48 protein-coding genes and 3 pseudogenes (1 of these 51 running past the window's edge) are annotated in these 57,671 nt (G+C 65.2%); 36 read left to right on the top strand and 15 right to left on the bottom strand.

Translation table 11 applies throughout. The features are described 5' to 3' along the window. Positions 1 to 1,504, bottom strand: the 5' portion of a protein-coding gene (locus BG57_RS06275; RefSeq protein ID WP_229753819.1) for a sensor histidine kinase. The gene continues 98 nt to the left of window position 1, outside the view; only the first 1,504 of its 1,602 coding nucleotides appear in the window; it begins with the start codon at positions 1,502 to 1,504; its stop codon lies off the left edge, out of view. Positions 1,505 to 1,511: 7 nt separating this feature from the next. Further along, a complete protein-coding gene (locus BG57_RS06270) occupies positions 1,512 to 2,237 on the bottom strand; it encodes a response regulator transcription factor (RefSeq protein ID WP_035961360.1) in 726 nt (241 codons plus the stop codon). 252 nt (positions 2,238 to 2,489) lie between these two features. Between BG57_RS06270 and recA the strand changes: the two genes are divergently transcribed. The 8 genes from recA (at position 2,490) to BG57_RS06230 (ending at position 11,502) form a co-directional block, all read left to right on the top strand. Beyond that, positions 2,490 to 3,560 (top strand): recombinase RecA, encoded by a 1,071-nt coding sequence (gene recA, locus BG57_RS06265; RefSeq protein ID WP_035961353.1) that lies wholly within the window; start codon positions 2,490 to 2,492, stop codon positions 3,558 to 3,560. A gap of 810 nt (positions 3,561 to 4,370) precedes the next feature. Beyond that, entirely contained in the window at positions 4,371 to 4,910 is a 540-nt protein-coding gene (recX, locus tag BG57_RS34215; RefSeq protein WP_308743616.1) for a recombination regulator RecX, read from the top strand. Positions 4,911 to 5,055: 145 nt separating this feature from the next. Then, positions 5,056 to 5,688, top strand: coding sequence for a DUF2889 domain-containing protein (locus BG57_RS06255; protein WP_035961349.1), 633 nt, complete (start codon positions 5,056 to 5,058; stop codon positions 5,686 to 5,688). A gap of 100 nt (positions 5,689 to 5,788) precedes the next feature. After that, the gene (gene sucC, locus BG57_RS06250) at positions 5,789 to 6,970 is read left to right on the top strand and encodes an ADP-forming succinate--CoA ligase subunit beta (protein WP_308743620.1); all 1,182 of its coding nucleotides are present in this window, start codon (positions 5,789 to 5,791) and stop codon (positions 6,968 to 6,970) included. Positions 6,971 to 7,067: 97 nt separating this feature from the next. Beyond that, a complete protein-coding gene (gene sucD, locus BG57_RS06245; RefSeq protein WP_035961345.1) occupies positions 7,068 to 7,949 on the top strand; it encodes a succinate--CoA ligase subunit alpha in 882 nt (293 codons plus the stop codon). Between the two features lie 124 nt (positions 7,950 to 8,073). Next, positions 8,074 to 8,790, top strand: coding sequence for a TerC family protein (locus BG57_RS06240; RefSeq protein WP_035961344.1), 717 nt, complete (start codon positions 8,074 to 8,076; stop codon positions 8,788 to 8,790). Positions 8,791 to 8,901: 111 nt separating this feature from the next. Next, a complete protein-coding gene (locus BG57_RS06235; RefSeq protein WP_035961896.1) occupies positions 8,902 to 9,495 on the top strand; it encodes a pilin in 594 nt (197 codons plus the stop codon). Between the two features lie 183 nt (positions 9,496 to 9,678). After that, a complete protein-coding gene (locus BG57_RS06230) occupies positions 9,679 to 11,502 on the top strand; it encodes a PglL family O-oligosaccharyltransferase (RefSeq protein ID WP_035961341.1) in 1,824 nt (607 codons plus the stop codon). A gap of 7 nt (positions 11,503 to 11,509) precedes the next feature. Here BG57_RS06230 and moaC read toward each other — a convergent pair whose 3' ends face one another. Continuing rightward, positions 11,510 to 11,989 carry a cyclic pyranopterin monophosphate synthase MoaC gene (gene moaC / locus BG57_RS06225; RefSeq protein WP_035961895.1) on the bottom strand — a complete coding sequence of 160 codons (480 nt, stop codon included), beginning with the start codon at positions 11,987 to 11,989 and terminating at the stop codon, positions 11,510 to 11,512. Between the two features lie 125 nt (positions 11,990 to 12,114). Here moaC and BG57_RS06220 point away from each other — a divergent pair, with 125 nt between their 5' ends. Further along, positions 12,115 to 14,217, top strand: coding sequence for a M48 family metalloprotease (locus BG57_RS06220; protein WP_035961338.1), 2,103 nt, complete (start codon positions 12,115 to 12,117; stop codon positions 14,215 to 14,217). 4 nt (positions 14,218 to 14,221) lie between these two features. On the opposite strand, the gene BG57_RS06215 is transcribed toward BG57_RS06220, so the two are convergent. From BG57_RS06215 to BG57_RS06190, 6 genes are all read right to left on the bottom strand, one after another. Next, on the bottom strand, positions 14,222 to 14,803 hold the full coding sequence (locus BG57_RS06215; RefSeq protein ID WP_035961335.1) for a DUF2946 family protein: 582 nt from the start codon (positions 14,801 to 14,803) through the stop codon (positions 14,222 to 14,224). A gap of 3 nt (positions 14,804 to 14,806) precedes the next feature. Beyond that, positions 14,807 to 15,868 (bottom strand): hydrolase, encoded by a 1,062-nt coding sequence (locus BG57_RS06210; RefSeq protein ID WP_035961328.1) that lies wholly within the window; start codon positions 15,866 to 15,868, stop codon positions 14,807 to 14,809. Between the two features lie 40 nt (positions 15,869 to 15,908). Further along, a complete protein-coding gene (locus BG57_RS06205) occupies positions 15,909 to 16,352 on the bottom strand; it encodes a nuclear transport factor 2 family protein (RefSeq protein ID WP_035961324.1) in 444 nt (147 codons plus the stop codon). A 130-nt stretch (positions 16,353 to 16,482) separates the two neighbouring features. Continuing rightward, positions 16,483 to 17,556, bottom strand: coding sequence for a lipopolysaccharide heptosyltransferase II (waaF, locus tag BG57_RS06200; RefSeq protein WP_035961322.1), 1,074 nt, complete (start codon positions 17,554 to 17,556; stop codon positions 16,483 to 16,485). Positions 17,557 to 17,729: 173 nt separating this feature from the next. After that, positions 17,730 to 17,924 carry a zinc-finger domain-containing protein gene (locus BG57_RS06195; RefSeq protein WP_035961321.1) on the bottom strand — a complete coding sequence of 65 codons (195 nt, stop codon included), beginning with the start codon at positions 17,922 to 17,924 and terminating at the stop codon, positions 17,730 to 17,732. 63 nt (positions 17,925 to 17,987) lie between these two features. After that, complete coding sequence (locus BG57_RS06190; RefSeq protein ID WP_035961319.1) at positions 17,988 to 18,908, bottom strand: branched-chain amino acid transaminase; 921 nt, start codon at positions 18,906 to 18,908, stop codon at positions 17,988 to 17,990. A 425-nt stretch (positions 18,909 to 19,333) separates the two neighbouring features. On the opposite strand from BG57_RS06190, the gene BG57_RS06180 reads away from it, so the two are divergent. The 9 genes from BG57_RS06180 to BG57_RS06140 all read left to right on the top strand — a co-directional run bounded on the left by BG57_RS06180 (position 19,334) and on the right by BG57_RS06140 (position 29,015). Continuing rightward, on the top strand, positions 19,334 to 20,122 hold the full coding sequence (locus BG57_RS06180) for an AzlC family ABC transporter permease (RefSeq protein ID WP_052005652.1): 789 nt from the start codon (positions 19,334 to 19,336) through the stop codon (positions 20,120 to 20,122). Beyond that, the gene (locus BG57_RS06175) at positions 20,119 to 20,442 is read left to right on the top strand and encodes an AzlD domain-containing protein (RefSeq protein ID WP_035961316.1); all 324 of its coding nucleotides are present in this window, start codon (positions 20,119 to 20,121) and stop codon (positions 20,440 to 20,442) included. The genes BG57_RS06180 and BG57_RS06175 overlap by 4 nt, the downstream gene beginning before the upstream one ends. A 409-nt stretch (positions 20,443 to 20,851) precedes the next feature. Further along, entirely contained in the window at positions 20,852 to 22,048 is a 1,197-nt protein-coding gene (locus BG57_RS06170; RefSeq protein WP_035961314.1) for a phosphoglycerate kinase, read from the top strand. A 421-nt stretch (positions 22,049 to 22,469) separates the two neighbouring features. Beyond that, positions 22,470 to 23,906: a pyruvate kinase gene (gene pyk / locus BG57_RS06165; RefSeq protein ID WP_035961893.1), complete on the top strand. Its 1,437-nt coding sequence runs from the start codon at positions 22,470 to 22,472 to the stop codon at positions 23,904 to 23,906. 189 nt (positions 23,907 to 24,095) lie between these two features. After that, entirely contained in the window at positions 24,096 to 25,160 is a 1,065-nt protein-coding gene (gene fba, locus BG57_RS06160; RefSeq protein ID WP_035961312.1) for a class II fructose-bisphosphate aldolase, read from the top strand. A 147-nt stretch (positions 25,161 to 25,307) separates the two neighbouring features. Further along, entirely contained in the window at positions 25,308 to 26,198 is an 891-nt protein-coding gene (locus BG57_RS06155) for a phosphoribosylaminoimidazolesuccinocarboxamide synthase (RefSeq protein ID WP_035961891.1), read from the top strand. 36 nt (positions 26,199 to 26,234) lie between these two features. Then, positions 26,235 to 26,756: a 5-(carboxyamino)imidazole ribonucleotide mutase gene (gene purE / locus BG57_RS06150; protein WP_035961309.1), complete on the top strand. Its 522-nt coding sequence runs from the start codon at positions 26,235 to 26,237 to the stop codon at positions 26,754 to 26,756. A 14-nt stretch (positions 26,757 to 26,770) separates the two neighbouring features. Next, positions 26,771 to 27,967, top strand: a complete 1,197-nt coding sequence (locus BG57_RS06145; protein WP_035961304.1) for a 5-(carboxyamino)imidazole ribonucleotide synthase — start codon at positions 26,771 to 26,773, stop codon at positions 27,965 to 27,967. 19 nt (positions 27,968 to 27,986) lie between these two features. Next, positions 27,987 to 29,015, top strand: a complete 1,029-nt coding sequence (locus BG57_RS06140; protein WP_035961302.1) for an L-threonylcarbamoyladenylate synthase — start codon at positions 27,987 to 27,989, stop codon at positions 29,013 to 29,015. Between the two features lie 173 nt (positions 29,016 to 29,188). On the opposite strand, the gene BG57_RS06135 is transcribed toward BG57_RS06140, so the two are convergent. Continuing rightward, positions 29,189 to 30,295 carry an SGNH/GDSL hydrolase family protein gene (locus tag BG57_RS06135; RefSeq protein ID WP_035961295.1) on the bottom strand — a complete coding sequence of 369 codons (1,107 nt, stop codon included), beginning with the start codon at positions 30,293 to 30,295 and terminating at the stop codon, positions 29,189 to 29,191. 270 nt (positions 30,296 to 30,565) lie between these two features. Beyond that, a complete protein-coding gene (gene dacB / locus BG57_RS06130; protein ID WP_035961290.1) occupies positions 30,566 to 32,164 on the bottom strand; it encodes a D-alanyl-D-alanine carboxypeptidase/D-alanyl-D-alanine endopeptidase in 1,599 nt (532 codons plus the stop codon). 206 nt (positions 32,165 to 32,370) lie between these two features. Here dacB and BG57_RS06125 point away from each other — a divergent pair, with 206 nt between their 5' ends. The 8 genes from BG57_RS06125 to BG57_RS06090 all read left to right on the top strand — a co-directional run bounded on the left by BG57_RS06125 (position 32,371) and on the right by BG57_RS06090 (position 41,042). Next, the gene (locus BG57_RS06125) at positions 32,371 to 33,033 is read left to right on the top strand and encodes a response regulator (RefSeq protein WP_035961288.1); all 663 of its coding nucleotides are present in this window, start codon (positions 32,371 to 32,373) and stop codon (positions 33,031 to 33,033) included. Continuing rightward, on the top strand, positions 33,033 to 34,334 hold the full coding sequence (locus BG57_RS06120; protein ID WP_035961284.1) for an ATP-binding protein: 1,302 nt from the start codon (positions 33,033 to 33,035) through the stop codon (positions 34,332 to 34,334). Before BG57_RS06125 ends, BG57_RS06120 begins: the two co-directional genes overlap by 1 nt. 302 nt (positions 34,335 to 34,636) lie before the next feature. Then, entirely contained in the window at positions 34,637 to 35,890 is a 1,254-nt protein-coding gene (locus BG57_RS06115; RefSeq protein WP_160174710.1) for a YadA family autotransporter adhesin, read from the top strand. A gap of 181 nt (positions 35,891 to 36,071) precedes the next feature. Further along, positions 36,072 to 37,592 (top strand): DegQ family serine endoprotease, encoded by a 1,521-nt coding sequence (locus BG57_RS06110; RefSeq protein WP_035961280.1) that lies wholly within the window; start codon positions 36,072 to 36,074, stop codon positions 37,590 to 37,592. Positions 37,593 to 37,728: 136 nt separating this feature from the next. Then, entirely contained in the window at positions 37,729 to 38,226 is a 498-nt protein-coding gene (locus tag BG57_RS06105) for a hypothetical protein (RefSeq protein WP_035961889.1), read from the top strand. A 163-nt stretch (positions 38,227 to 38,389) separates the two neighbouring features. Beyond that, positions 38,390 to 38,764, top strand: coding sequence for a DUF427 domain-containing protein (locus BG57_RS06100; protein WP_035961278.1), 375 nt, complete (start codon positions 38,390 to 38,392; stop codon positions 38,762 to 38,764). A gap of 105 nt (positions 38,765 to 38,869) precedes the next feature. Continuing rightward, the gene (locus BG57_RS06095; protein WP_035961276.1) at positions 38,870 to 39,679 is read left to right on the top strand and encodes an SRPBCC family protein; all 810 of its coding nucleotides are present in this window, start codon (positions 38,870 to 38,872) and stop codon (positions 39,677 to 39,679) included. A gap of 742 nt (positions 39,680 to 40,421) precedes the next feature. Further along, positions 40,422 to 41,042 carry a cysteine hydrolase family protein gene (locus BG57_RS06090; protein WP_035961275.1) on the top strand — a complete coding sequence of 207 codons (621 nt, stop codon included), beginning with the start codon at positions 40,422 to 40,424 and terminating at the stop codon, positions 41,040 to 41,042. Positions 41,043 to 41,058: 16 nt separating this feature from the next. On the opposite strand, the gene BG57_RS06085 is transcribed toward BG57_RS06090, so the two are convergent. Continuing rightward, positions 41,059 to 41,703 (bottom strand): TetR family transcriptional regulator, encoded by a 645-nt coding sequence (locus tag BG57_RS06085; RefSeq protein WP_035961888.1) that lies wholly within the window; start codon positions 41,701 to 41,703, stop codon positions 41,059 to 41,061. A gap of 375 nt (positions 41,704 to 42,078) precedes the next feature. Here BG57_RS06085 and BG57_RS06080 point away from each other — a divergent pair, with 375 nt between their 5' ends. The 6 genes and pseudogenes from BG57_RS06080 to BG57_RS32450 all read left to right on the top strand — a co-directional run. After that, entirely contained in the window at positions 42,079 to 43,308 is a 1,230-nt protein-coding gene (locus BG57_RS06080; protein ID WP_035961273.1) for an efflux RND transporter periplasmic adaptor subunit, read from the top strand. Positions 43,309 to 43,326: 18 nt separating this feature from the next. Then, the gene (locus tag BG57_RS06075) at positions 43,327 to 46,518 is read left to right on the top strand and encodes an efflux RND transporter permease subunit (protein ID WP_035961270.1); all 3,192 of its coding nucleotides are present in this window, start codon (positions 43,327 to 43,329) and stop codon (positions 46,516 to 46,518) included. A gap of 1 nt (position 46,519) precedes the next feature. Beyond that, a complete protein-coding gene (locus tag BG57_RS06070; RefSeq protein WP_035961269.1) occupies positions 46,520 to 48,040 on the top strand; it encodes an efflux transporter outer membrane subunit in 1,521 nt (506 codons plus the stop codon). Positions 48,041 to 48,149: 109 nt separating this feature from the next. Next, positions 48,150 to 48,545: pseudogene (locus BG57_RS06065) on the top strand (TolC family protein); the annotation flags it as partial. Between the two features lie 109 nt (positions 48,546 to 48,654). Next, positions 48,655 to 49,050 (top strand): annotated as a pseudogene (locus BG57_RS06060) (TolC family protein); the annotation flags it as partial. Between the two features lie 109 nt (positions 49,051 to 49,159). Continuing rightward, positions 49,160 to 49,501 (top strand): annotated as a pseudogene (locus BG57_RS32450) (TolC family protein); the annotation flags it as partial. 63 nt (positions 49,502 to 49,564) lie between these two features. On the opposite strand, the gene BG57_RS06050 reads toward BG57_RS32450, so the two are convergent. Beyond that, positions 49,565 to 50,968 carry a nucleobase:cation symporter-2 family protein gene (locus BG57_RS06050; RefSeq protein WP_035961261.1) on the bottom strand — a complete coding sequence of 468 codons (1,404 nt, stop codon included), beginning with the start codon at positions 50,966 to 50,968 and terminating at the stop codon, positions 49,565 to 49,567. 343 nt (positions 50,969 to 51,311) lie between these two features. On the opposite strand from BG57_RS06050, the gene BG57_RS06045 reads away from it, so the two are divergent. The 4 genes from BG57_RS06045 to fghA all read left to right on the top strand — a co-directional run bounded on the left by BG57_RS06045 (position 51,312) and on the right by fghA (position 56,052). Then, a complete protein-coding gene (locus BG57_RS06045; protein WP_035961258.1) occupies positions 51,312 to 52,724 on the top strand; it encodes a xylulokinase in 1,413 nt (470 codons plus the stop codon). 107 nt (positions 52,725 to 52,831) lie between these two features. Further along, complete coding sequence (locus tag BG57_RS06040) at positions 52,832 to 54,046, top strand: AGE family epimerase/isomerase (RefSeq protein ID WP_035961257.1); 1,215 nt, start codon at positions 52,832 to 52,834, stop codon at positions 54,044 to 54,046. Between the two features lie 35 nt (positions 54,047 to 54,081). Further along, positions 54,082 to 55,188, top strand: a complete 1,107-nt coding sequence (locus tag BG57_RS06035) for an S-(hydroxymethyl)glutathione dehydrogenase/class III alcohol dehydrogenase (protein WP_035961252.1) — start codon at positions 54,082 to 54,084, stop codon at positions 55,186 to 55,188. Positions 55,189 to 55,203: 15 nt separating this feature from the next. Continuing rightward, the gene (fghA, locus tag BG57_RS06030; protein ID WP_035961249.1) at positions 55,204 to 56,052 is read left to right on the top strand and encodes an S-formylglutathione hydrolase; all 849 of its coding nucleotides are present in this window, start codon (positions 55,204 to 55,206) and stop codon (positions 56,050 to 56,052) included. A gap of 51 nt (positions 56,053 to 56,103) precedes the next feature. Here fghA and BG57_RS06025 read toward each other — a convergent pair whose 3' ends face one another. Then, a complete protein-coding gene (locus BG57_RS06025; protein ID WP_035961246.1) occupies positions 56,104 to 56,892 on the bottom strand; it encodes a metal ABC transporter permease in 789 nt (262 codons plus the stop codon). Next, on the bottom strand, positions 56,885 to 57,671 hold a 787-nt coding region (locus BG57_RS06020), incomplete at its 5' end, for an ATP-binding cassette domain-containing protein (protein ID WP_035961242.1). The genes BG57_RS06025 and BG57_RS06020, both read right to left, overlap by 8 nt.

Genomic DNA, 57,671 nt, shown 5'->3' with positions numbered 1-57,671 from the left:
CAAGCGTGCCGCCGTGCATTGTCGCGATTTCCTTGACGATCGCAAGACCCAGTCCGCTGCCGTCGCCCTCGCGTCCGAGAATGCGGTAGAAGCGCTCGAAGACGCGCTCGCGTTCAGCGGGCGGAATGCCGAGCCCGGTGTCTTCCACTTCGAGATGCACGAGATCGAGTTCGTGATCGTCGGTCCGAACGCGCACGGTGATGCGTCCGCCCGGCGGCGTGTAGCGGATCGCGTTGTCGATGAGATTCGACAGCATTTCCCGCAGCATCACGACGTTGCCTTGCACATCGACCGGAAACGGCGGTTCCTCGAATCCGATATCCATGCGCCTCGCGAGCGCCGCCTGCACCCAGTCGCGCACCGCGGCGCGCGCGAGCGCGGTCAGTTCGACGCGCGAGAAGATTTGCCCCGTCGCGCGATTCTCCGCGCGCGCGAGCGCCAGCAATTGCGTGACGAGCCGCGCCGCGTGCTCCGAACTCGTCGCGATCTGTTCGAGCGAACGCTGCACTTCCGTCGATACATCCTGCCGCAGCGCAAATTCCGCCTGCATCCGCAAGCCGGCGAGCGGCGTTTTCATCTGGTGGGCGGCATCGGCGATAAAGCGTTTCTGGAACTCCATGTTCTGTTCGAGCCGCGTCAGCAGGTCGTTGAACGACGCGACGAGCGGCGCAATCTCCGGAGGCGCGCGGCCCGCTTCGAGCGGCGAGAGATCGTCGGGGCGGCGCGTTCGCATGTTGGATTGCAGCGCGTGCAGCGGCGCGAGCCCGCGCGAGAGCCCGAACCACACGAGCACGATCGCGAGCGGAAGGATCACGAACTGCGGAAGAATCACGCCCTTGATGATGTCGTTGGCAAGCCGGCTGCGCTTGTCGAGTGTTTCGGCGACCTGCACGAGCACCGGCTGCCGGCTTTCGGGATCGCGTCCCGACGCGAGGCCGGGCAGATCGACGGTCGTGTACGCGACGCGGATGTCGTTGCCGCGCAGCACGTCGTCGCGAAATTCGACGATGCCCGGCTGCGGCCGGTCGTCCTCGTGCGGTAGCGGCATGTCGCGGTCGCCGCCGACGAGTTCGCCGCGCGTGCCGAGCACCTGAAAGAACACGCTGTCGACGTTGTCGGCGCGCAGGAAATCGCGCGTGGCGTCGGGCAGCCGCAATTCCGCGACGCCGTTGACCGGCTGGATTTGGCGGGCGAGCACATAAGCGTCGGCTTCGAGCGCGCGGTCGAACGGACCGTTGGCGATCGACTTCGCGACGAGATACGTCACCGCGATGCTCATCGGCCAGAGAAGCAGAAGCGGCGCGAGCATCCAGTCGAGAATCTCGCCGAAGAGCGAGCGCGGATGCGCCTCGTTGCCGGGCTCGAGCTCGTCGGGGGGGGCGAACGGATTGGCGTACCGGGCGTCGCGCAGGGCGTCGGAATCGGCGGCGCTCGCGTCGATAGCCGCCGGCGAAGGCTGGCGCGGCGCTTCGCCTGCGCGTTCGGTGGAGGCGGGCGACGCCATGCGCGGCTTACTTATAGTGTTGGCTGGCGGCGGCCGGATCAGCCGCCGCCTTCGCATCGGGCGCGCTCGCGGCTTTCTCGAGCGTGTAGCCGAGTCCGCGTACCGTGATGATCCGCGCGCCGCTCGGCTCGATCTTCTTGCGCAGACGATGCACGTAGACCTCGATCGCGTTGTTGCTGACTTCTTCGCCCCACTCGCAAAGATGATTGACGAGCTGCTCCTTCGACACGAGCCGGCCGATGCGCTGGAGCAGCACTTCGAGCACGCCGAGCTCGCGCGCCGACAGGTCGATCACCTGATCCGCGATATGCGCGATGCGTCCGACCTGATCGAACGACAGCGATCCGTGCCTGACGACCGTCGGTCCGCCGCCCGCGCCGCGCCGCGTGAGCGCCCGCACGCGCGCTTCCAGCTCGTTGAGCGCGAAGGGCTTCGCCATATAGTCGTCCGCGCCGAGATCGAGGCCCTTCACGCGCTCGTCGACGCTGTCGGCGGCGGTCAGGATCAGGACCGGCATCTGCGAATTGCGCGCGCGCAGGCGGCGCAGCACTTCGAGACCGGGCATCAGCGGCAGGCCCAGATCGAGGATGAGCAGGTCGAAAGATTGCAGGGAAAGCGCGGTGTCCGCCTCGACGCCATGCTTCACATGGTCAACGGCGTATCCCGATTGGCGGAGTGATCGGACGAGGCCGTCCGCGAGTATGCTGTCGTCTTCGGCAATGAGGATTCGCATCGTCGGGGCCTGATGCGCGGGGCGCATCGCATTGCCGGCACCGCATTTCGCCCGGCGCGGCGGTCTCCAGGGTGTTATGCGGTTTTTGCACGGTTCGCTCGATGTGGAAAAACACCACGCCGTACGATCGGGCTTGCAAAAACTACTGTTTTTTTATACAGTGTCTGCGTTAGTGCAAAAGCGGGGCGAAGTATCGCTACGAGCCTGCGCGCACGCGTCTCAGACGCCGTTCATCATAGCAAAGGACGATTCATGGAAGAAAGCAAGAAAGGCCCGGCTGGAATGACTGCGGAAAAGAGCAAGGCGCTGGCCGCCGCGCTGTCGCAGATCGAAAAGCAATTCGGCAAAGGGTCGATCATGCGGCTCGGCGCAGGTGAGGCAGTCGAAGACATTCAGGTGGTCTCCACCGGCTCGCTCGGACTGGACATCGCGCTCGGCGTCGGCGGCTTGCCACGCGGTCGCGTGGTGGAAATCTACGGTCCGGAATCGTCGGGCAAGACCACGCTCACGCTGCAAGTGATCGCCGAGATGCAGAAGGTCGGCGGCACGGCCGCGTTTATCGACGCGGAACACGCGCTCGACGTGCAATACGCGCAAAAGCTCGGCGTGAACATTCAGGAACTGCTGATCTCGCAACCGGATACGGGCGAGCAAGCGCTGGAAATCGCGGATGCGCTCGTGCGCTCGGGTTCCATCGACATGATCGTCATCGACTCGGTCGCGGCGCTCGTGCCGAAGGCGGAAATCGAAGGCGAAATGGGCGATTCGCTGCCCGGTCTGCAAGCGCGTCTGATGTCGCAGGCGCTGCGTAAGCTCACGGGCACCATCAAGCGCACGAACTGCCTCGTGATCTTCATCAACCAGATCCGCATGAAGATCGGCGTGATGTTCGGCAATCCCGAAACCACCACGGGCGGTAACGCGCTGAAGTTCTATTCGTCGGTGCGCCTCGACATTCGCCGTATCGGTTCCATCAAGAAGAACGATGAAGTGATCGGCAACGAAACCCGCGTGAAGGTTGTGAAAAACAAGGTTTCGCCGCCGTTCCGTGAAGCCATCTTCGACATTCTGTACGGCGAAGGCATTTCGCGTCAGGGCGAAATCATCGACCTGGGCGTGCAGGCCAAGCTGGTCGACAAGGCGGGTGCGTGGTACAGCTACAAGGGCGATCGCATCGGGCAGGGCAAGGACAACGCGCGCGAATTCCTGCGCGAGAATCCTGACATCGCGCGCGAGATCGAAAACAAGATCCGCGAATCGCTGGGCGTGGCTGCGCTGGCTGATGCCGTCGCCACGAGCGCAGCCGTGTCGGGCGACGAATAAGCGTCCGACCTGCCGCCGATGCTCAAGCGCCGGTTCGGATCGAAGGCTGGCAACGCTCAGATCGGGCGGGGTGGTGCTGGAAGTTCGAATCGCGCTGGCGAGAACGATGAAGCAAGCGGTGACCTGAAGAGCGATCGCTCTTCATACGCCGCAGGCGGTATCGATCAGCCGGAGGACAGCGCCGAAGCCGTCGATCGCTACGAACGAAGCAGCGAGCGCACCGGGGCATCGTCAAAGCGCAGCGGATTCATGTCAGGCAAGAAAGCACGCGCCGGCGCGAAGTCATTCGCGTCGGCGCGTCGCGTTTCTGAGGCTGCGGACGAGCACGTTGCGGGTTCAAGCGCAGGCCCGATTGAACAGCGCAAGCAGTCCGATTCGATCAACCGTGACGATCTTCACGGGCAGAGCGCGGCATCGCCGACCCGCGAACAAGACGATCGAGGCAGTCACGACGATCACGCCTCGGCGCAACCCGCGCAGCCCGATCGCGCTGCCCGCCTTCAGCAAGCGCGCTCACTATTGCAGCAAGCCACCGCACAGGCGGTCGGCCCTCCGCCTCGCGTTCAGCCGACGGCGGTCAGCACCGGCCAATTCGACGATCCCTTCGAAGAGGCCGACCCCTTCGAATCATTCGAGCAGTGCGCGCCGTCTCGTGCGCCCGCAGTTGAGACGGGTACCGTTAGTGAGCGTCCGATTCGGCGTCCACGTAAGGCTCGCAGCGCAACTAATCGACCATCACCGCAACGCCTTCCCGCCGACGACGCATTCGAAGACTCCGAGCCGTTCGAACAATGCGCACCGCAAGCAGAAGTGGAACTTGAGTCCGCCTACAGCCGCTCCAGCGAACGCCAGCGCAAGGTGCCCAACGCCAATAATCCCCGTCAGCCGCAACGCTCGCTCAAAGGGCGGGCGCTAGGTTATCTCTCACGCCGCGAGTACAGCCGCGCGGAACTGTCGCGCAAACTACGGCCGTATGTCGAAGAAGCCGATTCCCTCGAAACGCTGCTCGACAGCCTCGAACGCGACGGCTGGCTGTCCAACGAGCGCTTCGTCGAAAGCGTCGTGCATCGCCGGGCGGCGCGCATGGGCGGCAGCCGCATCATCATTGAACTCAAGCGTCACGCGGTCGGCGACGCGCTCATCGGCGAAACAGCGGGAAAGCTCGCGGTAACCGAAACCGCCCGCGCCCAGGCGGTCTGGGAAAGAAAGTACGGCGTGTTGCCCGAGACGCCCGCTGAGCGCGCCAAGCAGGCGCGCTTCCTCGCGGCGCGCGGCTTTTCCGGCAGCACCATCGGCAAAATCCTGAAAGGCGGGGACGAGGACTGCGCCGACGAGTTCATCGACGACTGACAGCGTGGCGATACAACGCCGCGACACGCGCGATGATCCACGCAAAAGGCCGCCTGACCGCCCGCAGCGATTCCTCAGGCCATCCGCGGCCCCCCATACTCGCTATGCTAAAATTCAACGGTTTCCCCGTTCCGGCTTTCGCCCCATGCCTCTTTCTCCGCCCGTTTCCCGACAGTTGCGCCATCGTCGCGCGATTCGGCTGGAAGCGTTCGAGCGGGATGACAAGCTATGGGACATCGAAGCCTGCCTAACCGATGAGAAGCCCCGCGACGTCCAGGTCGCGGCGGGCGTCCGGCCGAAAGGCCTGCCGATCCATGAACTCTGGCTGCGCATCACCATCGACCGCAAGCTCACTATCGTCGACGCCCAGGCGTCGTCCGACTGGGCGCCCTATGCCGGTCTCTGCGCCGAATCCAACTCGGCTTATCGCTCGCTCATCGGGCTCAATCTGTTGCGTAATTTCCGTCGCGAAGTCCGCGTTCGCCTGGGCGGCACGGCGGGCTGCACGCATCTCACCGAGCTGTGCGCCGTCCTGCCGACCGCAGCCATGCAGGCGTTCTTCGGCGATGTCTGGTCCGACGACATGTCCGATCCCTTCGCCCCGGAAGACGCCCGCGCGGGCGCGCAACGGAAACAGCCGCCGTTCGAACTCGGCGGCTGCCACGCGCTGCGCTTCGACGGCCCCGCCGTGCGCGAATACTATCCGCAATGGTTCGGCTACGAGCCGTCCCGCCAAGGCAACGCACTCGACACGGAACAGGAAAGTCCGCAAACGTAGCGCGCTCGTCATTGCGAATCCGAGCGGCCGATAATCAAACAACCATCCAGACAATTGCGATTCAGGCAATTCGAAATCGAAGTTCACTCCAACTCTCAGACTGAAGGAATCACGCATGAAGATTCACGAGTACCAGGGTAAGGAAATCCTGCGGAAGTTCGGCGTCGCGGTCCCGCGCGGCAAACCCGTGTTCTCGGTGGACGATGCGGTCAAGGCCGCGGAAGAGCTGGGCGGCCCGGTTTGGGTCGTCAAGGCGCAGATCCACGCCGGCGGCCGCGGTAAGGGCGGCGGCGTGAAGGTCGCGAAGTCGATCGAGCAGGTCCGCGAGTACGCGAACCAGATCCTCGGCATGCAGCTCGTCACGCACCAGACCGGCCCCGAAGGCCAGAAGGTGAACCGCCTGCTGATCGAAGAAGGCGCGGACATCAAGAAGGAACTGTATGTCGGCCTCGTGCTCGATCGCGTTTCGCAGAAGATCGTCGTGATGGCGTCGAGCGAAGGCGGCATGGACATCGAAGAAGTCGCGGAAAAGACGCCGGAACTGCTGCACAAGTTCGCCGTCGAGCCGTCGACCGGCCTGCAGGACGCAGACGCCGATGACCTCGCACGCAAGATCGGCATCCCCGACGCATCGATCCCGCAAGCGCGCGCGATCCTGCAAGGTCTCTACAAGGCGTTCTACGAAACCGACGCATCGCTCGCGGAAATCAACCCGCTGATCGTGACCGGCGACGGCAAGGTAATCGCGCTCGACGCCAAGTTCAACTTCGATTCGAACGCGCTCTTCCGTCATCCGGAAATCGTCGCGTATCGCGATCTGGACGAAGAAGATCCGGCTGAAGTGGAAGCATCGAAGTTCGATCTCGCCTACATCTCGCTGGACGGCAATATCGGCTGTCTCGTGAACGGCGCGGGCCTCGCAATGGCGACGATGGACACCATCAAGCTCTTCGGCGGCGAGCCGGCGAACTTCCTGGACGTCGGCGGCGGCGCGACGACCGAGAAGGTCACGGAAGCCTTCAAGCTGATGCTGAAGAACCCGAACCTGAAGGCGATCCTCGTCAACATCTTCGGCGGCATCATGCGTTGCGACGTGATCGCGGAAGGCGTGATCGCGGCGTCGAAGGCGGTGGACCTGAAGGTGCCGCTCGTCGTGCGCATGAAGGGCACGAACGAAGACCTCGGCAAGAAGATGCTGGCGGACTCCGGCCTGCCGATCATCTCCGCCGACAGCATGGAAGAAGCTGCGCAGAAGGTCGTCGCTGCAGCCGAAGGCAAGTAAGCGCATCTGCGTGCCTGCCTAACAGAGCGTTCCACCAGATACGAATGGCGGCGCCGGCCTCGAGCCTGAGCGACGCCAGACGAACAGAGGTCACTACATGTCGATTCTGATCAACAAAGACACGAAGGTCATCACGCAGGGCATCACCGGCAAGACCGGCCAGTTCCATACGCGCGCTTGCCGCGAATACGCGAACGGGCGCGAAGCGTTCGTCGCGGGCGTGAACCCCAAGCGCGCCGGCGAAGACTTCGAAGGCATCCCCATCTACGCGTCCGTCAAGGAAGCGAAGTCCGAAACCGGCGCAACGGTTTCGGTGATCTACGTGCCGCCCGCGGGCGCTGCTGCGGCGATCTGGGAAGCGGTCGAAGCCGATCTGGATCTCGCCATCTGCATCACGGAAGGCATTCCGGTCCGCGACATGCTTGAAATCAAGGACCGCATGCGCCGCGAGAACCGCAAGACGCTGCTGCTCGGACCGAACTGCCCCGGCACGATCACGCCGGACGAGCTGAAGATCGGCATCATGCCGGGTCACATCCACAGGAAGGGCCGCATTGGCGTCGTGTCGCGTTCGGGCACGCTGACGTATGAAGCGGTCGGCCAACTGACGGCGCTCGGCCTCGGCCAGTCGTCGGCGGTGGGTATCGGCGGCGATCCGATCAACGGGCTGAAGCACATCGACGTGATGAAGATGTTCAACGACGATCCGGAAACGGACGCCGTCATCATGATCGGCGAGATCGGCGGTCCGGACGAAGCGAACGCTGCTCACTGGATCAAGGACAACATGAAGAAGCCGGTCGTCGGCTTCATCGCGGGCGTGACGGCGCCTCCGGGCAAGCGCATGGGCCACGCAGGCGCGCTGATCTCGGGCGGTGCGGACACGGCGGACGCCAAGCTCGAAATCATGGACGCGTGCGGCATCAAGGTCACGAAGAACCCGTCGGAAATGGGCCGTCTGTTGAAGTCGGTGATCTAAGGGAAGATCGGCAAAAGCCGTCAGGGTTTGGTACTCTTACTGAATCCTTTCGTCATCGCCGGATAGAAAGCGGGGGAGCGTCGGCTTCCCCGCTTTTTTATTTCGATCACCGTTTTCCCTTGCCATGCTCGAATTTTTCTCCACGCTTCATTGGGGCGCTGTCGTCCAGATCATCGTCATTGATATTCTTCTCGGTGGCGATAACGCCGTCGTCATCGCGCTCGCGTGCCGCGATCTGCCCGTCACCCAGCGCAAGCGGGGCATCGTGCTCGGCACGCTCGGCGCGATCCTGCTGCGCGTCGCGCTGATTGCGTTCGCGGTCGTCCTGCTCGACGTGCCGTTTCTCAAGTTCGTCGGCGGACTGTTGCTGCTGTGGATCGGCGTCAAGCTGATGCAGCCGGGCCACGACGAGCATCACATCAGCTCGTCCGACAAGCTCTGGGCGGCGGTGAAGACGATCATCGTCGCCGATGCCGTGATGAGCCTCGACAACGTGATCGCGATTGCGGGCGCGGCGGAGGCGGCCGATCCGCAGCATCGCCTGACGCTCGTGATTTTCGGGCTGGTCGTGAGCATTCCGCTCATCGTGTGGGGCAGCACGCTGGTGCTCAAGCTGCTGGACCGCTTTCCCGTCGTCGTGTTGCTGGGCGCGGGGCTGCTCGGGTGGATCGCGGGCGGGCTCATCATCGACGATCCGTTCATCGACCGCTGGCCGGCACTGAATACGGACGCCGTCGGCTACGCGGCGCGGCTTGGCGGCGCGCTCGCCGTCATCGCGGCGGGCTGGCTGATGAAGCGCCGCACGTTGGCGCACGGAAAAGGCGTCGCGGCCGATACATGACCACGCAGCGTTGGCCGAATGGCCGACTGTCGCCGCACGGACTGCCTCAATAGGATGAAAGCGTCCGGTCTGCTCACGCAGCCGGCGCTTTTTGTCTTTTTGGGAGCAGCAATGACGAGCATGGTTTTGGACGTGAAGAGCCCGCGCGAACGGCGCGGATGGAACGAGTGGATCAGGCGGGCGGCATCGTCGGCGCATGGTTTCACACTGATCGAATTGATGATCGTGCTGGCGATCGTCGGCGTGGTCGCGGCTTACGCGATTCCCGCGTACCAGGACTATCTGGCGCGCAGCCGCGTGGGCGAGGGCTTGTCGCTCGCGGCATCGGCGCGTCTCGCGGTCGCGGAGAATGCGGCGAGCGGGGCGGATCTGGCGAGCGGCCATGCATCGCCGCCCGCGACGCGCAACGTGGAGTCCATTCACGTCGACAGCAACACCGGGCAGATCACGATCGCCTATACGACGCGCGTTGCGCCGGCGGGATCGAATACGCTGGTGCTCGTGCCTTCCGCGCCCGATAACGCCGATACACCGACGGCGCGCGTCGCCCTCGCGCGAGGCACGGTGCAGGCGGGCACGATCACGTGGGAGTGTTTCGCGGGCGGCAAGGCGGCGTCGTCGCTGCCGGCGCCGGGCGCGGGGCCGTCGCCGGTGGAAGCGCCGACGCTGCAAGGCAAGCTCGCGCCGCCTGAATGCCGCGCCTGAGCACGCGAGTGAGCGAGTGAGCGAGCCGAAAACGGCGAGCGCGGCGGCGTAGAAGATTTCACCGCCGCGCTCCACAGCGAGTTCGCGCGAAAACGGGTGATTTCGTGGCATTTCCGGGCAGGCGGCGCACAGGGGCGGCAAAGTTTTGTATAGTGCGCCGGTTCCCGACGTTCCCAGCCCCTCATGCCTTCCCAAACCACCTCGTACGCGCGCTATCTCTGCTTCGCCGTTCTGTGTGCCGCGCTGACGTTTCCGTTCGCCGTCGTCAGCCATACGTATCCGATTCCAACCTTCTACGCCGAGTACAGCGCGCTCGCACTTTATCTGGCGCTCGGCGCGGCGGTCGCCGTGCTCGTGACCGTGTCCGAGCCGCGCGTGCCGTTTGCGTCGCCGGTCGTGGCGCTGATGCCGCTGCTGTTCGGCCTGGTGCTCGTCGCGCAGACGGTGCTGCTGCCTGTCGCGCAGCCTTCGATGAACTGGCTCGGCGGCGCCTATTTGCTGGCGTCGTTCGTCGCGGTGCATACGGGCTTCGGGCTGGCGCGGGCGGGGCTGTCGGAGAAGGCGTTGCGGGTCGGCGCGGCGGCGCTGATCGTCGGCGGCCTGTTCGCTGTGTTCTGCCAGACCGTGCAGATGTTCCATGCCGAAGTGAAGTTCTCGCCTCTGATCGTCGCGTACAACGTGATGACCGAGCGGCGCATGTTCGGCAACATGGCGCAGGCGAATCACCTCGCGACCGTCATCGCGTTCGCGCTTGCCGGCGCGCTTTACTTCGTGCAGACGCGGCGCATGCCGGTCGCGGTGTGGCTTCCGCTGTCAGCGGTGTTTTCGTTCGGGCTTGCGCTGACGGTGTCGCGCGGGCCGTGGCTGCAGACGGCGGTGATCGTCGTAGCGGGATTGTGGATGGCGTTCGCGCAGGGTCGCTCGGCCGCAGCCGAAGACCTCGACGCGCCCGCACGCCGCAATCGACGCGACATGCGCGCATGGATTATCCCGATCGCCCTTGGCGTGCTGTTCCTCGTGGTGAACGCGGGCGTGCGCTGGGCCAACGTGAGGTTCCAACTGGATCTGGCGCAATCGGCGGCGGAGCGCATGCAGGACGCGAACCAGATCGCGCCGCGCCTCGCGCTGTGGAAGTACGGCTGGACGATGTTCACGACGCATCCGCTCCTGGGCGTCGGCTGGGGCGAGTTTCCCCGTTATCAGTTCGATCTCGTGCGCGAACTGGGCGGCGTCGAGATCGCGAACAATGCGCACGACATCTTCATCGACTTGCTGGCGAAGACGGGGCTGCTGGGCATGGGCGTGCTGGTCGCCGGCATCGTGCTGTGGCTGATCCGCGTGCTGCGCGCGCCGCATACGCCCGCGCGTATTTTCGGGCTCTCGCTGTTGGGCGTGCTGATGATGCATGCGCTCGTCGAGTACCCGCAGCAGTACATGTTCTTTTTGATGCCGGCGATGCTCGTCATCGGCCTGCTCGAAACGCGGCCGTTGCGGCTGGTCGCGCGTCCGCTGTCGTATGGCGTATATGTGACGCTCGTCGCGGGCGGCCTGGCCGCGCTGTACCCGACGATGCAGGATTATCACCGCGCCGAAGTGCTCTATTACGGCTCGCGGCCGGCGGAGCAGTATCGCGACGATCCGTCGTTCCTGTTCGGCGCGTGGGGGCAATACGGCGCCGCGACGCTGCTGCCGATGAACGCGCAGAACATCGAAGCGAAGCTGGCCGCGCATCGGCAGGCGCTCGCGCTGCTGCCGGGGGAGACGGTGCTGCGGCGTTACGCGGTGCTGCAGGCGCTGGCCGGTCAGCGCGAGGAAGCGCTCGATACGATGGCGCGCCTCAAGATCTTCGCGACGCAACTCAAGGACTGGCCGACGCAACTGGAGGCGGTGTACCGGTCGATTGACGAGATCGGCGCGCCGCTCGCTCCGTTCAAGGCGGAGTTGGTGAAGCTATATGGCAAGCCGGCGGGGACGGTTCAGGACCCGGAGGAAGACGAGGACGACTGAGCGCGGGCTAGGCGCTCGCCACCCAATCCCCCGACTTGCCGCCATGCTTCTCCATGACCTTCACATTGGTGATGGTCATGCCTCGATCCACCGCCTTGCACATGTCGTAGATGGTGAGCAGCCCGACTTGCACGGCGGTGAGCGCTTCCATCTCCACGCCCGTGCGTCCGACGGTCTCGACCCGCACTTCGCAGTGAACGCCGGGCAAGTTCTCATCGATGGAAAAGTCCACTGCGACGCGCGTCAGCGCAAGCGGATGACACAGCGGAATCAGATCGGCGGTGCGCTTCGCGCCCTGGATCGCCGCGATGCGCGCCACGCCGAGCACGTCGCCTTTTTTCGCGCGGCCTTCGCGGATCAGCGCGAGCGTGTTGTCAAGCATCGCGATCGAGCCGCGCGCCACTGCAATGCGCCGCGTCTCGCCCTTGTCGCCGACATCGACCATGTGCGCCTCGCCGGCGGCATCGAAATGTGTGAGTCCGGACATCGCGTCCTCCTTTGAGCGGGCGCCTATCATACCAGCGTGATCCGGTGCGTTTTTCGCCGAAGTCGGCGGTTCGCCGGTCATGGCGCACTTGATACGATAAGCGTGTTCCCGTCATTCAGCCGGTCATGCATCTGAACCGTCCGAGCCGTGCGCTCATCCTCGCGTTGTGCCTGAGTCAGGCCGTTCCGTCCGTCGCCCTCGCGCAGAAGGCGGCGGCGCCTGCCGGCGCGAGCGCCGTGCAGCTGCGAGAGGAAACGAGCGCACCCGGCGAGCCGCAGGTCGCGGACGGCGTCTTCGGCGTCTATGGCGGCGCGGAAAGCCGCTTCGCCAACCGGCCCGGCGCGATGGCCGGCCTGCGCGCGCCGCTTTCGTCCGTGCAACTTCCGGACCTCGGCGACGGCTCCGGCGGCACGCTTTCGCCGCAAGCCGAGCGCCGCGTCGGCGAGCGGATGATGCGCGAAGTGCGCTCCGATCCGGACTACCTCGACGACTGGCTGATGCGCGATTACCTCGATTCGATCGCGTCCAAACTGTCCGCCGCCGCAGCCACGCAGTACCTCGGCGGCTATCGGCCCGACTTCGAACTGTTCGCCGTGCGCGATCCGCAGATCAACGCGTTCTCGATGCCCGGCGGTTTCATCGGCGTGAACACGGGGCTCGTGTCCGCGACGCAGACCGAGTCCGAGCTGGCGTCGGTCGTCGGGCACGAAATGGGACACGTGCTTCAGCGCCACATTGCGCGCATGCTCGGCACGCAGGAGAAAAGCAGCTATGCGGCGCTTGCCGCGATGCTCGCCGGCCTGCTCGCCGGAGTGATGACGCGCAGCGGCGACCTCGGCATGGGCATCGCGATGGGCGGGCAGGCGTTCGCCGTCGACAATCAACTGCGCTTCTCACGCGCCGCCGAGCACGAAGCGGATCGCGTCGGCTTCCAGATGCTCGCCGCAGCCGGCTACGATCCCTACGCGATGACCGCGTTCTTCGGCCGGCTCGACCGAGCGGCGATGGCCGATAACGGCGTGCCGGCCTACGCGCGCACGCATCCGCTGACGATCGAGCGCATCGCCGATATGGAGGACCGTGCGCGCCGCGTGCCGTATCGCCAGCCGCGTCAGTCGCCGGAATACGCGTTCGTGCGCGCCCGCGCCCGGGTGCTGCAGGTCAGCTACGCAAGCGACTATCGCGAAGTCGCAAGCCGCCTGAAGTACGAAATCGACGATCAGACGGCGTTCAATCCAGCGGCCAACTGGTATGGCATCGCGCTCGCGCGTTCGCTGACGAGCGATTACGACGCCGCCAACGATGCGCTCGCGAAAGCGCGGCGGCTGTTCGAGGGCGAGCAGGCGAGCGAGGCGGCCGTGGCGAATGAAACGCGCCGGGAACCGGCGCCGCCGGCGAGTGCGGGCGCCGCTGCCAGCGATGCGATCCCGCCGCAGCGCGAGCGCTTGACGGCGAAAAGCGTAGCCGGAGCAACGTCGCGGACTGGGAGCATCGACGGTTCGCGAGCATCAACGGCGGCGAACTTTGCGCGGGGCGACGTTGTGCCACGTGCTTTCAGCCTTGACGCGGGAAAAGCCGACCGCCCGGCGTCGGCCATTGGCGGAACCGCGCAACCCGGGACGTTCCCCAGCGCGCTGTTCAGCAGCAGCGCGCACGGTGCACTGAGTGCATCGCCCGCATCGCCTGCATTGTCCGCCGACGCGCCCGCATCGCCGGACAGGAACGCCACGCTCCCGGCCGTGCACGTCACGGCGCAAACGTCGCGGCAAACCGCCCGCAGCACGCCAAGCCTCGACGTGCTCGCCGCCGATATCGCGCGTCGCGCGGGCCGGTATGACGACGCGATCCGACTCGCGGAGATCGCGCAAACGCGCTGGCCGACCTCGCACGCGGCCATCGACATTCATCTGCAGGCGTTGATCAGCGCACATCGCTATGCGCAAGCGCAGTCGCTCGCGCGCCGGCAGACGCAGGCCGAGCCCGCCCGCGCCGATTGGTGGCTGTATCTCGCGCAGGCCAGCGCGGGTCTCAACGATCCGTTGCGCCAGCACGAAGCGATGGCCGAGAAGTTCGCGCTCGACGGCGCCTGGCCTTCCGCGATCCGCCAGTTGAAGGAAGCACGCGATGTGAAAAACGCGAGCTTCTACGATCTATCCACGATCTCCGCCCGCCTGCGCGACTTCGAGACGCGCTACAAGGAAGAGCGCGATCAGGATCAGAAAAGCTGACGCATCAGGGTTTCGACGCCGCACGCGCGGCCGGGCTCGCGATAAAGCCGAAGCGCCGCTCGACGTCCGCGCGTGCGATCGGCTGCAAGGGCAAGTCGACGGCATCGCGCCAGTGGAACACGCCGCCGTGCGAGGCATCATCGACGGATGCGTGGCTCGCGAACAAGTCGAGATCGTGATCGTGCAGCGCGGCGATGCGCGCCGGCGATGCACCGTCGGAAAAGAGCAGGCCGCCTGCATCGTCGAGCCATGCGTGCGCCGGCTCGAACGGCGCGCCGGTCTGATCGGTCAGGCGAAGCGCGTCATCCGCAAGCGAAAGCCGCACGATCCACGGCGTATAACCCAACTCCACATACACGCGCTGCGGGCCGTTCTGAAAGAACCACTGGCCCTCGGCGTCGCGCTCGTAATTGCGATTGATGAAGCCGATCAGCGCCTCATGCCGGATCACGTCGCCGAGCGCGCCGGCGGCCTGCGCCGCATCGTCGCGCATGCGCCACTGGCCGCGTCTGTCGAGCATGAGCCAGCCCGTGCAGTGCGGAACGTTGGGCCACTTGGCGAGCGCCTGCTTGACGATTTCATCCATGATTCATCCGCGAGAAAGGAAGTGCTCGAGATATCCGAACACGCGCTGCGAGAGCCAGTCGATACGCCCGGGAAACGGCCCTGTCATGAAGCCGACATGCCCGCCGTGGTTCGGCTGATCGAGCGTCACGCATGCCGAGACTTCCGCCTGCGACGGCAGCGCCGACTCGGGCAGGAACGGATCGTTGCGCGCATTCAGCACGAGCGCCGGCACTTCGATGTGCTTCAGATGCGCGCGCGTCGTCGCACTCGACCAGTAGTGATCGGTGTCCCGAAAGCCGTGTAGCGGCGCGGTGACGACATTGTCGAATTCATGAAGCGTGCGCGCGGCGAGCACGGCGTTGGGATCGTAAAGGCCGGGATGCTGCGCCAGTTTCGCGAGCGCCTTCTTCTTCAGCGACTTCAGGAAACTGCGCGTGTAGACCATGCCGAAGCCTTGCGAGATCGCGTGGCCGCCCGCGTGGACATCGAGCGGAGCGGAGATCGCGGCGGCCGCGCTGATGATCGAGGCATCCGTGCCGCGCTCGCATAGCCAGCGCAACAGCACGTTGCCGCCGAGCGAGACGCCCGCCGCGACGATCGGTCCGGCGTGCCGCTCGCGCAAGCGGCGCAGGATCCAGTCGGCTTCGGCGCTGTCCGCCAGGTGATAGAAGCGCGGCAGCAGGTTGAGCGGCCCGCTGCAACTGCGGAAGTGCGGCACGACGCCATGCCAGCCGCGTGCTTCGGCGGCGGCCATCATCGAGCGGGCATAGTGGGAATCGGAACTGCCTTCGAGCCCGTGAAAGAGCACGAAGAGCGGGGCAGTGGACGCGACGTCGCGCGATGTGTGCGCGAGCCAGTCGAGATCGATGAAATCGCCGTCGGGCGTGTCCCATCGCTCGCGCCGATAGCTGACCGCGGGCTTGCGGCCGAAGAGCGCCGGTACGATGGTCTGCGCATGCGCCGTCGGCAGCCAGCGGGGCGCGCTGTACAGCCATTCCTCAATAGGATCGAGGACGTTCGCAACCACGGCGGGAGCACTATCCACGAACGACGAATCGTGTTGCAACAACGGATCGCGCTTCATGGTCCTCCCCCGTCGAACGCCTTCTTCGATACTTCGTGCTTCAGTGCAGCGATCCCTTCCCGTGACGCAGCTTCACGGCGAACTGGCCGGCGGTTTCCATCGGCATCGTGCTCGCATGGATGTGCGCGATGCGCCATTCGCCGCGCTCGTGGACCATCACGTAGGTCGTGAAGATCATGTGCGGCGAGGCGGTGCCCGCGGGCTGATGCGCTTCCGCAATCGCATACACGACGGTGCCGAGGCTGTCGTACACGCGGATATCGAGCGGCTCGATCGTGACCGGCTGCGCTTCGAGCTGCTTGCCGAGGCCCGCGCGTATGTTTTCGAGGCCGTGCAGATGCGTGCCGTCCGCGCAGATGCAGGTGGCGAATTCCTCGTCGATCCACAGCGACATCACGGCATCGATGCTGTTGTCCGCGACGGCCTGATAGTAGGCGTTGAGCGTGTCGGCGGCGGCTTCGAACAGGCGGGCGAAACGTGGCATGGCGCGTGAGTCTCTGGGTATCGGTGCGGGACGCCATCGAACGGTGGCGCGCCGCATCGGTCATGGTTCAAGGCATGTCCCCGTTCGGGGACATCGCGTGTCCGTGCCCGCGAAAGGGCGGCGCGACGCGTCAACGATGCGCGAGCAGCATGCCGCGCAAATCGGCGAAAACCTGTTCCGCGGACAGTTCGCGAAGGCAGTTCAGATGGCCGAGCGGACACTCGCGGGCAAAGCATGGACTGCAATCAAGATGCAGCCATTGTACCTTTGCGAGGTCGGACAAGGGCGGCGTATGGCGCGGATCGGTCGAGCCGTAAACCGCGACGAGCGGCCGCTTGAGCGCCGCCGCGACGTGCATGAGCCCCGAGTCGTTGGTGACGACCGCGCTCGCCCGCGCGATCAGCGCGCATGCTTCCCCGAGCGATGTCTGCCCGCACAGGTTGCGCACGTTCTGCGCGCGTTCCGCGATGGCCTGCGCGGCGGCCGAATCCTTGTTCGACCCCAGCGCGACGATCCGCGCATACGGGAACGACTGCGCGACGAACTGCGCCAGCGACGCGAAATGCTCCGGCGGCCAGCGTTTCGCGGGACCATATTCCGCGCCGGGACAGAAGACGACGAGCGGCGCGCGGGTGTCGAGATTGAAGCGCGCCGAGACGCGCACGGCTTCGTTCGGGTCCGCTTCCAGGCGCGGCACGGGCAAGATCTGCGCGTCGCCCGTCTGCGCTTCGCGGGGCTGCGCGTACTTGTCGACGAACGGCAGCTTCGCGCCCGGCGCATAGGCGAGGGCGGCGTAGTGCACGGTCATCGGCGGCCGATCGGTCTTCGGCGGATTCGGGTGGCGCACGTTCAGCAGCCCGTAGCGGCTCTCGCCCTTGTAGCCGATGCGCAGCCGGATGCCCGCCATCCACGGCAGCAGCGCGGATTTCATCGAGTTCGGCAGGACGTAGGCGGCGTCGTAACCGACATCGCGCAAATCGCTCGCGAGCTGCCAGCGGCGCAGCAGCTGCAGCTTGCCGTGGGCGAGGTCGGTGGCGTAGACGGCGTGAATTTCCGGCATGCGCTCGAGCACGGGCGCGACCCACGAGGGCGCGACGGCATCGATCACGATGCGCGGATGCAGCTTCTTCAGAAGCGTAAAGAGCGGCTGCGCCATCAATGCGTCACCGATCCAGTTCGGTGCTATAACCAGCGCACGGCGCATCGTTCGTTATCCGATCTCAAAATAGTGGCGGCTCTCCGCGATGATGCGGGAGGCGCGCAAGTCTTGTTGGTATGTGGGGCGGCCGGCATCGCACGGCCCGGCGGCGCATCCGGACACGAGCGCGCGGCCCGCCGGGACGGACCGCGCTCGTGACGACGCACGTCAGCGGCTGGTCAATGGCCCTTGATGACTTCGCCGTCCTTCAGCTTGTAGCGCGTGCCGCAATACGGGCAGCGCGCCTCGCCGTGCGACACGTCCAGAAACACGCGCGGATGCGTGCTCCAGCGTTGCATCTTCGGATTCGGGCAGAACGCGGGGATGTCCTTCGCCGACAACTCCACCAGCGGCATTTCCTTCAGGTCGCTCATTGCACTCTCTTTTCAATGTCGTTCGTTGCTCGCGGCAAGCGGGCCGCGCGGCCCGCCGCTGCATCAGACTTTCGCCAGCCAGCTCGCGTACTTCTCGTTCTTCCCGCCGACCACGTCGAAGAATGCGCTTTGCAGCTTCTCCGTGATGGGACCGCGCTTGCCCGAGCCGATGGTGCGGTTGTCGAGCTCGCGGATCGGCGTGACTTCGGCGGCCGTGCCGGTGAAGAACGCTTCGTCGCAGGTATAGACCTCGTCGCGCGTGATGCGTTTCTCGATCACCGGAATGCCGAAGTCGCGCGCCAGCGTGAGCACCGTGTCGCGCGTGATGCCGTCGAGGCACGACGACAGGTCCGGCGTGTACAGCTTGCCGTTGTTCACCAGGAAGAAGTTCTCGCCGGAGCCTTCGGACACGTAGCCGTCGACGTCGAGCAGGAGGGCTTCGTCGTAGCCGTCGGTCACGGCTTCCTGATTCGCGAGAATCGAGTTCACGTACCAGCCCGACGCTTTCGCGCGGACCATCGACACATTCACGTGATGGCGCGTGAACGACGACGTCTTCACGCGGATGCCTTTCGCCAGGCCGTCTTCGCCGAGGTACGCGCCCCACGGCCACGCGGCGATCGCCACATGGATGGTGTTGCCCTTCGCGGACACGCCGAGCTTCTCCGAGCCGACCCAGATGATCGGGCGGATGTAGCACGATTCCAGCTTGTTCTCGCGCACGACTTCGAGCTGCGCGGCTTCGAGCGTGGCGTGATCGAACGGAACGTCCATCTGGAAGATCTTCGCCGAGTTGAGCAGACGCTTGGTGTGCTCCTGCAGGCGGAAGATGGCCGTGCCGCTCGCGGTTTTGTATGCGCGGACGCCCTCGAACACGCCCATGCCGTAGTGCAGCGTGTGGGTCAGAACGTGGATGTTGGCGTCTCGCCAGTCGATGAGCTTGCCATCCATCCAGATCTTGCCGTCGCGGTCGGCCATTGACATACGCTTCTCCTAGCTGTCTCGTTCAGTGATTTCGATGGAACCGTGTCCGCCGCTCAAGCGCCGGTTATTAGCCGGTCGACTGCCTATTGCCTGCTGTTTGTCTGTAGAAGCATGCAAAACGCAGGCTCGGCGCAAAGGCGGTGAAAGACCGCCATTTTAGCGTCTTTTGACAATTGGACCGAGCTAAAAGCGCCTTTCGCGCCGCTATACTTTGCATTTCACCGCGAACGTGAATGGCAGCTTCGATCTTTTCGCTTCTTCTTTCGGATCGTCGCGCAGCTCATCGGGGACGGGCGGTGGTTCGCAGTATCCGCTTCACCTTGCTTTACGTTTTCCGCGCGCTTTGTGTTGCAGCCGCATCGGGCGGCGCCTCGCCCTGAATCAGCGCGCATCGGCATCGCAATAATTTGGCCTCGCATCCGTCCATGCTCGACCGCCTGTCCCACACGAATCGCCGTGCATTTCTCGAAGGTGTCCGCGCCTTCTCTCCCGCCATTCTCGCCACGTTTTCGTGGGGCCTCGTCACCGGCGTCGCGATGAGCAAGTCGGTGCTCACGCTGCCGCAGGCGCTCGGCATGTCGTTCGCGGTCTACGCGGGATCGTCGCAGCTCGCGGCGCTGCCGCTTTTCGCCGCGAAGCTGCCGCTCTGGACGCTGCTGCTGACCGCCGCGATGGTGAACCTGCGCTTCGTCATTTTTAGCGCCGGGCTCGCGCCGCACTTCTCCCATCTGCCGATGTGGCGCCGCGTGCTGATCGGTTACTTCAACGGCGACATCATCTATCTGATGTTTTCGAAGCGGAATTTCGCGCCGGCCGACCGGGCCGGGAAGGAAGCGTTCTTCTGGGGGCTCGCGCTCGTGTGCTGGCTGTGGTGGCAGGTCTCGTCGGTCGCCGGCATGCTGCTCGCGAGCCTGATCCCGGCCAAATGGGGACTGGAACTGGCGGGCACGCTCGCGCTGATTCCGCTGATCGTTTCGGCCATCGCGACGCGCTCCACGCTCGCCGCCGTGGCCGTCGCGAGTGTCGTGGCGCTGCTCGCGTTCGATCTGCCGTATCGGCTGAGCCTGCCGCTCGCGGTGCTCGCCGCGCTGCTGGCCGGCACGCTCGCCGATGTCATCGCGGACCGCTCGAGGCCGGCGGCGTTGCCCGCGGCGGACGCCGAAGCGCCACCCGCACCCGACGCTGAATCCGACACCATGAGGCGCGCGCAATGACTTCGCTGCAGACCTGGCTGGCAATTCTCGGCATGGGCCTCGTCACCGCGGCGACGCGCGCATTCTTTTTGTTCGGCGGCGAGCGCACGGTGCTGCCGCCGCGCGTCCAGCGCGTGCTGCGGTACGCGCCAGCGGCCGCGCTCGCGGCTGTCGTCGTACCGGGCGTGCTGGAAACGCCCGCTGGCCTTTCCGTCGCGCTGTCGAATCACGCGATGTGGGCCTCGCTCGCCGCACTCGCGTATTACCTGTGGCGGCGCGGGATGATGGGCACGATCGCCGTCGGCATGATCGCTTTCACGCTGCTGAGGCTCGTCGCGTGAGCCGCCGAAGACCGCTGCCTGCCATCGACGGATGCGCCAAATACGCATCATCAAGCATTGCGGGCTAGAGCAGACGGGCCATTCAGTTAAAATGACGGTCTTTCCTGTCGCAGAGCGAGGTCGAAAGTGAGTCCGGCAGTCACCGCGCAACGGTTGTGCAGCTCGCCGCCTCCGGCAGAATCGCCGCAGCCGTGCGTCCGCGCCAACCCGGCGCACACGCGTTGCGGTCCGCCGTCCGACTCCTTCCCTCCGCATTCCAGCCGCGCGCTCATATCACTTGCGCGGCCTTCGCCCCCAGATTGATCCACGCGCGGGGCGCACCTTTCCAGTCCCCCGCCGCATGTCCCCGAAGCAGCCGCATCCAGCCGCTTCTTCGCCCGAACCGCTTTTCTGACTAACGTTGACTCCCATGACGAAAGTACTGCGTTTCACCGATCTGATCGCCGAAGGCAAAGTCTCTGGCAAGCGTGTATTCATCCGCGCGGACCTCAACGTGCCGCAGGACGACGCCGGCAACATCACCGAAGACACGCGCGTGCGCGCCTCCGTCCCGGCGATCAAGGCCGCGCTCGAAGCGGGCGCCGCCGTGATGGTTACTTCCCATCTGGGCCGCCCGACCGAAGGCCAGTTCAAGCCGGAAGATTCGCTCGCGCCGGTCGCGAAGCGCCTCTCGGAACTGCTGGGCCGCGAGGTTCCGCTCGTCGCGAACTGGGTCGATGGCGTCGACGTGCAGCCGGGCAATGTCGTGCTGCTCGAAAACTGCCGTTGCAACAAGGGCGAGAAGAAGAACGACGACGGCCTCGCGCAAAAGCTCGCGAAGCTCTGCGACATCTACGTGAACGACGCGTTCGGCACCGCGCATCGCGCCGAGGCGACCACGCACGGCATCGCGAAGTACGCGAGCGTCGCGTGCGCCGGGCCGCTGCTCGCCGCCGAACTCGATGCGCTCGGCAAGGCGCTCGGCAACCCGAAGCGTCCGCTCGTCGCGATCGTCGCCGGGTCGAAGGTGTCGACCAAGCTGACCATTTTGAAATCGCTGGCGGAGAAGGTGGACCAACTGATCGTCGGCGGCGGAATTGCCAACACGTTCATGCTCGCGTCGGGCCTGAAGATCGGCAAGTCGCTGGCGGAAGCGGACCTCGTCGGCGAGGCGAAGGAAATCATCGAGCAGGCGCGCGCGCGTGGCGCTTCCGTGCCGATTCCGAGCGATGTCGTGACCGCGAAGGAATTCGCCGCGACCGCGAAGGCGGAAACGAAGCCCGTCGCCGATGTCGCCGACGACGACCTGATCCTCGACATCGGCCCGGACACCGCCAACGCGCTCGCCGCGCAACTGGCGACTGCCGGCACCATCGTATGGAACGGCCCGGTCGGCGTGTTCGAGTTCGACCAGTTCGGCAACGGCACGAAGACGCTTGCGCAGGCAATCGCGAATTCGTCGGCGTTCTCGATCGCGGGCGGCGGCGACACGCTCGCGGCCATCGCGAAGTACGACATCCACGACAAGGTCAGCTATATCTCGACCGGCGGCGGCGCGTTCCTCGAATTCCTCGAAGGCAAGACGCTGCCCGCGGTGGAAGTGCTTCAGTCCCGCGCCGGGGCTTGAGGCGTTGGCCGCCCGAAACGATCCGGCGAAAGCAGGCAAGCAGGGCGCGCAAGCAGCCGGCGGCGCGCAAGCAGATGAAGTCAGGAACGTGATCGCGGGCGGCGCATCGGGCGATGCGCTCGATGCCGCGGCCGAAGCGGCGCTGGTCATCGCGGAGGCGGCCCGGACGGACGGGCTGTCCGCCGACGAAAGCCAGAGCCAGCAGCAGAACGAAAGTCAAGACGAAAGCGAAGGCGAGGCCGCATTGCCGGCGCCGCCTGTCGTCATCATCGGCGGCGTGGCCACGCAGGCCGAGAAAGAAATCGATAAAGCGACGCCGGCACTGACCGGCGCGCGCGCGCAAGCGGTGAGCAACACGTCACCGTTGGCGCAACGTGCTCGCAGCGTTGTCACGGGCGATCCCACTGAGACGAGGAATTCCATGCATCGCGCCACCAAGATTGTTGCCACCATCGGCCCCGCTTCGAGCAACCCCGGCATCCTGCTTCAGATGATGCAGGCGGGGCTCGATGTCGTTCGCTTCAACTTCTCGCACGGCACCGCCGACGATCATCGCCAGCGCGCCGAATGGGTGCGGGAGGCGGCGCGTCAGGTGGGCCGCGAGGTCGCGATCATGGCGGACCTGCAAGGTCCGAAGATCCGCGTCGGCAAGTTCGAAAACAACAAGACGATGCTCGTTGCGGGCAATTCGTTCGTCCTCGATGCCAATTGCGAACTCGGCAACAACGAGCGCGTCGGCCTCGATTACAAGGATCTGCCGCGCGACCTGCGCGCGGGCGACACGCTGCTGCTCAACGACGGCCTCATCGTCCTCGACGTGACGCGCGTGATCGGCGAGGAGATTCACACGACCGTCAAGGTCGGCGGCGAACTGTCGAACAACAAGGGCATCAACCGGCAGGGCGGCGGGCTGACCGCGCCCGCGCTGACCGAGAAGGACATGGAGGACATCAAGACGGCGATGTCGCTCGGCGCGGATTTCGTCGCGGTCTCCTTCCCGAAGAACGCGACGGACATGGAAATGGCGCGGCAACTCGCGAACATCGCGGGTGCGCCTTACGGCATCAAGCCGAAGATGATCGCGAAGATCGAGCGTGCCGAAGCCATTCCGGCGCTGCAGGGCATCCTCGACGCGTCCGACGGCATCATGGTCGCGCGCGGCGATCTCGCGGTGGAAGTCGGCAACGCGGCGGTGCCGGCGCTGCAAAAGCGCATGATCCGCATGGCGCGCGAGTCGAACAAGCTCGTGATCACCGCGACGCAGATGATGGAATCGATGATCCACGCGCCCGTGCCGACGCGCGCGGAAGTATCGGACGTCGCGAACGCCGTGCTCGACGGCACCGATGCCGTGATGCTTTCCGCCGAGACGGCCGCGGGCAAGTACCCGGTCACGACCATCGAGACGATGGCCGCCGTGTGCGTCGAAGCCGAGAAGTCCGAAGAGTCGCAACTGGACCGCGACTTCCTCGACCGGACGTTCACGCGCATCGACCAGTCCATCGCGATGGGCGCGCTGTTCACGGCGTATCACCTCGGCGCGAAGGCCGTCGTGGCGCTGACCGAGTCCGGCTCCACCGCGCTGTGGATGTCGCGCCACTGGTCGCACGTTCCGATCTTCGCGCTGACGCCGCGCGTGGGCAGCGAACGTACGATGTCGCTGTATCGGAACGTCACGCCGCTGCATCTCGACACCAACATGGACCGCGACACCGCGCTCAATCAGGCGCTCGAAGTGGTCGTGTCGAAAGGCTATGCGGCGCGCGGCGATATGGTCGTGCTCACCGTCGGCGAACCGATGGGGCAGGCGGGCGGCACGAACACGCTGAAGATCGTGCGCGTCGGCGATCATTTCTGACGGCCCCGCGTAATTTCGAGAACGATGCGAGGTCAAGCGCCGCGCGGTTTCACCTGTATTGCAAAGCGCGCAAGACGACGCACGGCGGCTCGCCCGCCGGCGTCCGTCGCTGCCAGCCATAGGCCGAAAAACTGCCCCAGAGCAGAATCGTGCGCGCCGGATTTTCGTTTCACATCATGGAGTTCCACAATGCCTCTCGTATCAATGCGTCAATTGCTGGATCACGCGGCCGAACACGGCTACGGCCTCCCGGCATTCAACGTGAACAACCTCGAACAGGTGCAGGCGATCATGTCGGCCGCGAACGAAGTCAACGCGCCGGTGATCATGCAGGCGTCGGCTGGCGCCCGTAAGTACGCAGGCGAAGCGTTCCTGCGGCATCTGATCGAAGCGGCGGTCGAGTCGTATCCGCATATTCCGGTCGTGATGCATCAGGATCACGGCCAGTCGCCGGCGGTGTGCATGGCCGCGATCCGCTCGGGCTTCACCAGCGTGATGATGGACGGCTCGCTCGAAGCCGACGGCAAGACCGTCGCGTCCTACGACTACAACGTCGAGGTGTCGCGCAAGGTGGTCGAGTTCTCGCATTCGATCGGCGTGACCGTCGAAGCGGAGCTGGGCGTGCTCGGCTCGCTCGAAACGATGAAGGGCGACAAGGAAGACGGCCACGGCGCCGAAGGCACGATGACGCGCGAACAGTTGCTGACGGACGTCGAGCAGGCCGCCGACTTCGTCAAGCTCACGCAATGCGATGCGCTGGCGATCGCCATCGGCACGTCGCATGGTGCGTACAAGTTCTCGAAGAAGCCGACCGGCGATATCCTGGCGATCGACCGCATCAAGGAAATCCACCAGCGCATTCCGAACACGCACCTCGTGATGCACGGTTCGTCGTCGGTGCCGCAGGAGTTGCTGGCGGAAATCCGCGAATTCGGCGGCGACATGAAGGAAACCTACGGCGTGCCGGTCGAAGAGATTCAGGAAGGCATCAAGCACGGCGTGCGCAAGGTGAACATCGACACCGATCTGCGTCTCGCGATTACCGGCGCGATCCGCCGCTATCTGTTCGAAAATCCGTCGAAGTTCGATCCGCGCGACTATCTGAAGCCCGCACGCGAAGCCGCCAAGGAAATCTGCCGCCAGCGTTACATGCAGTTCGGCTGCGAAGGCCAGGCGGGCAAGATCAAGCCGATTCCGCTCGACAAGATCGCCGAGAAGTACAAGTCCGGCGAGCTTGCGCAGATCGTGAAGTGACAGCGGGTCGAGGCCTCACGCTGTTTGTAAAGTAAAATCAACGGGTTCCGGCGACGGGACCCGTTCGCATTTCCCGTTTGCCCCATCAGTCGCCGCTCGCACAGCAAGCGGCGACTCACTTTTTTTACGTCTCTCCGGTACATGACGATGTCCACGCTCTACGAATCCACGATCAAATCGCTGCCGCTGCTCGGCCGTGGCAAGGTCCGCGACAACTACGCCGTCGGTCAGGACAAGCTCCTCATCGTGACGACCGACCGCCTTTCCGCATTCGACGTCGTCATGGGCGAGCCGATCCCGAACAAGGGCCGCGTGCTGAACCAGATGGCCGATTTCTGGTTCGAGAAGCTCGGCCACATCGTGCCGAACCACAATACGGGCATCGATCCCGCGAGCGTCGTCGCTGAAGACGAAGTCGAGCAGGTGAAGGGCCGCGCGGTCGTCGTGAAGCGCCTGGAACCGATTCTCGTGGAAGCCGTGGTGCGCGGTTATCTCGCGGGCAGCGGCTGGAAGGACTATCAGGCGACGGGCGCGGTGTGCGGCGTGCAGCTTCCGCCGGGCCTTCAGAACGCCGAAAAGCTGCCCGAGCCGATTTTCACGCCGGCGGCCAAGGCCGAAATGGGCCATCACGACGAAAACATCACCTACGATGACATGGAGCGCCGCATCGGCACCGAGCTGTCGGCGACGATCAAGCGCATCTCCATCCAGTTGTACAAGGAAGCGGCCGAGTACGCGGCGACGCGCGGCATCATCATCGCGGATACGAAGTTCGAGTTCGGTCTCGACAACAAGGGCGAGCTGTATCTGATGGACGAAGTGCTCACCGCCGATTCGTCGCGTTTCTGGCCCGCCGATGGCTATCAGGTCGGCACCAATCCGCCGTCCTTCGACAAGCAGTTCGTGCGCGACTGGCTGGAAACGCAGCCGTGGAAGAAGGAGCCGCCCGCGCCGAAGCTGCCTGACGATGTGATCGCGAAGACATCGGAGAAGTATCAGGAAGCGCTGCAACGCCTTACGGGGCAGACGCTCGCGTAAGCGTGCATTCGATCAAGAGCCAAGGAACGTAGCGATATGAGTGAAGTGCAGACCGGAGCGCATGCGCACGACGCGCCGCTCGTCGGCGTGCTGATGGGTTCCAGTTCCGACTGGGACGTGATGAAGAACGCGGTGGCGATCCTCCAGGAATTCGGCGTGCCGTACGAGGCGAAGGTCGTGTCCGCGCACCGCATGCCCGACGAGATGTTCGACTACGCCGAGCGCGCCCGTGAACGCGGCGTGCGGGCGATCATCGCCGGTGCGGGCGGCGCGGCGCATCTGCCGGGCATGCTCGCGGCGAAGACCACGGTGCCCGTGCTCGGCGTCCCGGTGGCGAGTAAGTACCTGAAGGGCGTCGATTCGCTGCATTCGATCGTGCAGATGCCGAAGGGCGTGCCTGTCGCGACATTCGCGATCGGCGAGGCGGGCGCGGCGAACGCGGCGCTGTTCGCGGTATCGATTCTGAGCGTCACCGATTCCCGTTATGCCGAAGCGCTCGCCGCTTTTCGCGTGAAGCAGAACCAGGCCGCGCGGGACATGGCGCTGCCGCCGCTCTGATCTTTTGCCCTGACATGAACCCACAATCCTCCCCCAACTCTCCGATTCTGCCGGGCGCATGGCTCGGCATGGTCGGCGGCGGCCAGCTTGGCCGCATGTTCTGCTTCGCCGCGCAATCGATGGGCTATCGCGTCGCCGTGCTCGATGCCGACGAGACGAGCCCGGCGGGCGCGGTCGCGGATCGCCACATCCGCGCCGCCTACGACGACCGCGCCGCGCTGACCGAACTTGGCCGCCTGTGCGCGGCGGTGTCGACGGAATTCGAGAACGTCCCGGCTGCGAGCCTCGAAACGCTTGCGAGATACACGTTCGTCAGCCCCGCAGCGAGTTGCGTGGCGATTGCGCAGGATCGCGTCGCAGAGAAGCGCTTTATCGCGCAGGCAGGCGTGCCGGTCGCGCCGCATGTGGTGATCGAATCGCCCGAGGCGCTCGACGCCCTCGCCGACGAGGACATCGCCGCCGTGCTGCCGGGCATCCTCAAGACCGCGCGGCTCGGCTACGACGGCAAAGGCCAGATGAGCGTGCGCAACGCTCAGGAAGTCCGCACCGCGTATGCGTCGCTGTCGGGCGTGCCGTGCGTGCTCGAAAAGCGCATGCCGCTCAAGTACGAAGTGTCGGTGCTGATCGCGCGCGGCGGCGACGGCAAGTCGGCCGTGTTTCCGCTGGCGCAGAACACGCACGTCAACGGCATTCTGGCGAAGACGATCGTTCCCGCGCCGGACGCGTCCGCTGCGCTCGTCGCGCAGGCGCAGGACGCGGCGCTGACGATTGCCGCGAAGCTCGGCTATGTCGGCGTGCTGTGCGTCGAGTTCTTCGTGCTGGAAGACGGCTCGCTGATCGCCAATGAAATGGCGCCGCGTCCGCACAATTCCGGCCACTATACGGTCGATGCCTGCGCCACCAGCCAGTTCGAGCAGCAAGTCCGCACGATGACCGGTATGCCGCTCGGCGACACGCGCCAGCATTCGCCGGCCGCGATGCTGAACCTGCTCGGCGATATCTGGTTCGACGGCGAGAAGAAGGACAAGGCGCGCGCACCGGCGTGGATCGACGTCGCGGCGATGCCGGCGGCGCGGCTGCATCTGTACGGCAAGGAGGAAGCGCGTCCGGGCCGCAAGATGGGGCACATCAATTTCACGGCGGCGACGCTGGAAGAAGCCCGTACGGCGGCGCGCGACTGTGCGCGAATGCTGCATATTCCGCTGGACTGAGTTTGAAGCAGCACAAGCAATGACCATCATCTATCCGAGCGCCGCGCAGATCGACGAGGCCGCAGCCTTGCTCGATGCGGGCGAACTCGTCGCGTTCCCGACCGAGACGGTCTACGGTCTCGGCGGCGACGCCGAGAATCCCGAAGCCATCGCGCGTATCTATGCGGCAAAGGGACGGCCGGCGAATCATCCGGTGATCGTGCATCTCGCGCCGGAGGCCGATCCGGGCTACTGGGTCCGCGAGTTGCCCGCCGATGCGCAGAAACTCATCGACGCGTTCTGGCCCGGGCCGCTGACGCTGATCCTGAAGCGCGCATCGCATATTCCGGCGGCGGTGAGCGGCGGGCAGGATTCGGTCGGCGTTCGGTGTCCTTCGCATCCGGTCGCGCAGCGTTTGCTATCGGCGTTTCACGCGCGGCGTGATGGCACGGGCAGGCAAGGCGGCGTGGCGGGGCCATCGGCGAACCGGTTCGGGCACGTCAGTCCGACGACCGCGCAACATGTCCGCGATGAATTCGGCGGCGCCGTTCATGTGCTCGATGGCGGGGCAGCGGACGTGGGTATCGAATCGACGATTCTGGATTTGTCGCGCGGCTTCCTGGCACTGCTGAGGCCGGGGCATGTGAGTCCGCAAGCGATCGCCGATGTGATCGGCGAAGCGCCGCGTCTGCCCGATGGCAGCGATGCGACCGCGCCGCGTGCATCCGGTACGTTGAAGGCGCATTACGCGCCGAGGACGCCGCTCGCGCTGCTGCCGTTTGCGTCGATCGAGCCGATGCTGGCGGCGTTTCAGCCGGCGGATGAAAGGAAGGTTGCGCTGGTGGCGCGGGCGTCGAGCGCGGGCGCGTGGGCGCGCGCGCCGCATGTGCATTTCATCGCCGCGCCGGAAGATCCACAGAGCTATGCGCGTGCGCTGTATGGCTTGCTGCGGGCGCTGGACCGGGCGGATGTCGAGCGCATCTTCGTGGAGAAGTTGCCGGAGTCGATCGAATGGATCGCGGTGAACGACCGGTTGGGAAGGGCGGCGGCGGCGTTCGAGGGGGAGTGAATGGCGGGTGTGCCGACGAGCTCAACGGCACTAGCCGCCCGAATCGCGACTTCTTCGACATCGCAAATGGCGTCGCGCTATGGACGACGCCAGCAAATGCAGTCTTGCCCCGCTCATAGCGCGAGTCATGCATGACCGACAAAGCCCCGCATAACGCGGGGCCACCGAAAACCTTATTTCCCCAATCCCGCCGCCGCAATCTTCTGCTCCGCCGTCTGCGCATAAAGCGCATGCAGATGCGTCGTCGGATGCACGGTATCCGCGTACATATACGTCTGGTCCGCGTCCGGCGTCGTGCGCGTCTGCGGCGAGCAGAAAAGCGACGTCGCGAAATCGCTCGGATTCGGCTCGCCATAGGCCTTCGCCGCCGCCGCCATCGCCTGCAGATTGCAGCCCGTGCCCGTGTTCGACACCGCGAAACCGTATTGCTGATAGTTCGCCGTGATGTTGGCGAGCGGTCCGGCGATATCCAGGAAGATCACCTTCGACATCAGCCCCGTCTTCGTCAGCGCGGCGGCGAGCGCCTGATTGAAGCCGAGCGATGCCTGCGACAGCAGCGCCCGCGTCGTCGCGGTGCTCATCATGCCCTGCGGCGTCGCGCCGATGTCCGGCACATTCGACACGAGCACGTGCGTCGCGCCGCCCTGAACGATCTTGCCGACGATGCCCGCCAGATCGATCGCCGCCTGCCCGATCGCCGCCGACGCCTGCGCCGGCGTCATCTGTCCCGCCTGGACCGCAGTCAGGTTGTACAGGATGTCGTTCGCGCCGCCGTTGACGATGACCAGTTGCCCGGCGTTGAAGCTGCCATGCGACGTCAGATAGTTCGTGACCTGCGTCGCGACCGGCACCGTCAGCGCGCCCGCGTAGTTCGCCGGGTCCGTGCCGCGATGGCCGATGCCCACCGGGTTCGTCACGCGCGAGCCGCCCTGCGCGTAGCCCAAGCCCGCCTGCGCCGCCGGCGGCGTGCCGAAGCCGCCGGTCATCGCCGGCGTCAGGGTGTCGCCGTAATACTGGGCGACGTCCTGCACCCACACCTGGCCCGGGTTCGTCGTGAAGCGTCCGCCGCCGAAGTTCGCCGCCGCGACGGGCGTGTAGGTGCCGACGTCCGACAGGCTGTCGCCGAACGATACGACCTGCAGCTTGATCCCGCCAGCCGGCGTCGAGTTGTTGTCGTCTGAACCGCCGCCGCATGAGGCGAGCAGGGCGAGTGCCGCGCTCGCGGTGGCGATGCGGGCGTAGCGCACCAGGGCGGCGCGCGTGGAACGATGCTTCTTCATGGACCTCGTCTCCGTTCTTCGGTTTTGTACTTGTCTCGCGGCGCTTGCATGTGCCGCTCGTGCTGCTGCATCGGATTGTGCCGCAAGCAGGGCGGATGTCGAGCGATGCCATTCATCGCGCCCCGCCGCGTCTTAGAGCGTACACGCCGCGCGCGCCTCATCGCGCGTGACTTCGTAGAACAATTCTTCGGTCGCCGGTCCGCGAATTGAGCGGACCACGCGGGTTTCACCCGACTGACAGCCGGGTCGCGCCGAGGTCCATCGCGCGCATTACTGGTCGGCGGCCGCCTTGCCCGGGCCTTCGTAGACCCATTCGAGCAGCGCGTCGTGGGCGGCGCGGGCCGCTTCCGCGCGCGGATCGTTGATGAAGCTGACGACGACGTAGCTCTGTCCGTCCGCCGCGCCGACATAGCCGGCGATCGCGCGCACGTCGCGCAACGTGCCGGTCTTGATGTGCGCGTTGCCGCCCGCGCCCGCGTTCGCGAGCCGGTTGCGCATGGTTCCGTCGACACCCGCGATCGGCAGCGATTCGACGAACACCTGCGCGACCGGACTCGCGTTCGCCGCCTGCAAGAGGTCCGCGAGCGATGACGCCGCGATGGTCTCGTCGCGCGACAGGCCCGAGCCGTTGTCGAGCGCAAGGCCGTTCGTCGGCAGGGCGCTGCGGCGCAGGAACGTCTGAATGGCCTGCGCGGATTTCGCGGTCGTCGCGGGCGGCTTCAGTTGCGCCGCGCCGACCGTGAGGAACAGATTGCGCGCCATCACGTTGTTGCTGTACTTGTTGATGTCGCGAACGATGTCCGACAGCACCGGACTGCGATGCGTGCCGACGAGCCGCGCGCTCGAGGGCGTCGGGCCCTCGCGCGTCGCGCCCTGGAACGTGCCGCCCGCCTGCTTCCACAACGCGAGAAAGCCGCCGGCGAAGAACGTCGAGTGGTCGAGGGCCGCGACGTTGATCGTGCGCGAGCCGCAACGCAACGGATAGTCGCCGATGAACGATGCCTGCACGAAGCCGCCCTGCGTCTGCGCCACGCTCGGCGACGCCGCCGGCAGCGTTCCCGCGCACGCGCCGCGGGTCACGCGCAGTTCGTTGTCGATCTGCAGTTGCGCGAGTTGCGGCAGCACGTCGATGGAGACCTGGCCGTCGGCATTCGGCGTCAGCGTGAACGACAGCGACTTGAACGCGTAAAGCAGCGGATCGGGGCCGACGTTGTAGGGCGCGGCATCGTCGTTGTCGAAGGCGGGGAGATCGCGCGTGGAGGCGTCGAAGTAGCGCTTGTCAAGCACGAGCGCGCCGTCGATGCCGGTAATGCCGCTCTTGCGAATCTGGTCGACGAGGTCGATCAGCTCTTCGGGCACGAGCTTCGGGTCGCCGGTGCCCTGGATATACAGGTTGCCGTGCAGGACGCCTTGTGTATCGACGTCGCCGTCCGCGTAGGCGGTGGTCTTCCACCGATAGTCCGGCCCGAGCATCGAGAGCGCCGAGTAAGTCGTGACGAGCTTCATCGTCGATGCCGGGAGCATCGGTCTGTCGGCGTTGATGGCGACGAGCGGCGTAGCCCCGCCGATGCGCTGCACGACCACGCTCATCGACGAAAGCGGAACGTGCGCCCGCGCGAGCGCGCTCATCACCGATGCCGGCAGCGGACCGGCGGGCGCCGCGATGCGAGCAGCTTTCTTCGCGCCTTTGGCCTTCGCTCCGCCGATCGCTGCGCGCTCCGGCGCATGCCTCTGCGATTCGGACTTCGTGCCGCCGCGGGCCTCGGCATCGGGTGAATGGGACAACGCTGCACACGCAAGCGCCGTGGCGAGCGCGAACGTCGACAGACGCGCGGAGAAGGAACCGGGAAGCGTAGAAAAAAACGGCATACGAGCTTGCGTTCTTGGAGTGTTATGGGGACGGCGCCCCGATAGAAATGCCGGGCCCGCCCGGGCGAAGCGGGTATTGTAGACAAGCCGGCTTGCGGAATTCGTACGGACGTGCCGCCATGCATGAACGGCGGTTAAGTCGCGCTTAAGCCTGCCGCCGGGCTGCGCGGCTAGAATGGACCGAATCCCTACTTACACACGATGTCATGCGTATCCTGCTAGTGGAAGATGACCGGATGATCGCCGAGGGCGTGCGCAAGGCGCTGCGCGCGGACGGCTTCGCGGTCGATTGGGTGCAGGACGGCGAGGCGGCGCTCACGGCCGTCGCCGGCGAGGCCTACGATCTGATGCTGCTCGACCTCGGCCTGCCGAAGCGCGACGGCCTCGACGTGCTGAAGACGCTGCGCGCCCGCGCGAATTCTTTGCCGGTGCTGGTCGTCACTGCGCGCGATGCGATCGCGGATCGCGTGAAGGGCCTCGACGCCGGCGCGGACGATTACCTCGTCAAGCCCTTCGATCTCGACGAACTCGGCGCTCGCATGCGCGCGCTGATCCGCCGGCACGCGGGACGCGGCGAATCGCTCGTGCGGCACGGCAATCTCACGCTCGATCCGGTCGGTCATCAAGTGACGCTCGCGGGTGCGCCCGTTGCCTTGTCGGCGCGTGAGTTCGCGTTGCTCGAAGCGCTGATGGCGCGGCCCGGGGCGGTGCTCTCGAAGAGCCAGCTCGAAGAGAAGATCTACGGCTGGGGCGAGGAGATCGGCAGCAACACGGTCGAGGTGTATATCCATTCGCTCAGAAAGAAGCTCGGCGCCGATCTGATCCGCAACGTGCGCGGTCTCGGCTACATGGTCGCGAAGGACGCCTGATGCGGTCGATTCGCCGCCAACTGCTCATCTGGCTGCTTGCGCTCGTGATCGTCGGCGTCGGGTTCGCCGGATGGCTGATCTACCGGCAGGCGCTCGCCGAAGCCAACGAGCTTTTCGATTACCAGCTTCAGCAGATCGCGGCGGCGCTGCCGTCGGAGCCGTTCTCGTCGGTGCTCACATCGCGCAGCGAAAGCGATGAAGGCGTCGTCATCCAGATATGGAATCGGAACGGCGTGCTGATGTACTACTCGCATCCGCGCGTGCCGCTCGCACCGCATGCCGAGCTCGGCTTCTCCACCGAAATGACCGCACGCGGCGAATGGCGCGTCTATAGCGCGATCGTCGGCGATAACGTCGTGCAGCTGGCGCAGCCGCTATCGATACGCAATCGCGTCGCGGCCGGCGTCGCGTGGCGCACGCTGTGGCCGCTCGTGCTGCTGTTGCCGCTGCTCGGCCTCGCGATATGGATCATCGTCGGTCAAGGGCTCGCGCCGTTGCAGCGCGTGACGCGCGCGCTCGACACGCGTCATCCCGAGGCGCTCGATCCGCTGTCCGATCAACGCTTGCCGCAGGAAGTGCGGCCGCTCGTGCGGGCGCTCAATGCGCTGCTGTCGCGGCTGTCGACTGCGCTCGATACCCAGAAGGCCTTCGTCGCCGATGCCGCGCATGAACTGCGCACGCCGCTCGCCGCCGTGAAGATTCAGGCGCAACTCGTTGCGCGCGCCGAGGACGACGCGACGCGGCGCGAAGCGCTCGCGGACCTGAACGAAGGCATCGCGCGCGCGACGCGGCTGGCGGAGCAACTGCTCGCGCTGGCGCGTTCCGAGCCGGATGGCAAGGCCGTCGCGAAGGCCGTCGATTTGCGCGCGCTGCTCGACGACTGCGTCCGCGCGTACGTGCTGGTCGCCGAGGAGCGCGGCGTCGATCTGGGCATCGAGGCGAGCGAGCCGGCGACGGTCGTCGGCGATCCGGACTCGCTGCGCGTGATGTTCAACAATCTGATCGACAACGCCACCAAATACACGCCGAGGGGCGGGCGCGTGGACGTCTGCCTCAAAGTGCGCGACGGTCGGCCCATCGTCGAAATCGCGGATACGGGGCCGGGCATTCCCGCCGATGAACGCGAGCGCGTGTTCGACCGGTTCTATCGCGTGGGGCAAAGCGCGAATCGGGCGCGTACGGATGTCGCGGGAAGCGGGCTCGGGCTCGCGATCGTCAGGCGCATCGCGGACCAGCATCGGGCGAGCGTCGAGTTGGCGGAGTCGGCGGCGGGCGGGTTGAAGGTCGTCGTGCAGCTTTGATCGCTTGCCATGAAATAGTTTGGAATGCTTGGTATCAAGCAGCTTGATCGACTTACCGCTGCTAACAGGCTATTGAATTTCGCCGAATATTGACGCCAGTCTTTTAGCTTTTTATAAAAGAAAACAATAAACGTGCATCGCGAATCAAATTCGGAAATGTCTACTTCGCTTGATGAGCACCACTGAATTAGTCTGCACCGGTCTTTTGTTTAACTCTCATAGGAGACGGTGTAATGACGAAAACGAGGCATCGGCACGGCGATGTTTGCCGGAAGAATATTAGAACGATGATTGCGTGCCGCATGAAAGTGATGGCCGCAGCAGTCGCGATGATGTTGGGAAGCTCGGCGGCGATGGCCGCAGGGCAAGTCATTCTCTGCGATGGCGGCACGGGAATCAGCACCATCGTTCAGAATGGTGCTACCAACCCCGGTTTCGCTCCGGCAAACGGGTGCAGCAATGACGGCAGGGACTTCGCGCAAATTTCGGACGTTAACGGAACCTCGCCGGATTACATGAAGGTCGGCAGCGGCACTGTCGAGATCATGGCGAACGACCGGATCTCGATGCTCACGCGCGTCGACATGAACGGCCAAGGCATCATCAATCTGGCGGACGGCGCTGTCTCGTCAGCCAGCAAGGAGGGCATCAACGGCTCACAGCTCTATTCGCTCGCAAGCTCGACAGCGAACGCGCTCGGCGGCGGGGCAGCCGTCAGTAGCAACGGCGCCTGGTCATCTCCGACCTATAACATCGGCGGCCAGCAGTTCCATAACGTCGGCGACGCGCTGTCCAACCTCGACAGCCGCATCGCGCAGAGCAGCGGCGGAGGTCTTGTTCAGCAGGACGCGGCTACGCGCAACATTACCGTGGCAAAGAACACCGACGGCACCATCGTCGACGTGACCGGCACGCAAGGCGCACGTCAGGTGACGGGTGTCGGGGCAGGCGCGCTCTCCGCGTCCAGCACCGACGCGGTCAACGGCTCGCAGCTCTACCAGACCAACGTGGAAGTCGACGCGCTGAACCAGCGCGTGCAGAACATTTCCATCGGCGGCAGCTCGATCGTGGCCTCGCAGGCTAACGATTCGCCCGCGTCCGCAACCGGTGCCAACGCAACGGCGATCGGCAACGGCGCGCAGGCCACTGCGGCCAACTCCGTCGCGCTCGGCGACCGTTCGGTGGCATCCGAGGACAACACGGTGTCGGTCGGTTCGGCAGGCAACGAGCGTCGCGTGACGAACGTAGCGGCGGGCGTGCGTGGCACCGACGCGGCCAACATGAACCAGTTGAACGCACTGCAGAGCAACGTCAACGCGGTCGCACGCGAAGCGTTCGCGGGCGTCGCCGCTGCGATGGCCATGCCGAATCTCACGCCGAACCAGCCGGGCAATACCGTCGTCGCCGCTGGCGTCGCGAATTACAAGGGCTATACGGCAGTCGGTCTTGGCGGCACCTATCGTTCGCTGAACAATCGTTGGCTCGTGAACGCGGCGGCATCGTTCACGCCGCACGGTGACACAGGCGTGCGCGGTCAGGTCGGCTACGAGTTTTAAGCGTACTCACTAGCGACTTCGCGCAAAGAAGAGGGCGGCTGTCCAATAGGGCAGCCGCCCTTTTTCGTGCTATCGCGATCAGCGCTGCGCGGCTTTAAGAACGGTTTAAGCGACGCCCCGTAATCTTCCATCATCCGTAGAGTCCGCTCTACCCCAGCGCACCTGTTATCTGGAGCACACGATGAAAGCGAAGATCGTCACCCGCAGCGCCGTCGCTGCCGCCGTCGCCGTTGCCTTGTCGGCGGGCTATGTCGCCGGTCACAACAACGTTGCCGCGCCGCAGGTCATCGCACCCGCGCAGGCCGCCGCGATGATGCCGGCCGAGGCGGCCGCGAAAACGGGCGTCCCCGATTTCTCGGGCCTCGTCGAGACCTATGGCCCCGCCGTCGTGAACATCAGCGCGAAGCACGTGGTGAAGCAGACGTCCGCGCGACGCGGCGGCGCGAACCAGTTGCCGATGGACCCGGACGATCCGTTCTATCAGTTCTTCAAGCGCTTCTACGGCAACGTCCCCGGCTTGGGCGGCGGCGACGGCGGCGGAGGCGGAGGCGCGGATCGTCCGAGCGAAGGGCTCGGCTCGGGCTTCATCGTGAGCAGCGATGGCTACATCCTCACGAACGCGCATGTCGTCGACAACGCGAACGTCGTGACCGTCAAGCTGACGGACAAGCGCGAGTTCCGCGCGAAGGTCGTCGGGGCCGACAAGCAGTCCGATGTCGCGGTGCTGAAGATCGACGCGAAAAGCCTGCCGACCGTCAAGATCGGCGATCCGAACGGCAGCAAGGTCGGCCAGTGGGTCGTGGCGATCGGCTCGCCCTATGGTTTCGACAACACCGTGACGTCGGGCATCATCAGCGCGAAGTCGCGCGCGCTGCCGAACGAGAACTACACGCCGTTCATCCAGACCGACGTGCCGGTCAATCCGGGCAACTCGGGCGGGCCGCTCTTCAATCTGCAAGGCGAAGTCATCGGCATCAACTCGATGATCTACTCGCAGACCGGCGGCTTCCAGGGGCTTTCGTTCGCCATCCCGATCAATGAAGCGATCAAGGTCAAGGACGCGCTCATCAAGACGGGCCATGTGGATCGCGGGCGCCTCGGCGTCACGGTGCAGGCGATGAACCAGACGCTCGCCAATTCGTTCGGCATGAAGGCGCCGCAGGGCGCGCTCGTGAGTTCGGTGGAGCCGGGCGGGCCGGCTGCGAAGGCGGGCCTCCAGCCGGGCGATGTGATCGTCGCGCTGAACGGCGTGCCGGTGACGGACTCGACGTCGCTGCCGTCGCAGGTTGCGGGGCTGCCGCCGGGCACGTCGGCGAAGGTGCAGGTCTGGCGCGACAAGGGCACGAAGGACATCGACGTGAAGATCGGCGCGCTGAAGGATGCGAAGACCGCCAGCGCCGACACGACCGGTGACGGCTCGGGCGGTGCATCGCAGGATGCGCGGCTCGGCGTCGCGGTGCGGCCGCTCACGCCGGAAGAGAAGCAGGAAGGGTCGCTGTCGCGCGGGCTGGTCGTGCAGCAGGCGAACGGCGCGGCGGCAAGCGCGGGCATTCAGGCCGGCGACGTGATCCTCGCGGTCAACGGCCAGCCGGTCACCAGCGTGCAGCAGCTGAAGGCGATGGTCTCCCATGCGGGCGACAGCATCGCGCTGCTGATCCAGCGGGATGACGCGCAGATCTTCGTGCCGGTGGATCTGGGCTAAACGGCCGGGCGCGGCGGGCACGCAGCGTGCTTTTCTGGCTGCGGTGCCCTATCGCGCTGAAGTTGCGCATCGGGGCGTGACGTCGCTGGCGCTCCGGCGCGCGGCGGCATCGGAAAAGGAGCCAATAACGATGACGATGACGAGCAAAACGGGAAAGCTGGCGGCGACGCTGCTGGCGACGGCGCTGTGCGCGGGATTCACGAGCGGCGCATGGGCGCAGGCGGCGAGCGGCGTGAATGCCGCGAGCGCCGGCACGGCCGAAACCGGCAGCGCGGGCAACAGCAACGGCGGTGGCCTGCCGCAGATCGAGCAACAAGGTGAGGTGTCGTACACGTCGGGCGGCGTCGGTCTCGACGAATCGCGCGCATTGTTGCGCGAACAGGCGCACTGGCCGCTGTCGCTGCGCTTCACGGGCCCGACCGCCGACTATCTGTCGGGCGTGCACGTGCGGATCGTTGGCGGGAAGGGCGGCGAAGTGCTCAGTACGGAATCGATGGGCCCTTACATGCTCGTCAAGCTGCCGCCGGGCAATTACACCGTCTACGCCAAGTACAAGGACCAGGAGAAGAAGCAGGCCGTCAGCGTGTCCGGGCCGGGCAAGGCCAAGGCGGCGTTCCACTGGAACATTCAATGATGCGGTGAGCCGCGCATCAGGACTGCCCCTCCCTCGCGGCAGGAGTTTGTCTCATAATCAAGTCACGAGCCGGCTTCGGCTGCCTCGTGACTTTTTTGTGACCTGTGACGGGGCGCACGGCGCGCCTCGCGACTCTCTGAACCGCAGCGCGGAGGACAGCACGATGAGCACGGATCTGAACGACGGGCAAGCGACGCACCGCATCGAGATTTTGCCGAACGCCCGGCGCTGCCGCGTGATCCACCAGGGCGTCACCTTCGCCGACACGCATGCAGCCCTCACGCTGAGCGAAACGGGGCACGAGAACGTTTACTATTTTCCGCGCGCCGACGTCAACATGGCTCGGCTCGAACGCTCGATTCACACGTCGCACTGCCCGTTCAAGGGCGATGCCACCTACTACCATCTGCTCACCGAGGACGGTCCGGTCGAAAACGCCGTCTGGAGTTACGAAAACCCGCTCGACGCCGTGGCTGTCATCAAGGGCTATCTGGCGTTTTACCCATCGCGGGTCGATCGCATCGACGTGACTTCTTAGCGAGCCGCCGCACAGACGCGCGTTCGCCGGCGTGCCAAAACAAGCGAAAGAAATCGACAGCGAACGCAAGCCAGCGTCAGGCGTTTTTCGTCCCCGGAGGGTCGGATGGAAGTCACGGAAGCGTTGCGCGTGCCGCTCGACCCGGCGCACGTCCGGGAGGCGCTCTGCGACCTCGCGTTACTGCGGGCGAGCCTCGAAAACTGCGAGTCCTTTGCACGCACGCCGGCCGGCGAATACGCGCTGACGCTCGTCGTACCGCTCGGCGCGCTGCGGGCGCGGTACGAGGTGCGGGCGCATCCGGCGGGGCGCACGCGGCAGGGCGGCAGCGTCGAGCCGCACTCGCACTCGCACGACCGCGCGGACGAAGACGGCTGCGCCCGCACGCTCAGTTTCAAGGCGCGCAGCGAGGGCGTCGGCTCGTTGCGCGGGCAGATTGCCGTCGCGCTGAATGCGGAGGACGACGGCCGCGCCACGTGGATCGAGTACACGGTCTGGGCGACGGTCACGGGGCCGCTCGCCGGTTTGCCGCCGCGCCAGATCGAAAATGCGCTGCGCGAATGCGCCGACGACTTTTTCGCGGAATTCTGCGAAGTCGTGCGCGCGAAGCATGGCTTGCCGTCGATGCGCGCGGCAGGCGAGCGCACGCGCCGTCATGTGTTCTTGCGGCCGGGCGGGATGTCGGCGGCGTTCTCGCGTCGCACGGGAGCGACGGCGCGCGCGATGCATCACGCATCCGGCGATGCCGCCGCGAGCGGCGTGCTGCGGCATCGGCTGGGCGCGCATGCGTTGGGGGCGCATGAGCGGGAGCATCGGCATGATCCGCATCCGCTGGGATTGCCGGGCTGGGCGTGGGCAGCGATGCTGGTTTGTATCGCGGCGCTGGTGTTCTTTGCGCCGCGGGCGGGGCTGCAATAAGGAAACGCGATCGGATTCGAGTTCGGGCCGTTCATTCGAAGCGGCTGCGGTTCTTATCGAAACAGCACCATGAGCCGATCGAGCCGCGTCGGCGGCAGCGCGATTGCGCCGTTGTTTTGCGACGAATCCATACATCAGGAAGTCGGGCGTCCAGTAAAGCTCTGCTTTCCCGGCAGCAAAAATAAGCGGGTTCCGCGAGCAGTTTGATATTGGAGGTGCGATAAAGGTGTAGCCGCATTCTTTATCTGACTGTGCAGAAACCGCCGTCGGCTTCAGACGTCCCGGAGATGAACGATACGCTCTCCCTCCGGCGTTCGGCTTTCTGATAACGCTTCCACGCACCATTCGTTAGTGCCAGTAGCAGAAAAACCCCGATCAGGATTCTGGCGAACGTCGATATGCGCCGCGCGCTGTCGCCTTGCTTTGCCAATTGGGATCAAAGCTCGGCCAAGAGCGCGCCGAAGAGAACAACCGTCGCCATAAGTGCCGCCAAGCCGCTTGGCCAGCAAGAGGGCATGTTTGATTCCGAGAAGGGTGTCTGAATCAGCAGCGGCGGAAGAGGGGAGATGAAACCGCGCGGCACGACTCATCGTCGAGGCGCGGAGCGATTTATTACGATCGCTGCAGCAGCGTTGCGCCCGACTGACGCGCGCTGCATCGGCACAACCGGGACTCCACCGTCGAACCGGCGCTGATTTTGAATCGACGCTACAGTCTCCGTTTCACCGCTCAAGGACCACTCATGCCCCGCCGCGCCCTGATCGTCATCGACGTGCAGAACGAATACGTCACCGGCAACCTGCCGATCGAATATCCCGATGTGAACGTGTCGCTCGCCAATATCGGCCGCGCGATGGATGCCGCCGACGCCCACGGCGTGCCGATCGTCGTCGTGCAGAACTTCGCGCCCGCCGCCGCGCCGATTTTCGCTCGCGGTTCAGCGATGGCGGAACTGCATGAATCGGTGGCCGAACGCCCGCGCGCGCACTACGTCGAAAAGTCGCTGCCGAGTGCGTTTGCAGGCACCGATCTCGCCGAATGGCTTGCGGCGCACGACATCGACACCATCGTGATCGCCGGCTACATGACCCACAATTGCGACGATTCCACCGTCCGTCATGCCGTCCACGCGGGCTTCTCGGTGGAATTTCTCGTCGATGCGACCGGCGCCGTGCCGTATGAGAACCGGGCGGGCCGCGCGAGCGCCGAAGAGATTCATCGCGTGTTCACGGTGGTGATGCAGTCGCGGTTCGCCGCCGTGCTGACCACGGACGAATGGATCGCCGCACTCGAAACCGCCGAGCCGCCCGCACGCGACAACATCTACGCGTCAAATCAGCGCGCGCGTTTCGGCGAGCGCTGAACGAAGCCTTTCAGCGTCACGCGCTCGCGGGCATCAATAGAGCGGGACTGGAGCGCAGCGCGTCGAAGCACGCGTCGATCAGCGCTTCCGAATCCTGTGCGGGATCGACGCTTTCCGGCAGCATCAGCGAGTCGTGCAGGATGCCGGTGAACAGCGCATGCAGCAGCGTGGTGGCGCGGCGCGTGTCGAGCGCGGCAGGCAACTGCTGTTTGTCGATGGCGTTGCGCAGCGCGCGCTCGATGCGTTCCCGTCCGTCGCGCATGTTGTTCTGGTGACGCTCGCGGACCGGCCCCATCTCTTCGACGAACTCGCATTTCAGAAACAGGATGTCGAACACGCGGCGGCGGTGTTCGTCGGCGGTGATGTTGCGCATGCACCAGACGAAAATCTCGCGGATGTGCGCGAGCGGGTCCGGCTCCTTGCCGTCGAGCGTCGCTTCGATTAGCTCGTCGAGCGGCAGCAGGCTGCGGTCGAACATCGCGTTGAAGAGGTCTCCCTTGTTCGCGAAGTGCCAGTAGATCGCGCCGCGCGTCACGCCCGCCGCCTGCGCAATGTCCGCAAGCGACGTCCGCGATACGCCTTTTCCATAGAAAACGCGTTCGGCGGCGTCCAGAATGCGGTTGCGCGTCTCCTGCGCTTCTTCCTTGGTTCGTCTGACCATGTTCGTAGTGACAGCAGCCGCTGGCGGCAGCGCGCCGGCGGATAGTGCGAAAGGATTGACAGGAAGCATTTGGGCTCGTCAAGCCCGATGCAGCGGATGATTGTTACGGCAGTAATCCGCCCAGTAGCGGATTTTTACATTCGTTCGTGAATGTATTTATAATACCACCCCACACGACGACAGGACCGATGCAACTGCTTACCGGTCAACTTTCGTCACCACCGATGTTCAGATCCGCCAGCGGCGCCAGCGGCTTCAGCCAAGGTCGCGGTCCGAGGGCTCACAGATGCGCGCGTCGGCATTGAGGCGACGAGTTGCTTCTTGTTGTTGAGAAGCACGCGTTTTTTTCGCTACCAGTTACAAAGAGGTCGCTCCATGCGCTTCGAAAGGGTTCCCTATCACCTCGTGAGTGCCGCAACGGCTGCCATGCTGCTGGCGGCATGCGGGCAAAAACAATCGGCCCCGCCGCCGCAGACGCCCGAAGTCGGCGTCGTGACGGTCCAGCCGACCGCCGTGCCGGTCACGGCCGAACTGCCGGGCCGCACGAGCGCGTATCTCGTCGCCCAGGTGCGGGCGCGCGTCGACGGCGTCGTGCTGCGCCGTGAATTCACCGAAGGCAGCATCGTCAAGGCGGGTCAGCGGCTCTACAAGATCGACCCGGCGCCGTACATCGCCCAGTTGAACAATGCGAAGGCATCGCTTGCGAAGGCGCAGGCGAATCTCGCGTCGACGACCGCGCAGGCGAATCGCTACAAGGTGCTCGTCGCCGCGAACGCCGTCAGCAAGCAGGACTACGACAACGCCGTCGCCTCGCAAGGCCAGGCCGCAGCGGACGTGGCAGCCGGCAAGGCCGCCGTCGATGCCGCGCAGATCAACCTCGGCTATACCGACGTCGTCTCGCCGGTGACGGGTCAGGTCGGCATCTCGCAGGTCACGCCGGGTGCCTACGTGCAGGCGAGCCAGGCGACGCTGTTGGCGACCGTACAGCAGCTCGATCCCACATACGTCGATCTCACGCAGTCGAGTCTCGATGGCCTCAAGCTGCGTCGCCAGATTCAGGAAGGGCGTCTGACGACGAGCGGCCCGAACGCCGCGAAGGTCTCGCTTGTGCTGGAAGACGGCCGCATCTATTCGGAGAAGGGCAAGCTGCAATTCACCGATGTCACCGTCGATCCGACCACCGGCTCCGTCACGGTCCGCGCGATCTTCCAGAACAAGGACCGCGTGCTGTTGCCGGGCATGTTCGTGCGCGGGCGCATCGAAGAGGGCGTGAATCCGAGCGCGCTCGTCGTGCCGCAGATCGGCATCACGCATGACCAGAAGGGCACGCCGACCGCGCTCGTCGTCGGCGACGACAACAAGGTCATGCTGCGCCAGCTCGTCACGTCCGGCACCTACGGGCAGAACTGGGTCGTCGAAAGCGGCCTCAAGGCGGGTGACCGCGTGATCGTGCAGGGCGTCGACAAGGTCCGTCCGGGTGCGGAAGTGAAGGTCGTGCCCGCGCAACTGCCGGCAACGGCCGGGGGAGCCTCGCAGGCGAGCGATGCGCAAGCCGCACAAGCCGCGTCGTCCGCTCAACCCGCATCTGCTGCCTCGGGCGCGTAACAACCAGGAGCCCGCCTCATGGCAAAGTTCTTCATCGATCGCCCGATTTTCGCGTGGGTGATCGCCATCGTTCTGATGCTCGCGGGTGTCGCGTCCATCTTCACGTTGCCGGTCGCGCAGTATCCGACCATCGCGCCGCCGGGCGTGCAGATCAGCGCGACGTATCCGGGCGCTTCGGCGAAAACGGTCGAAAACACCGTGACGCAGGTGATCGAGCAGCAGATGAGCGGTCTCGACCACTTGCTGTATCTGTCGTCGACTTCGGATGACTCCGGCACCGCCACCATCACGCTGACGTTCGCGCCAGGCACGAATCCGGATATCGCGCAGGTGCAGGTGCAGAACAAGCTGCAGCTCGCGACGCCGCTTCTGCCGCAAGTCGTGCAGCAGCTCGGCACCAAGGTCACGAAGTCGAGCAACAGCTTCCTGCTGGTGCTCGCGTTCGTGTCGGAAGACGGCAGCATGTCCAAGTACGACCTCGCGAACTACGTGGCGTCGCACATTCAGGATCCGGTCAGCCGTCTCGACGGCGTCGGCACGGTCACGCTGTTCGGCTCGCAATACGCGATGCGGATCTGGCTCAACGCCAACAAGCTCAACAATTTCGGCCTCACGCCGGTCGATGTCCAGGCCGCGCTGCAGGCGCAGAACGTTCAGGTCGCGGGCGGTTCGCTGGGCGGCACGCCGTCGGTGCCGGGGCAGATGCTGCAGGCGACCATCACCGAAGCGACGCTGCTTTCCACGCCCGAGCAATTCGGCAATGTGCTGCTGAAGGTGAATCAGGACGGCTCGCAAGTGCGCCTGAAGGACGTGGCGCGCATCGAGCTGGGCGGCGAGAACTACAACTTCGACACGAAGTACAGCGGCCAGCCCGCGGCGGGCTTCGGCATTCAGCTCGCAACCGGCGCGAACGCGCTCGCGACCGCGAAGGCCGTGCGTCAGAAGATCGACGAGTTGTCGAAGTACTTCCCGCACGGGCTCGTCGTGAAGTACCCGTATGACACGACGCCGTTCGTGCGGCTGTCGATCGAGGACGTGGTCAAGACGCTGATCGAAGGCATCGTGCTGGTGTTCCTCGTGATGTATCTGTTCCTGCAGAACCTGCGCGCGACGCTGATTCCGACCATCGCGGTGCCGGTCGTTCTGCTCGGCACGTTCGCGATCATGGGGGCGGTGGGCTTCTCGATCAATACGCTGTCGATGTTCGGTCTCGTGCTCGCGATCGGTCTGTTGGTGGACGATGCGATCGTGGTCGTGGAGAACGTCGAGCGGGTGATGGCGGAGGAGGGCTTGCCGCCACGCGAGGCGACGCGCAAGGCGATGGGCCAGATCACCGGCGCGCTGGTGGGCGTGGCGCTCGTGCTGTCGGCGGTGTTCGTGCCGGTGGCGCTGTCGGGCGGCTCGGTCGGCGCGATCTATCGGCAGTTCTCGCTGACGATCGTCTCCGCGATGGTGCTGTCCGTGCTGACCGCGCTGATTCTGACGCCGGCGCTTTGCGCGACGATCCTGAAGCCGATTCCACAGGGTCATCACGAACAGAAGAAGGGCTTCTTCGGCTGGTTCAACCGCACCTTCGACAAGAGCCGCGACAAATACCATTCGGGCGTCTATCACGTCATCAGGCGTTCGGGACGGTGGCTGCTGATCTATCTGGTCGTGATCGTCGCGGTGGGCTTGCTGTTCGTGAAGCTGCCCAAGTCGTTCCTGCCGGATGAAGACCAGGGCACGATGTTCGTACTGGTGCAGACGCCGGCCGGCTCGACGCAGGAGACCACGGCGCGCGCGCTGAAGGACGTGTCGGACTACCTGCTGAACGACGAAAAGTCGATCGTCGAATCGACGTTCACGGTCAACGGTTTCAGCTTCGCGGGGCGTGGCCAGAACGCGGGTCTCGTGTTCGTGCGGATGAAGGACTACGCGCAGCGCCAGAAGGGCGACCAGAAGGTGCAGGCGCTGGTCGGCCGGCTGTTCGGGCGCTTCTCCGGCTACAAGAACGCGGTGGTGTTCCCGGTCAATCCGCCGTCGATTCCCGAACTCGGCACGGCAGCGGGCTTCGACTTCGAACTGCAGGATCGTGCGGGCGTGGGCCACGAAGCGCTGATGAACGCGCGTAACCAGTTGCTGGGCATGGCCGCGAAGGATCCGTCGCTTGCGCAGGTGCGTCCGAACGGCCTGAACGATACGCCGCAGTTCAAGGTGAACATCGATCGCGAGAAGGCGCTGGCGCTCGGCGTGACGGCTGTAGCGATCGACCAGACGTTCTCGATCGCGTGGGCATCGGCGTATGTGAACAACTTCCTCGATACGGATAGCCGGATCAAGAAGGTGTACCTGCAGGGCGACGCGCCATTCCGCATGACGCCGGAAAATCTGAGCGACTGGTACGTTCGCAACGGATCGGGCGGCATGGTGCCGTTCTCCGCGTTCGCCACCGGCAACTGGACTTACGGCTCACCGAAGCTCGAGCGCTACAACGGTATTTCGTCGGTCGAAATCCAGGGCGCGGCGGCTCCCGGCAAGTCCACCGGCCAGGCGATGCAGGCGATGGAAGCGCTCGCGGCGAAGCTGCCGGCAGGCATCGGCTTCGAATGGACGGGCTTGTCGTATCAGGAAATCCAGTCCGGTTCGCAGGCGCCGATTCTGTACGGCATCTCGATCCTCGTCGTGTTCCTGTGTCTCGCGGCGCTATATGAAAGCTGGTCGATTCCGTTCTCGGTCATCATGGTGGTGCCGCTCGGCGTGATCGGCGCGCTGCTTGCCGTGACGCTGCGCGGGCTGGAGAACGACGTGTTCTTCCAGGTCGGCCTGCTGACGACCGTCGGCTTGTCGGCGAAGAACGCGATTCTGATCGTCGAGTTTGCGCGGGAGCTGCAGATATCGGAAAAGATGGGTCCGATCGAAGCAGCGATGGAAGCAGCCCGCCTGCGCTTGCGTCCGATTCTGATGACGTCGCTCGCGTTCATTCTCGGCGTGATGCCGCTTGCGATCAGCAACGGCGCGGGCTCGGCAAGCCAGCACGCGATTGGTACGGGCGTGATCGGCGGGATGCTGACGGCGACCTTCCTCGCGATCTTCATGGTGCCGATGTTCTTCGTCGTGATCCGCGCGCAGTTCAGCGGCGACAAGGAAAACCCGGAAGTCGCGCTGGAGCACTACCAGCAGCACCATCCCGACGAGCAGCATTCGCGCGATGGCAACGAAGGACACTGACATGCGTAGACTTTCTTTGATGGCGGCGGCCGTCGCGATTCTGGCGACGGGCTGCACGATGGAGCCGAAGTACGAGCGCCCCGCCGCGCCCGTGTCGACGACGTTTCCGACCGGCGGCGTCTACGCGACGCAGCCGGGCGCGGGCGAGGGTGCGCGCACTGCGCAGGGCGTCTCGGGCGCGGAGATCGGCTGGCGTGACTTTTTCGTCGATGCGCGGCTGCAGCGGCTCATCGATATCGCGCTGAAGAACAACCGCGATCTGCGCGCGTCGGTGCTGAATATTCAGGCGGCGCAGGCGCAGTATCGAATCGTGCGTTCGGAGCTGTTCCCGGCGATCAACGCGCAGGCCGATCAGTCGAAGCAGCGCACGCCGCGCAATCTGTCGTTCTTCGACCGGACCATTTCGAACACGTATTCCGTTGGCCTGAATGCGTCGTGGGAGATCGATCTGTTCGGCCGCGTGCAGAGCTTGCGGGATCAGGCGCTCGCGCAGTATTTCTCGACGGCGTATGCCCGCAAGGCGTTCGAGATTTCGCTGATCTCGCAGGTTGCCGCGCAGTATCTGCAAGTGCTGCAAGCGGATGATCTGCTGCAGGTCACCGAGCAGACGCTGAAGACGGCGCAGGAGTCGTACAACATCGTCAAGCTGCAGTTCGACAACGGCACCGCGTCCGAACTCGATCTGAGCCAGTCGCAGACGGTGGTCGAGACGGCAGCGGCGAACTATCAGGCGCAGCAGCGTGCGCGGGCGCAGGCAGTGAACGCGCTCGTGCTGTTGCTCGGCGAACCGCTTCCGGACGATCTGCCGGCCGGCATGCCGCTGAACGAACAGGACCTGCTGACCGATATTCCGGCCGGCTTGCCGTCCAATCTGCTGACGCGTCGCCCGGACATCATGGAGGCGGAGCAGAACCTGCTGGCGGCGAACGCGAACATCGGTGCGGCGCGGGCGGCGTTCTTCCCGAGCATTTCGCTGACGGGCAGCTTCGGCACGCTCAGCCCGACGCTCGGCGGTCTCTTCAAGCCGGGTTCCGCTGCATGGAGCTTCGCGCCGACGATCACGCTGCCGATCTTCCAGGGCGGGCAGAATCAGGCGAATCTCGATCTGGCGAACATCCAGAAGAACATCCAGATCGCGCAGTACGAGAAGGCGATTCAATCCGCCTTCCGCGATGTCGCCGATGGCCTCGCCGCACGCGGCACCTACGATCAGCAAATCCAGGCGCTGGAACGCGATACCGCCGCGCAACAGCGTCGTCTGGACTTGTCGACGATGCGTTACCGGCAAGGCGTCGACAGCTATCTCGGCGTGCTGACCGCGCAGCAGGACTTGTACTCCGTGCAGCAGACGCTCATCACCGCGCGCACCGAACGGCTGGCCAATCTGGTCACGCTGTATCAGGCGCTCGGCGGCGGGTGGATCGAGCATACCGGCGATCAGCCGCGCCCCGCGGACGCGCCCGCCGATGTCGGATCGGCAAGCGCACCGCAGACGGCATCGTCGCCTGCGGCAGCGGGATGATCTACATTCCTGCGCCTCATCAGTAAGTCGAAGCCCGGCCATCGCGCCGGGCTTTTTTTCGTCTGTCCCCGGCCGCTTGCCTGCGCTTCGATACATTTGGTTTGCCGTCGTCGAATTTCATCAGTACGAGAAGGCGATTCAATCCGCCTTCCGCGACGTCGCCGATGGCCTCGCCGCACGCGGCACCTACGACCAGCAAATCCAGGCGCTAGAACGCGATACCGCTGCGCAACAGCGTCGTCTGGACTTGTCGACGATGCGTTACCGGCAAGGCGTCGACAGCTATCTCGGCGTGCTGACCGCGCAGCAGGACTTGTACTCCGTGCAGCAGACGCTCATCACCGCGCGCACCGAACGGCTGGCCAATCTGGTCACGCTGTATCAGGCGCTCGGCGGCGGGTGGATCGAGCATACCGGCGATCAGCCGCGCCCCGCGGACGCGCCCGCCGATGTCGGATCGGCAAGCGCACCGCAGACGGCATCGTCGCCTGCGGCAGCGGGATGATCTACATTCCTGCGCCTCATCAGTAAGTCGAAGCCCGGCCATCGCGCCGGGCTTTTTTTCGTCTGTCCCCGGCCGCTTGCCTGCGCTTCGATACATTTGGTTTGCCGTCGTCGAATTTCATCAGTACGAGAAGGCGATTCAATCCGCCTTCCGCGACGTCGCCGATGGCCTCGCCGCACGCGGCACCTACGACCAGCAAATCCAGGCGCTAGAACGCGATACCGCTGCGCAACAGCGTCGTCTGGACTTGTCGACGATGCGTTACCGGCAAGGCGTCGACAGCTATCTCGGCGTGCTGACCGCGCAGCAGGACTTGTACTCCGTGCAGCAGACGCTCATCACCGCGCGCACCGAACGGCTGGCCAATCTGGTCACGCTGTATCAGGCGCTCGGCGGCGGGTGGATCGAGCATACCGGCGATCAGCCGCGCCCCGCGGACGCGCCCGCCGATGTCGGATCGGCAAGCGCACCGCAGACGGCATCGTCGCCTGCGGCAGCGGGATGATCTACATTCCTGCGCCTCATCAGTAAGTCGAAGCCCGGCCATCGCGCCGGGCTTTTTTTCGTCTGTCCCCGGCCGCTTGCCTGCGCTTCGATACATTTGGTTTGCCGTCGTCGAATTTCATCAGTACGAGAAGGCGATTCAATCCGCCTTCCGCGACGTCGCCGATGGCCTCGCCGCACGCGGCACCTACGACCAGCAAATCCAGGCGCTAGAACGCGATACCGCTGCGCAACAGCGTCGTCTGGACTTGTCGACGATGCGTTACCGGCAGGGCGTCGACAGCTATCTCGGCGTGCTGACCGCGCAGCAGGACTTGTATTCAGCGCAGCAGTCGTTGATCGTCGTGCGCACGCAGCGGCTGGCGAATATCGTCGCGTTGTATGGCGCGCTGGGCGGCGGGTGGGTCGAGCGCACCGGCGACGCGCCGCGCGCAGCCGACGCACCGGCATAAAAGAAAAAAGCGCCGCGGCTCATCACCGCGGCGCTCAACTCCACAACACGCCAGCACTTCCCCTTACTGCGCTTCCGACGCCCGCGCGGTTCCATCGAACTCATGCCCTGCGTGACGAATCTCGCAGCGCGCATCGCGCTCCTTGCGCACGCCGTTGAACACGATGTTCAGCACCACCGCCGACACCGAAGCCAGCAGAATGCCGCTGTGAAGGATCGGCTCCAGCGCGTGCGGCAACTGTGAAAAGAACTTCGGCGCGACCACCGGCACGAGGCCGAGCCCCACGCTCACCGCGACGATGAACAGGTTGTGGTGATTCTTCGCGAAGTCCACTTTCGACAGCACCTTGATGCCGTTCGCCGCCACCATGCCGAACATGACGATGCCCGCGCCGCCGAGCACGAACGGCGGCACCGATGCGACCACTTGCGCCATCTTCGGGAAGAGGCCGAGCAGCACGAGAATGACGCCGCCCGTCGCGCACACGAAGCGGCTCTTCACGCCGGTCACGCCGATCAGCCCGACGTTCTGCGAAAACGACGTATGCGGGAACGAGTTGAACACGCCGCCGATCAGCGTGCCGAGTCCGTCGACACGCAGGCCGCGCACGAGCGCCTTCTGATCGACCGGACGCTCGACCAGATCGCCGACCGCGAGGAACATGCCGGTCGATTCGATGAAGGTCACGAACATGACGATGACCATCGTCGCGACGGAGAGCGCATCGAAGTGCGGCAGGCCGAAGTGGAACGGCATCACGATGCCGACCCACGGCGTATGCGCGACGCCATCCATGCTGACGCGGCCGAGCATCGCGGCGATGACGAAGCCCGCGACGATCCCGAGCAGCACCGAGATATTCGCGATGAACCCCCGTGCGAACTTGTTGATGAGCAGGATCAGCGACAACACGATGAACGACAGCAGCAGATAGACCGGATTGCCGTAGTCCGGATTGCCGACGCCGCCCGCCGCCCAGTTGATGCCGACGCCCATCAGCGACAGCCCGATCACCGCGATCACCGTGCCGACCACGACCGGCGGGAAGAAGCGCAGGAGCTTGCCGATCATCGGCGCGAGAAAGATGCCGATGACGCCCGCGGCGATCGTCGCGCCGAAGACATCGAGAATGCCGAGCGACGGGTTCGTGCCGATCGCGACCATCGGGCCGACGGCGGCGAACGTGCAACCCATGATGACCGGCAGGCGGATGCCGAAGATCCACAGGCCGAGCGTCTGAATGAGCGTCGCGACGCCGCATGAGAAGAGGTCGGCGCTGATCAGGAATGCCACCTGATCCTTCGTGAGATGCATCGCTGCGCCGAGGATCAGCGGCACGGCGACGGCGCCTGCGTACATCACGAGGACGTGCTGTATGCCCAGTGTCAGAAGCTGACCCGTCGGCAGCCGCTCGTCGCATGGATGGACCTTCGCTTGCGCGTTCGCGTGGCTGTTGCTCGATGCCATGTCGTCTCCTTGATTGCCTATTCACTTGAATGGCCTTCAAGGTAAGTGCGTCAAAAAGCCCTAACAAGACCACGCGCCGCTATACGCCGCGTTCGCAAGCCGATATGGAAAACACGCGCGGCGGACGGCAAGATGACGTCGCAGCCCTTGCTGCAAGGGGTTTGACGCACACGCGGGGATTCCTGTCGTGTGACGAAAGGCTGCAAATTCGCGAGCGTCGTTATGATGTTCATCACGGCGTTCGTATAGTGGATTTTTCGCGCTGGGCGCGTTTCGGCGGGGTTTACCCGCGATTCACTCGTTTTCCCTAACCCTTTTCGAGCACCACCGGAGAAGTCATTCCATGCGTTTTCTTGGCATTGATCTGGGTACCGGTTCGATCAAACTCGCAATCGTCGATGAAGCGGCGCGCGAGGTCGCATCATCGAGTGCGGCGTATGCGGTATCGAGCGCGCATCCCGGCTGGGCCGAAACGTCCGCCGATGCGTGGCATGCCGCGCTCGTCGATGCCGCCGCGCGTTTGCCGTCGCACGAACGCGATGCGGTGAGCGCGATCGGCTTTTCCGGGCAGATGCACGGCGTCGTCCCGACGGCATCCGATGGCCGCGCACTGCGCCCCGCGATGCTCTGGCCCGACACGCGCGCACGCAGCCTGCTTGACGCGTGGCCCGAGCCGCAGCCCAATCCCGTCGCGCCCGGCATGGCGGGACCGTTGCTGCGCTGGCTCGCGATCAACGAACCTGAAGTCGCCGCCAGCATGGGATGGGCGTTGCAGCCGAAGGACTGGCTGCGCGTGCGGCTCGGCGGCGCGTTCGTCACCGATCCCTCCGACGCCTGCGCGACGGCTCTTGCCGCGCCTTCCGGCGAATGGGACGAGGCGCTCATCGACAGAGCCGGCTTGCCGCGCGAGTGGTTCGCGCCGCTGGCGGCATCGCATGGACACGGCGGCGTGTTGTCAGCGCAAGCGGCGGCGGAACTGGGCTTGCGCGCCGGTATCCCGATGGCGGTCGGCGCGGGCGATACGCCTTGCGCCGCGCTCGGCAGCGGCCTTATCGGCGATGGCGATGCGCTGCTGACCACGGGCAGCGGCGGGCAGATCGTCGTGATGTGCAAGGAAGCGCCGGCGTCGATGCGCGGCTTGCATACGTATCGCGGGGCGACCGGGACGTGGTATCGCATGGCCGCGATGCAGAACGTCGGTGTCGCGCTGGAAGCGGTGCGCGCCTGGCTCGGTTACGCAAGCTGGCCCGCCGCTTACGACGAGGCCTTCACCGCCGATGCCAGCGCCTCCGTCAGCTTCCTGCCGTACCTGAGCGGAGAACGCTCGCCGTGGATGAACCCGGCGGCGCGCGGCGGATGGCTGGGCCTCGGTCTCGACGATACCCGCGGCTCGCTGATGCGCGCCGCGTTCGAAGGCGTGGCATTCGCATTGCGCGCGGGGCTCGACGCGATTCGACACAGCGGCACGCCGTTGACCGCGATGCGTCTCGCGGGCGGCGGTTCCATCGATGCACGCTGGCGTCAGCTTCTCGCGGATGCGCTCGACGTCGAACTGCACGCCGTCGATTGCCCGAACGCGGCGGCGCACGGCGCGGCGATGCTCGGCGGCGTCGCGGCGCGGCATTGGCGCGCGACGGAACTCGCAGCGCTTGCGCCATCAGCGACGCGCGTCGCTTCGCCACGAGCCGACGCCGCGCTGCAGGACAGGCACGCGCGTTTCATCGATCTGTACGGGCGCGTCGAAAGCTGGTTCTGACGGCGCGCGCGTTAGCCCTTACACTTTGGCCTCGGCTTCACGTCCCTCGAGTCTCATCGAGCACGGCAGCGCCATCCGGCGCATCACGACAACATCGATCTTTCGCTATGTCCGCATCCGCACCGCCGCAACCCGACTTCCGCTCGCGCCACTTCCTGCTCGATCACGCGCTGCGCACGATGATCTTCTATCACCCGCACTGCATGGATCCCGCAGGCGGCTTCTATCATTTCTACAAGAACGACGGCACGATCTATGACCGCAAGACGCGTCATCTCGTGTCGAGCACGCGCTTCGTGTTCAACTACGCGATGGCGTACAAGCATTACGGTCTCGACGAGTATCGCGGCGGCGTGCGGCATGGCATCGACTATTTGCGCGAGTTTCATCGCAACCCGCAAACGGGCGGCTATGCATGGACGCTGAACGGCCGCGAAGTCACCGATGCGACCAATCATTGCTACGGCCTTGCGTTCGTCGTGCTCGCGTACGCAAAGGCGGTCGAAGCGGGCTTCGACGAAGCGCGCGCCTATCTCGACGAAACCTGGCAACTGATGGAAACGCGTTTCTGGGACGCCGAGCACGGTCTCTACAAGGACGAGGCGAGCGCGGACTGGAAGGTGTCGGAGTATCGCGGGCAGAACGCGAACATGCATGCATGCGAGGCGTTTCTCGCCGCGTTCGAGGCGACCGGCGAGACGCGTTATCTCGACCGCGCCGCGCTGCTCGCCGACAACATGGTGAACCGCCAGGCGGCGCTCGCGGGCGGCCTCGTGTGGGAGCATTACAAGCCGGACTGGTCGATCGACTGGGACTACAACAAGGGTGATCGCAGCAACATCTTCAGGCCGTGGGGCTTTCAGCCGGGGCATCAGACCGAATGGGCGAAGCTGCTGCTGATTCTCGACCGGCATCGGCCCGAAGCGTGGCATCTGCAACGCGCACGCGAACTGTTCGACCGCGCGCTGGCATCGTCGTGGGACGCCGAGCACGGCGGCATGGTCTATGGCTTCGACACCGAAGGCAAGTTCTACGACGAGGACAAATACTTCTGGGTGCAGGTGGAGTCGCTCGCGGCGGCGGCCTTGCTGGCGGACCGCATGCAGCGCGAAGGCGACGCCGATGCCGCCGCGCATTACTGGCGCGAGTACGACCGTCTGTGGGCCTATAGCTGGGCGCATTTCGTCGATCATCGGTACGGCGCGTGGTATCGCATCCTGAGCCGCGACAATCGCCAGTACAGCGACGAGAAAAGCCCCGCCGGCAAGACCGACTATCACACGATGGGTGCGTGCTACGAAGTCCTGAACGTCATCCGATGAATCAATCAAACGCAAGCAACCGAGGAAACTGAACGATGAAGACCAAAGCCGCCATCGCATGGAAAGCAGGCCAGCCGCTCACCATCGAGGAAGTCGATCTTGAAGGCCCGCGTGCGGGCGAAGTGCTGATCGAAGTGAAAGCGACGGGCATCTGCCACACCGACTACTACACGCTGTCGGGCGCGGACCCGGAAGGCATTTTTCCGGCGATTCTCGGCCATGAAGGCGCGGGCGTGATCGTCGATGTCGGGCCGGGCGTCGGCACGCTGAAGAAGGGCGATCACGTGATTCCGCTCTACACGCCGGAATGCCGCGAGTGCAAGTTCTGCTTGTCGCGCAAGACGAATCTCTGCCAGAAGATTCGCGCGACGCAAGGCAAGGGCCTCATGCCCGATGCGACCTCGCGCTTCTCGCTCGACGGCAAGCCGCTCTTTCACTACATGGGCACGTCGACGTTCTCGAACTACATCGTGGTCCCTGAAATCGCCGTGGCGAAGGTGCGTGAAGATGCGCCCTTCGACAAGATCTGCTACATCGGCTGCGGCGTGACGACGGGCGTCGGCGCGGTCGTGTATTCGGCGAAGGTGGAAGCGGGCGCGAACGTCGTCGTGTTCGGGCTGGGCGGCATCGGCCTGAACGTGATTCAGGGCGCGAAGATGGTCGGCGCGGACAAGATCATCGGCGTCGATATCAATCCGGGCCGTGTCGAACTGGCGAAGAAGTTCGGCATGACGCACTTCATCAACCCGAACGAAGTCGAGAACGTCGTCGATCACATCGTGCAACTGACCGATGGCGGCGCGGACTATTCGTTCGAATGCGTCGGCAACGTGAAGCTGATGCGTCAGGCGCTCGAATGCACGCACAAGGGCTGGGGACAGTCGTTCATCATCGGCGTGGCGGCGGCGGGCGAAGAAATCAGCACGCGTCCGTTCCAGCTCGTCACGGGCCGCGAGTGGAAGGGTTCGGCGTTCGGCGGCGCACGCGGCCGCACGGATGTGCCGAAGATCGTCGACTGGTACATGGAAGGCAAGATCAATATCGACGACCTCATCACGCATCACCTGAAGCTCGATCAGATCAACGACGGCTTCGACCTGATGAAGAAGGGCGAGTCGATCCGTTCCGTCGTCATCTATTGAGCGAAGGAGACCGCCATGCTCGAACTCATCGAGGAGCACCGTTGTTTCGATGGCGTGCAGCGCATCTATCGCCATGAGTCGGAAGCGATCGGCCTGCCGATGCGCTTTTCCGTCTTTCTCCCTGCGCAGGCCGCTTCGGCCAAGGTGCCGGCGCTGTTCTACCTCGCCGGCCTGACGTGCACCGAGGAGACGTTTCCGACCAAGGCGGGCGCACAGCGTTACGCGGCGGAACATGGCATCGCGCTGATCGCGCCGGATACGAGTCCGCGCGGCGCGGACATTCCCGGCGAGAAGGATGCGTGGGACTTCGGCGCGGGCGCGGGTTTTTACGTCGATGCGACGCGCGAGCCGTGGAGCAGGCGGTATCGCATGTACTCGTACGTGACGCAGGATTTGCGCCGCGCGGTGCTGGCCGAATTGCCCGTTCACGAGGACCGGCTAGGCATCTTCGGGCATTCGATGGGCGGGCATGGCGCGCTCGTGCTTGCGCTGCGCAATCCGGACATCTATCGCAGCGTGTCGGCGTTCGCGCCGATCGCCGCGCCGTCGCAATGTCCGTGGGGCGTGAAGGCGTTCACCGGCTATCTCGGCGACGACCGCGAAGCATGGAAGCAATACGATGCGAGCGAGCTAGTAAAGGGCGATGCCGCTTCGCGCTTCGAAGGCGGGATTCTGATCGATCAGGGACTGGCGGATCAGTTCCTCGCCGAGCAGCTTCATCCCGATGTGTTCGAGCGCAATGCGCGCGAGGCGGGACATAGCGTGACCGTGCGCCGGCATGAAGGCTATGACCACGGGTACTTCTTCATCTCGACGTTCGTCGGCGAGCATATCGCGCATCATGCGCGGGTGCTGTGCCGCTGAAGCACTGAAAAGCCGGTCGTGTCCGTCGCGGCGCGACCGTCTTCCCGGCGGTCAATGACCGCGCCGCCCCAGCAAGCTCCCTCCATACACCACCGCCGCGAGCATCGTGATCCAGAAGCTCGTCGGCCAGTCGGTGTAATAGGCGAGCGTCAATCCGATCCACGCCTGGCCGAGCGCGAACAGCGCCGCGAGCGCCAGTCCGGCCGACAAGCGCGTCGTCACGTTCTGTGCGGCAGCGGCCGGCCCGACCATCAGCGCGAACACGAGCAGCACGCCGACGATCTGCGTGCACGCCGCGACCGCGAGCGCCGTGATCGCGAGAAACAGCACCGACACGAGCCGCAGCGATACGCCTTTCGCCTCCGCCAGCTCCGGCTGCAGCGACGCGAACAGCAGCGGCCGCATGATGACGCCGAGCGCGAGCAGGCTCACCGCCGCGAGTCCCGCCAGCAGGACGAGCGTCGCGTGGTTCACGCCGAGCACGTTGCCGAACAGCAGCGCGGTCGCTTGCGTCGCATACGCGGTGAAGAAATGCAGGAACAGCAGGCCGAAGCCGAGCGATAACGAAAGAATTACGCCGATGGCCACATCGCGGCCCGACAGTTTCTCGCCGAGCGCGCCCATGCCGACGCCCGCGGCGAGCGTGAAGCCGACCATGCCCCAGATCGGCGGCATGCCGAGCAGCACCGCGCCTGTGGCGCCGGTGAAGCCGACGTGCGATAGCGCGTGACCCGCGAAGGTCTGTCCGCGCATCACGAGAAAGTAGCCGACGATCCCCGACAGCACCGCGACGATCCCCGACGCCGCGAATGCATTCACCATGAAGTCGTATTCAAACATTGTGCGTGTGCTTTCCCTTCTTGCCGTGACCGTGCGCGGAGCCATGCGCGTGGTCGTGCCCGTGATCGTGTTCATGCTCGTGCCCATCGCCTCCCTCGTGCGCGTGGTCGAGCTTGTCGATTTCGACATCGCCGGACATCACGAAGATGCGGCCATTCACGCGCATCACGTCGATGGGCGAGCCGTAAAGACGCGACAGCACGGGCCTCGTGATGACCTCTTCGACGGTGCCGAGCGCCGCGCGCCCGTTGCCGAGGTACAGCACGCGATCGAGCGAATTCAGGAGCGGATTCAGTTCATGCGCCGAAAACAGCACGGTGATGTTCAGCTCGCGCTGCACGCGCCGCACCAGTTCGACGACGCCGGTCTGATGACGCGGATCGAGGCTGATGAGCGGCTCGTCGAGCAGCAGCAGACGCGGATTGCCGAGCAGACATTGCGCGAGCAACAGCCGCTGACGCTCGCCGCCCGATAGCTCCGACAGCGGCCGGGCCGCCAGTTGCCGCGCGTCGACGAGATCGAGCACGCGCTCGACATCAGCGCGAATGCGGGCATTGCGATGCGGCAAGCCCCAGCGATGTCCGTCCGCCGCCATCGCGACGAAATCGCGGCCCAGCACGCGGCGGCCCGCGAGTCCGCTGCGAATCTGCGGCATATAGCCGATGGATGCATTGCCGCGCATCACCGCTTCGCCGTTCACGCGGATCGCGCCGGAGGCGACCGGCACGAGGCCGAGCAGGGCGCGCATCAGCGTGGTCTTGCCCGCGCCGTTCGGCCCG

This window comes from Caballeronia grimmiae (assembly GCF_000698555.1).
Classification (GTDB): Bacteria; Pseudomonadota; Gammaproteobacteria; order Burkholderiales; family Burkholderiaceae; genus Caballeronia; species Caballeronia grimmiae.
This window is presented reverse-complemented; position numbering and strand designations above follow the sequence as displayed.

Excerpts from the sequence above, each read along its gene's own strand:
- BG57_RS06270 (WP_035961360.1), bottom strand. The coding sequence starts at position 2,237 with ATGCGAATCCTCATTGCCGAAGACGACAGCATACTCGCGGACGGCCTC.
- recA (WP_035961353.1), top strand. The coding sequence starts at position 2,490 with ATGGAAGAAAGCAAGAAAGGCCCGGCTGGAATGACTGCGGAAAAGAGC.
- BG57_RS06255 (WP_035961349.1), top strand. The coding sequence starts at position 5,056 with ATGCCTCTTTCTCCGCCCGTTTCCCGACAGTTGCGCCATCGTCGCGCG.
- sucD (WP_035961345.1), top strand. The coding sequence starts at position 7,068 with ATGTCGATTCTGATCAACAAAGACACGAAGGTCATCACGCAGGGCATC.
- BG57_RS06240 (WP_035961344.1), top strand. The coding sequence starts at position 8,074 with ATGCTCGAATTTTTCTCCACGCTTCATTGGGGCGCTGTCGTCCAGATC.
- BG57_RS06235 (WP_035961896.1), top strand. The coding sequence starts at position 8,902 with ATGACGAGCATGGTTTTGGACGTGAAGAGCCCGCGCGAACGGCGCGGA.
- BG57_RS06230 (WP_035961341.1), top strand. The coding sequence starts at position 9,679 with ATGCCTTCCCAAACCACCTCGTACGCGCGCTATCTCTGCTTCGCCGTT.
- moaC (WP_035961895.1), bottom strand. The coding sequence starts at position 11,989 with ATGTCCGGACTCACACATTTCGATGCCGCCGGCGAGGCGCACATGGTC.
- BG57_RS06220 (WP_035961338.1), top strand. The coding sequence starts at position 12,115 with ATGCATCTGAACCGTCCGAGCCGTGCGCTCATCCTCGCGTTGTGCCTG.
- BG57_RS06215 (WP_035961335.1), bottom strand. The coding sequence starts at position 14,803 with ATGGATGAAATCGTCAAGCAGGCGCTCGCCAAGTGGCCCAACGTTCCG.
- BG57_RS06210 (WP_035961328.1), bottom strand. The coding sequence starts at position 15,868 with ATGAAGCGCGATCCGTTGTTGCAACACGATTCGTCGTTCGTGGATAGT.
- BG57_RS06205 (WP_035961324.1), bottom strand. The coding sequence starts at position 16,352 with ATGCCACGTTTCGCCCGCCTGTTCGAAGCCGCCGCCGACACGCTCAAC.
- waaF (WP_035961322.1), bottom strand. The coding sequence starts at position 17,556 with ATGCGCCGTGCGCTGGTTATAGCACCGAACTGGATCGGTGACGCATTG.
- BG57_RS06195 (WP_035961321.1), bottom strand. The coding sequence starts at position 17,924 with ATGAGCGACCTGAAGGAAATGCCGCTGGTGGAGTTGTCGGCGAAGGAC.
- BG57_RS06190 (WP_035961319.1), bottom strand. The coding sequence starts at position 18,908 with ATGTCAATGGCCGACCGCGACGGCAAGATCTGGATGGATGGCAAGCTC.
- BG57_RS06180 (WP_052005652.1), top strand. The coding sequence starts at position 19,334 with ATGCTCGACCGCCTGTCCCACACGAATCGCCGTGCATTTCTCGAAGGT.
- BG57_RS06175 (WP_035961316.1), top strand. The coding sequence starts at position 20,119 with ATGACTTCGCTGCAGACCTGGCTGGCAATTCTCGGCATGGGCCTCGTC.
- BG57_RS06170 (WP_035961314.1), top strand. The coding sequence starts at position 20,852 with ATGACGAAAGTACTGCGTTTCACCGATCTGATCGCCGAAGGCAAAGTC.
- pyk (WP_035961893.1), top strand. The coding sequence starts at position 22,470 with ATGCATCGCGCCACCAAGATTGTTGCCACCATCGGCCCCGCTTCGAGC.
- fba (WP_035961312.1), top strand. The coding sequence starts at position 24,096 with ATGCCTCTCGTATCAATGCGTCAATTGCTGGATCACGCGGCCGAACAC.
- BG57_RS06155 (WP_035961891.1), top strand. The coding sequence starts at position 25,308 with ATGTCCACGCTCTACGAATCCACGATCAAATCGCTGCCGCTGCTCGGC.
- purE (WP_035961309.1), top strand. The coding sequence starts at position 26,235 with ATGAGTGAAGTGCAGACCGGAGCGCATGCGCACGACGCGCCGCTCGTC.
- BG57_RS06145 (WP_035961304.1), top strand. The coding sequence starts at position 26,771 with ATGAACCCACAATCCTCCCCCAACTCTCCGATTCTGCCGGGCGCATGG.
- BG57_RS06140 (WP_035961302.1), top strand. The coding sequence starts at position 27,987 with ATGACCATCATCTATCCGAGCGCCGCGCAGATCGACGAGGCCGCAGCC.
- BG57_RS06135 (WP_035961295.1), bottom strand. The coding sequence starts at position 30,295 with ATGAAGAAGCATCGTTCCACGCGCGCCGCCCTGGTGCGCTACGCCCGC.
- dacB (WP_035961290.1), bottom strand. The coding sequence starts at position 32,164 with ATGCCGTTTTTTTCTACGCTTCCCGGTTCCTTCTCCGCGCGTCTGTCG.
- BG57_RS06125 (WP_035961288.1), top strand. The coding sequence starts at position 32,371 with ATGCGTATCCTGCTAGTGGAAGATGACCGGATGATCGCCGAGGGCGTG.
- BG57_RS06120 (WP_035961284.1), top strand. The coding sequence starts at position 33,033 with ATGCGGTCGATTCGCCGCCAACTGCTCATCTGGCTGCTTGCGCTCGTG.
- BG57_RS06115 (WP_160174710.1), top strand. The coding sequence starts at position 34,637 with ATGAAAGTGATGGCCGCAGCAGTCGCGATGATGTTGGGAAGCTCGGCG.
- BG57_RS06110 (WP_035961280.1), top strand. The coding sequence starts at position 36,072 with ATGAAAGCGAAGATCGTCACCCGCAGCGCCGTCGCTGCCGCCGTCGCC.
- BG57_RS06105 (WP_035961889.1), top strand. The coding sequence starts at position 37,729 with ATGACGAGCAAAACGGGAAAGCTGGCGGCGACGCTGCTGGCGACGGCG.
- BG57_RS06100 (WP_035961278.1), top strand. The coding sequence starts at position 38,390 with ATGAGCACGGATCTGAACGACGGGCAAGCGACGCACCGCATCGAGATT.
- BG57_RS06095 (WP_035961276.1), top strand. The coding sequence starts at position 38,870 with ATGGAAGTCACGGAAGCGTTGCGCGTGCCGCTCGACCCGGCGCACGTC.
- BG57_RS06090 (WP_035961275.1), top strand. The coding sequence starts at position 40,422 with ATGCCCCGCCGCGCCCTGATCGTCATCGACGTGCAGAACGAATACGTC.
- BG57_RS06085 (WP_035961888.1), bottom strand. The coding sequence starts at position 41,703 with ATGGTCAGACGAACCAAGGAAGAAGCGCAGGAGACGCGCAACCGCATT.
- BG57_RS06080 (WP_035961273.1), top strand. The coding sequence starts at position 42,079 with ATGCGCTTCGAAAGGGTTCCCTATCACCTCGTGAGTGCCGCAACGGCT.
- BG57_RS06075 (WP_035961270.1), top strand. The coding sequence starts at position 43,327 with ATGGCAAAGTTCTTCATCGATCGCCCGATTTTCGCGTGGGTGATCGCC.
- BG57_RS06070 (WP_035961269.1), top strand. The coding sequence starts at position 46,520 with ATGCGTAGACTTTCTTTGATGGCGGCGGCCGTCGCGATTCTGGCGACG.
- BG57_RS06050 (WP_035961261.1), bottom strand. The coding sequence starts at position 50,968 with ATGGCATCGAGCAACAGCCACGCGAACGCGCAAGCGAAGGTCCATCCA.
- BG57_RS06045 (WP_035961258.1), top strand. The coding sequence starts at position 51,312 with ATGCGTTTTCTTGGCATTGATCTGGGTACCGGTTCGATCAAACTCGCA.
- BG57_RS06040 (WP_035961257.1), top strand. The coding sequence starts at position 52,832 with ATGTCCGCATCCGCACCGCCGCAACCCGACTTCCGCTCGCGCCACTTC.
- BG57_RS06035 (WP_035961252.1), top strand. The coding sequence starts at position 54,082 with ATGAAGACCAAAGCCGCCATCGCATGGAAAGCAGGCCAGCCGCTCACC.
- fghA (WP_035961249.1), top strand. The coding sequence starts at position 55,204 with ATGCTCGAACTCATCGAGGAGCACCGTTGTTTCGATGGCGTGCAGCGC.
- BG57_RS06025 (WP_035961246.1), bottom strand. The coding sequence starts at position 56,892 with ATGTTTGAATACGACTTCATGGTGAATGCATTCGCGGCGTCGGGGATC.